This is a genomic window from Anaerococcus sp. AGMB09787, assembly GCF_022808955.1.
Taxonomy (GTDB): Bacteria; Bacillota; Clostridia; order Tissierellales; family Peptoniphilaceae; genus Anaerococcus.
The window spans coordinates 1-57671 of sequence record NZ_JAKZEY010000002.1 but is presented as its reverse complement, the minus strand read 5'-3'; the positions used below and the strand labels follow the sequence as shown (position 1 = coordinate 57671).

The window sequence follows — 57671 nt, the reverse complement described above, 5'->3', positions numbered from 1 at the left end:
ATAATCTATGACAAAGGTTGGTTGGATTAGCTTATCTTCTACAAAGGCATCGAAGAATTCTGCTATTATTTCTCCCCTGGTTGACTTAACTTCAACATTGTTTTCCTTGGCTACCCTTACAGCTTCTTCGTAGTCTGTAATTTCGTTAAAGTCTACACCTGACTCTTCTTTGACTGCATCAATCATAGATATTCTCTTCCATGGAGCCTTTAGTTCGATAGTATTCCCATCAAATTCTACTGATGTAGTACCTTTTACATTATTAGCTACAGTTTCTACTAGATTTTCTGTAATTTCCATCATATCTTCGAAGTCGCCGTAGGCTTGGTAGAGTTCCATTGAGGTAAATTCTGGGTTGTGGGTTGCATCCATTCCTTCATTTCTAAACATCCTACCTATTTCATATACTTTATCGAAGCCACCTACTATAAGTCTTTTTAGGTATAGCTCGCTTGCGATCCTTAGGTACATATCTATATCAAGGCTGTTGTGGTGGGTTGTAAATGGTCTAGCTGTAGCTCCACCTGCTATGGTATTTAAGATTGGCGTTTCTACTTCCAAGAAGCCCTTAGTATCTAAGAATCTTCTGATTTCTGAGATTATTTTTGACCTTTTGACAAAGACTTCCTTTACATCAGGATTTACTATTAGGTCTAGGTATCTTTGCCTATATCTTAGGTCAGGATCCTTTAGACCATGCCATTTTTCTGGGAGCATTTGTAGGGACTTGGTTAGGAGGGTTGGAGTAGATGTTTCTACAGATATTTCTCCTTGGTTGGTCTTAAATACATTACCCTCGATACCTACTATATCTCCTATATCGTATTTTTTAACTTGGTTGAATTCATCGCCGATAACATTTTTACGGTTAACAATTTGGATTTGGCCAGTCTCATCTTGGATATCCATGAAGGACATATTTCCATGACCTCTCTTAGCCATAATTCTTCCAGCAATCCTTACACTTTTACCGTTATAGTCTTCAAAGTCATCTTTGATATCTTTTGAAGGTATTCTTCCCCTAAAGTTTACTTCCTTGTGGGGATCTCTGCCTTCAGCCTTGAGTTCTTCTAACTTATCCCTCTTGATTTTTAGCATCTCGTTTATATCTTTGTTATCAGCCATCATTTCTCCTTTATTTAATATTTTTAATTACGTAGAACATCTTTCCATTAGGTGTTGATACTTCTACCCTATCGTTTATTTTCTTTCCTAAGAGGGCGGCACCTACTGGACTTTCATTTGATATAAAGCCTTCTAGTGGGTTTGATTCCGCTGTTCCTACTATCTTGTAGTCATTTTCTTCGTCAAATTCTTCATCGTATACTGTAACTATATTACCAACGCCTACTTCATCAGAATTTTCCTTAACTTCGATGGTCTTAGCATTTCTAATCATATCTTCGATTTTGGCAATTCTTGATTCAACTTCACCTTGTTCATTTTTTGCTTCATCGTAATCGGCGTTTTCTGAAAGGTCTCCAAAACTTCTTGCTACTTTGATTTTTTCAGCGATTTGGGGACGCTTTTTAGTTTTTAAATATTCTAGTTCATCTTCAAGTTTTTCTAAATACTCTTTACTTAATATTACTTCTTTCTTCTCTGTCATAATTTTCCTCTAAATATCTCTCATACTCATCTAACAAGTCAAAGATTTCTTGGCTTGTCTTAGTTTCATTTACTCTTTTCCTAAATGTAGTTGCCTGAGCTAGGCCCTTGATATACCAGCCCACATGCTTTCTCATTTGGTTTACAACGAGCCTTTCGTCCTTGTAGGCAAGGGATAGGTCATATTGTCTTTTTATGGTGGCTAGGATTTCTCTAAAACTAACCCTACTTACCTCCCTACCTGCTAGGTAGTCCTTAATTTGCCTAAAGATAAAGGGGTTACCCATAGCTCCTCTTGCTATCATAACTCCATCAGCCTTGGTCTGTTCCAGGATATTTATATAGTCTTCAACTGTATATACATCACCATTAGCTATAACTGGGATGCTTAGATCTTCCTTAAGTTTTCTAATCTCATCCCATCTAGCCTTGCCTTGGTAAAACTGTTCTCTGGTCCTAGCGTGGAGGATTACATAGTCGACACCTGCATCTTCTAGGGCATGGCCGACTTCTATATAATTTATTGAATCCTCATTTATTCCCAGCCTATATTTTACACTGACTATCTTATCTGTAGAGTCAACTAGGGTTTTTGCTATGGAATAGACCTTGTGGGGATCACTTAATAAGGCCGAGCCTTGACCGTTCTTAAATATCTTTGGGGCAGGACACCCCATATTAAAGCATATCTCATCATAGTAGGGAAGGATATTTATCTTATCCTTGACAACTTCTTCTATTATGTCTTCATCCCTACCAAAGATTTGGATGTTTGACTTATGCTCAAGGTCGCTATGATACATTATATCGTAAGTTGCCCTATTATCATACCTTAGGGCATTTACTGAAACCATCTCAGTAAAGGTCTTATCGGCTCCATTTTCTTCAGCTATAACTCTAAAAGCACTATCAGTAACTCCAGCCAAGGGAGCTAGCATGACACTTTTATTTTCCCTTGATTGACTCATATATTATCCTCAATCCATCAAGCATAAGGTCGTGTTCTATTACGTCTATATACTTGCTTTCATTGGATATAAGCTCTGAAAAGCCTCCAGTTGATACAACCCTTATATCTTCCCTCTTGATATTGTATTTTTCTACCAATTCATCTTCTATTACTTCGATTATCTTATCAATCATACCAATGTATCCAAATATTATACCAGCATTGATACTTGATGAAGTATCCCTACCAATGGCAGAGTCTGGTACAGACAATCTAATCTTAGGAAGCTTGGCAGTAGATCCAAAGAGTCCATCTTGGGCAATCCTGATACCAGGAGCAATAGATCCCCCCAAGTATTTTTTATCTTCTGTAACTACATCGAAGGTAATGGCTGTACCCATATCTATTACTACAATTGGACCCCCATACTTGCTATAGGCTGCCACACAGTCCACTATCCTATCAGCTCCTACTTCCTTTGGATTGTCATAGGCTATATCCAAGAAGGTTGGTGTGCTGGCATTGACTATGATAGCCTCCCTTTGAAAGAGCTTCCTATTAGCACTTTGCCAATTGTATAAGACGTCTGGTACTACACAAGATATGATAGAATCTTCGATAGAATCAATATCTATATTTTTAATTACCAACATATTAAATAAAGTAGCAACCAATTCATCGCTAGTTTTCTTTAAATTAGTCGCCACTCTAAATCTAGATTTTAAATTTTCTCCATCGAAAACGCCAATCATAGTATTGGTATTTCCAATATCTATTACTAATAACATTTACAAAACATCTCCAAAAAATTTATAATTAACCCTTATATAATACATCTATATGAGTAAATTTCAAGCTTATTTTCCTAATTTATACCTTCTTATTAGGGTATTTATTTCTTCGATGTCTTCTTTTCTGACCTTAGTTGACTCTCTACTTTCTCCCATCTTATCCTTGACTAAGATAACTATGTCCCCACTATCTGTATCAAAACCCCATTTCTTAATTTGCTTGTAGGATGAAAACTTTGAATTGGCAAGGATGCCATTTTCTGCGACATAGATATTTAATCTTGATGAGATATAGAATACTAGGGCCAATAAGAGCATAACCAAGGCTGTAAGTATGCTTTGATTGTTGCCTTGCTTGTAGCCATAATATACATTTACTCCACCCGTAATTACCAAAATCACTATCAAAATAATTTCAAAACTGGATGTCGGTTTCTTGAAGGCTCTTACTTCGCCTTCTATATTTTTCTTAGCTAAAATATGCTTTACAATCCTATAAAGGAAAAAAGCTACTATAAGTCCATATAATACAATAATCACTGAATCTAATGAGTTCATCCTACCTCCTAATTTTCTTCTTCATTATCTTCATAAACTGATCTTTTCAAAACTCCTATGTAAGGGAGATTTCTATAAAGTTGATCATAGTCAAGACCAAAGCCTACTACAAATTCATTAGGTATCTTAAAACAATACCAGTCAGGCTTGATATCGACTACCCTTCTTTCAGGTTTATCCAAGAGAGTAACGATCTTTACATCCTTGGCATCTCTATTTAATAAGGTTTCCCTGGTTTTACTTAGGGTGTAGCCAGTATCAATTATATCTTCTACTATCAATACCTCCCTACCCTTTACATCAGTATCCAAGTCCTTTAATATTTTTACATTACCACTTGAATAGGTATTTTGATCATACGAAGATACTACCATAAAGTCCATATCTAGATCAACATCTAAATTCTTGGCAAGCTCTGCCATAAACATAACACTTCCCTTAAGGATACCCACCAAGAGAAGCTCATCCTTATCCCTATAGTATTCATTTATTGTCTTAGCCAATTGCTTAATCTTAAGCCTTAGGCTCTCTTCATCTATTAATACCCTATCAATTAACTCGTCATAATTTCTTAACATATCCTACCTCTATCCTAACAATATTTTTGCTCTTAGAACTAACCTTATAATCTTCGCTAATCCTCAAAGGAACTATCCAAATTATATCAGAAGCTGAAGTTATTATAGGTAACTTGTCCCTATCCTTTCTGTCAATCTTGGCATCTATGAGAAAGTCCTTGACCTTCTTGGTGTTTTTCATACCAAAGGGCTTAAACCTATCCCCGTTTCGCCTATATCTAACCTTCAAGGGAAAGTTTAGCTTATCATAATCAAAAAAACCTACACACCTATTGGAAGTCGGCTCATAGGAAGAAACTTTACTAGCCTTGATAGTATAAGGACCAAAGCTTACCTCACCATCAAGCTTTAGCTCTAGCTCGTCTTCGATATAATCTTGACCTCTTTTTCCTATTAAGAGTTCATAATAATTATATGACTTATAAAATGTAATATCATCTTTTATGATAGATTTTCCTGGGTCAAGACCTAAAAGCTTATCAAAAGAGTCTATATTGTCCTTGGATATATCCTTAAGGTCTCCCTTGAGATTTTCGATACCAATCCTTAGGATGGCTGACCTTATAGCCTTATCACAGCCCTCCAAGCCTTCCTTATCAAATTTTAAGGAAGTCTCATCACTACTTATAAGAAGGTCATCATAAATCTTACCCACATAAGCCTTACTTATCTCATGCTCATCCCTTGCTATGGCAGATAAATTGACCAGGGCCCTTTTAAAGTTGGGATTAATCTTCTCGATAGCAGGGATTATATCAAGCCTTAGCTTATTTCTAGTGTAGTCATCCATTAGGTTGGTCTGGTCTATGGCGTAGGGGATTTGCTCTTGGTCAAGGTAAGTAAGGAGGTCGGACTTTTTAATATCGAGGATGGGCCTTATGATGTGGCCGTTCTTATAGGACATGGCTGTAAGCCCCTTGATACCAGTCCCCCTAATTATCCTCATAAAAACGGTTTCTGCTTGATCATCAAAGGTGTGGGCTACTGCAATCTTCCCCTTGGGATACTTGGCTAGAATCTCCTCAAAGAAGTCATACCTTAGCCTTCTCCCAGCATCTTCTGGGGACAACTTATTCTCCCTGGCATAATCATCCATAGACCTCGCTCTGATTTCTACTTTAAGATTTAGGGCCTTGGCCCTTTCTTCTACTATCTTTTGGTCTACTATAGCCTCTTTTCTATGGAGGTGGTTTAGATGAGCGAGAACTATATCAAAGTCAAGCTCCTCCTTTATGGAATTTAGGGCTGTGATTAGAAACTCACTATCAGGGCCACCACTTGCTCCTACTACTACAGTATCTCCCTTTTCTATAAGCTTATTATCTACAATAGTACTTTTAACCCTATCAATTATTTTCATCTTCGTAAACCACTTCAGATTTCTTGACCATATTTAGTCTTTCCCTGGCAATCTTTTCCTTGAACTCGTCTGTATTCCTATTCTTATAATCCTCCTTGAGACCTTTAATTTCCTTATCAAGCTCATCCTTCTTAGCCTGGGTAGATGCTATATCCTTATCAAGCCTCGCCATTTGCTTTTGATAATTTTGATTATAAATCCATAGGAAGCCAAAGGCTAGAACTATAACAGATACAATTGTCAAAAGAAATCTCTTGTTTTGCCTTCTTCTTCTCCTAAAATAAGAATTTTTCCTAGTCATCAATTACCTCATACATATCGTCTGCATTAGCCTTCTTGGCCCCATCTATCAAGGATAAAACCCTAACCTTTAGCCTTGACTTACCGAAGATGACCTCTATCTCATCTCCCTCATTTACTATAGAGCCTGGCTTAGCATACTTGCCATTAATAAGAACCCTATCATTCTCGCAGGCTTCCTTAGCAACTTGTCTTCTCTTAATAATTCTTGCATTTTTTAAAAATTTATCAATTCTCATACCTATATCTTACTTTACTAATGATTAATGGCAAAATTAGACCGATTTCTTTAACTATCCATGCTTCTATAAGTAAGGCTAGTCAAGTATAATAGTCTCATGATGATATTCCATGTTGATTGCGATGCCTTTTATGCATCCTGTGAAGAAATAAGAAATCCAAAACTAAAAATCAAGCCCCTGGCAGTGGGAGGACTAACCAATAAGTCTATTATAACAACTGCCAACTACAAGGCCAGGGAATACGGCCTCCATAGTGCTATGCCCATCTTTATGGCAAAAAAACTCTGCCCAGACCTCGTGGTCCTTCCAGTTGACCACCCTTACTACGAAGAAAAATCAGCCCAAGTCTTCTCCCTTATAGAAAAATACGGAGTTACAATGGAAAAAGTCTCCATCGACGAGGCCTACCTCTTAGTCGATGTGGACTCATTCGATATGTCTCCCCTAGACCTTGCCAAAAGGATTCAAGAAGAAGTCCTTACTAAAACCGAGATTTCTATCTCCGTTGGCATATCCTACAACAAGTTTCTAGCAAAAATTGCAAGCGACCGGAAAAAACCCAGGGGCATTACTCAAATAAGGGAAGACCAACTCGATACTTTCCTCCCAGACCTCCCCATAGAAAAGGTCCATGGCATAGGGTCAAAGACCTGCAAAAAACTAAACGATATAGGAATTTATAAGGTAAGAGATTTATTAAAGCTAGACAAAGACTTCCTTAGAGAAAACTTCGGCAAGCAAGGCACCTACATCTACAATGTGATAAGGGGGATTGACAAAAGAACAGTTAACCCCAACAGGAAAAGAAAGAGCATAGGTAAGGAGCAGACTTTAAGGACTAACACCAAGGATATCCATACCCTAGAAAAAATCCTAGAAGACCTAGCCAAAAAAATCGAAACCTACATGGTCAACAAAAACTTAAAAGCCAAAACCCTAACCTTAAAAATCAAAGAAGACAACTTCACAAGCCATACCAAATCCATCACCCTCCAAGAATACATCTACAAAAAAGAAGACATCTACACCGAAGCAGCTACCCTACTAAAGGCAATCCTTAAGGATAAAACCCTAAGACTAATAGGCATCTCCCTATCAAACCTTGCAAATAGAAACCTTGACCAACTTACTTTTTTGTAAAAGAAAAGCCGGCATAAGCCGGCAATTTTATTCTTCACTTTCTATATTTTCTTTAGACTCGCCCTCATCGCCTTCTTTGATTTCGAACTTGGCACGAACTTCTTCTTCAACTTGGGCCATTATTTCTGGATTATCTTCTAGGTATTGTTTTACATTTTCCCTACCTTGGCCGAGTTTTTCGCCCTTATAGGAGAACCATGACCCAGCCTTTTCTACTATGTCTTCATCAACTGCTGTATCTAGGAGAGTACCTGATTTAGAAATTCCCTTACCATACATTATGTCAAATTCAACAACCTTGAAGGGTGGTGCTACCTTGTTCTTTACAATCTTGACCCTAGTCCTTGATCCTATTGAATCTTCTCCTTGGGTGATTGTCTTTATCCTTCTGATATCAAGTCTTACTGATGAATAGAACTTGAGGGCACGTCCACCTGGTGTTGTCTCAGGAGAACCAAACATTACCCCTACCTTCTCCCTAAGTTGGTTAATAAAGACAACTGTAGTGTTTGACTTAGATATAACTCCTGTGAGTCGTCTTAGGGCCTGACTCATTAGTCTTGCTTGGAGACCCACGTGGCTATCTCCCATCTCTCCTTCGATTTCGGCACGAGGCACTAGGGCTGCTACTGAGTCTATTATAATTAGATCAACTGCCCCACTCCTTACTAGGGATTCTGATATGTCAAGTCCTTGTTCCCCTGTATCTGGTTGGGATAGGATGAGGTTATCTATATCAACTCCTAGGTTACGGGCATATTCTGCATCTAAGGCATGCTCAGCATCTATAAAGGCTGCTGTATGGCCTAATTTTTGATCTTCTGCAACTATATGAAGGGCAAGGGTGGTCTTACCAGATGATTCAGGTCCAAAGATTTCTACAACCCTACCCCTTGGTAGACCTCCTATACCAAGAGCCACATCCAGGTTAATAGCTCCAGTAGGTATAGCTTCGATTGAAACTTTAGGAGCTTCGCCCATCTTCATTATAGCTCCCTTACCATATTTTTTCTCGATGTTTTTAAAAGCCTGATCGAGAGCTTTTTGTTTATCACTGTCCATTTTATCTCCTTAGAATATTAGATATTTTCCTAATATTACTATATAGTTTTTCGGGATTTATTAAAGGGACATTGGCAATGATAAATCACAAAGTGACCCTTCTCTGGCACATATCAGCAGTATAGGCATCATGGGTTACGACTATGATAGTATTCCCTATCTTATTTAAATCCTTGAGGATCTCCCTTACATAAAACTTTACTTTAAATAAATTATCTGCCGAGGTCTTTTATGGAATGCGATCTTTATAATAACAATTAGAGATTTATTGTAACTTAATTAAATTTTTTACATTTAAAAAACCTCACTCAAATCGAGTAAGGCTGTCGATAATTTAATTAATCATTTCCCTATCTATTTTTATTTCTAATTCCTTATCAAGACTTATAATCTGATCTGCCATATTTGCCAAGGTCATATCGTGGGTAACCATAATTACAGTTTTCCCATATTTATCTCTAAGATTTTGAATTAATCGAAATACTTTTTGGGCCATAAGAGGGTCTAGAGATCCTGTTGGTTCATCTGCTAGAACCAGATCACCGGGTTTTAGTATACACCTAGCTATAGCAACCCTTTGTTGTTCTCCACCGGATAAGGTATTTACCTTTCTGTTTTTTAATTTTAATATATCCAGTTCCTCAAGGGTCCTATCTATAATTTTCATCTTTTCATCTTTGGATAGGTCCATAAATTCCATAGCAATTAATAGATTGTCACTTACATTTATATCACTTATTAAAGCAAATGATTGAAATAAATAATTGATTACATTTCTTCTCAACTTTGTGGCTAACCTACTATTTATTTTTGGCAGGTTTTGACCCTTTATTTTTATTACTCCACTATCAATTTCTTCAAGTAGGCCTATCATATTTAGTAGAGTACTTTTTCCCGAACCAGACTTTCCTGTGATCGCAACAATAGATTTTCCTGGGAAAGATAGGCTAAGATTGTCTATAACTTTTATTCCATCATAGCTCTTACTAACATTTTCTAATTCCAATATATTCATATATCCTCCTAAGCTTTCAAAAATAAATTTAATTTTTTCATTTGATTACTTACCATAGCCATATAAAAAATGATTACTTGGGCAAGAGCAATTATCGTCATTAAAAGTATGCCTACCTTAGATCTAAGTATTATAACACTAGCAATATCAATAGTTATGACAAAAATCACTAGTAGGATAGGTATTTTATATATATGGAAGTTACTATAACCTAAGAATTTCTTAACGGATATCCTCTCCTTATAAGCGTCTTGAAAAATAGTTACTATAGTTATCAAGAGTATGATAACTATAAAAGTAAGGGAAAGTAAAAATCCTAAAAAAATTTTTATAGTTACCCATAAATTTCTCACAATACCATCAACAAATAAACTAATTGTAGCAAATTCTATATTATTATCACCCAAATTAAACTTGGTAAGGTAAGATGGGTCTAAGTATTTATCAGCCTTATCACCAAGTTTGATGAAGGAATTTTCTAACCCTATAGCAGACAAACTTTCCGACTCTCTATATATCATGTTCTCAGGTGTAAGTACTAGTATAATAGGATTTTTAATCATCAGATCCTTTGATGAATCTGTACTGTAAGAGAATATGTCATCATCGTAAGCATATTTTACAAAATTAAATTCCTTATTATCATTGAAGGTAGTGTCGATATCATCTGGTCTAATACTTTTGGTATCTTGCTCAATTAACATTTCTTTTAATAAAGCAATTTCTTCGTCAGACTTATTATCAGGAATTAAGTAAGTTCTAAGGCCCTCTTTAGCATCTTCAACTAGTGAATCGTCCATACTTATACCTATTTTATTTAAATAATTAGGAGAAGCTGTAAGTAGCCAAAACTCTTCATTAGGCACAATTTCATACACATGGTTAGCCTTATAGTTTTCTAAATCATCCTTGGAGGTAAAAGCAGTATTAGCTATGTAGACTCCATCCTTATCAGCAATTGACCTATACCAATTATAAAAATCTCTAAAAAATTCTTTAGACTGCCTATTAAAGCTTGCTTGATCATTGCCTACAGAAATATCTTTAAGAATTTTATAGTCAGAAACCCTGTCCCAACTTTGTTTAATTTCTATATTTTTCTCAACTTCTCTGGAAGGGCCATCAATATAGGAGCATATAGCAATTAAACAAACATTAAAAAGGCAATATACAAAAACAGCTATTCCCATATATTTTTTCCTTGGCATTCTTTCTCTTATGGCATTTATAGGAGAAATTAAAAAGATAAAAAAAGATGATATTAACAACAATATCCCAATAATCAAGAAATTAATTAATCCTAATCCTACCATCAAGGAAAAGAAAATAAGTGATTTAAAAGTAAACCCTGTAAAAATTATCCCGTAGCCTATAAATAAAGGAACTGAAAATAATGCAGTATATAGGAAAGGTTGATATAATTTCAAAGCAAAATGTTTCCTAGACCATCCTTGTAAAATTAGCTTGCCTAGATTCGGTAAGTTTTTGATAGTTATTACTATAAGTAAAGCTAATAAAACTAAAGAACTAAAAACAAAAGTACCAACTATAACCATTTCTCCAAATCCATGATCTATGATATATCCAGATTTGCCATCAAAAAATACCGAACTATCTACCCCACTTACTTGGCTTAATCCTTCCAAAAACTCAGCTTCTTTATCTTTATTTAAGCCTACAATCTTGTATTGTCCATTAATAGTTTTAGTTTCCTTTACAGTAGTTTCTAATTTTTTAACAAGAACTCTATTTCCCATTATAAAGCTAGGAATATCACCTATACTATTTAATGAGCTTTTTCCTAGACCTAGAGTTGCATCGTCATTATCAGATGTTAAAAGCTTATCTAATTTACTCGTACTAATGATATTTTCACCTAGAAAGTCTAGATTTAATTCATCCCTATTACTTTCTATATCCCCATCAACACTTAATGTAATACCGATGGTTGCACCCATATCATCTATGAGTAAATCTTTCCTTATGTAAAACAAACCGTTTTGTCGGGCATAGTCATCTAAAAACCTATAGGTCATTTCTGTATTTTCTTCAGGTATAGTCTTTAATTCTATGTATAAAGCAGAGTTTGGATATATTCTTAGCTTGTTAAAATAAGATTCCCCCATATAAAAAGTTGCAAGTAACGAAAATAAAATACCCTGTACAATTATCATAAGACAAGTTACATATTTTAATATCTTACCATTAAAAATATTTTTCATGGTACCTCCAAATATAGTGGAAGGCTAAAGATTCCATAGATTTCTTTAGCCTCCCAAAGTTATTTATTATCTACAATCCCAGTAAGCTGTTGCTCTAGATGTGCCCACAAATTGTGAAGCATAAGCTGTTACTCCTGGATTTTTCCAACCCGAAAATGTACTATTTGCAGTTGCTGAGTGTTCATAAATATGTGTTTGGACCTGTGAATAACTAGTCACTCCCCACTTTCTTCCATGATCCCAGTTAACAGGATCCCCGTTAAAATAAACAGTTTCGGATGTCGCATGTACAATTCCAGGAGCAGAAGCTAACATCATAATCATTGCAGTAATTGTTAAAAGTTTTCTTTTTATTTTATTTTTCATTATATATCTCCTTAATTTACTATTTACATAAAATCTGGTCTTAGTTTAGAATAAATTTAAATTCCATAAATTTTAATTGTCGCCATTTTTATATCTGCTTGGATTAATACTTTTCATCTCCAAAAACCTCTTTTATCTTTACTAAAGCTTCTAACAACACGCATAGCTGTATCATTACAAACAGCTATAATACTTCTACTTTCTACATAATTTTGGAATTTCTTCCTTTCAGATTATAAGCTTTTTAATATATATATTATTATACTAATATTATAACACAAATATTTTTTATTTGCAAATGTTATTATAAATTAACTAAAATAGCCTTGCCATAATGGCAAGGCTAAGTGTTAGATATTTTCTAAGTCTAGGACTTCTTTGTTTTTGTAGAGGTAGTCAAGGCCAGATATTAGGGTTAGGATTACTGCTATATAGAAGACCCAGATTCCTATTTTGTTTAGGATTGGTATATTGACTAGGAGCATGACTAGGGATACCATTTGGCTTATGGTTTTTGCCTTGCCCCAAGGGGATGCAGCTATTGTTTTTCCTGCATCAGCTGCGAGTGTCCTAAAGCCTGTTATGATAAGCTCTCTTGCTATTATTATGACTACTGCCCAAGCAGGTAGGATCTTTCCTTCTACGAGTACTATGAAGGCTGCCATGGTGAGTACCTTGTCTACCAAGGGGTCTACGAATTTGCCAAAGGTGGTGACAAGCTTTCTAGACCTTGCTATATAGCCGTCTAGGGCATCTGTCAAGGATGCTATTATAAATATTATGGCTGCTATATTCATATCCCTACCAAGTAGGTAGTAGGCAAGAACGAAAACAGGTATTAGTAATAGTCTTAATGTTGTTATTTTGTTAGCTAAGTTCATTTTCTTCTCCTTGTAAGTAAGATTTATCTACTAGAACCTTCCTAGGTTTACTTCCCTCGTATCCTCCAACAAGTCCCCTGGTTTCTAGTTGGTCAATGAGCCTACCAGCTCTGGCATAGCCAATTTTTAGTTTTCTTTGGAGGAGGGATACTGAAGCTGTTTTTTCATTTATTATTATTTTGATAGCCTCATCTATCAATTCATCTTCATCTTCGCTGGCCTCTATTTTTTGGCTTTCTTCTTCTATTTTATCAATAGCTTCTTGGTTATAGTCTATCTCGTTATCTTCTTTGAGGCTTTCGACTACTCTGATTACTTCATTATCTGATACGAAGGCTCCTTGGATTCTAACTGGTCTCATTGAATCTGATGATGCGTAGAGCATATCGCCCTTGCCGAGGAGTTTCTCAGCTCCTTGGGTATCTAGTATAGTCCTTGAGTCTATTTGACTAGTTACTGCAAAGGAAATCCTAGAAGGTATGTTTGCCTTAATGGTTCCTGTTATAACATCTACTGTTGGTCTTTGGGTCGCTATAATTAGGTGGATACCACAGGCCCTGGATTTTTGGGCAAGCCTTGTTATATAGTCTTCTACTTCAGATCCTACTGTCATCATGAGGTCAGCTAGCTCGTCTATAATTATGACTATATATGGTAGTTTTTCCATGGAATCATCAGATTCTAGGTTTTTTTTGTAGCCAACTATATCTCTTACATGGTTGCTCTCAAAGAGCTTATACCTTCTCTCCATCTCACTTATCCCCCAAAATAATGAAGATGATGCCTTCTTGGGATCAGTTATTACTGGCATTATAAGGTGAGGAATTCCGTTGTAGATAGAAAGTTCTACTACCTTTGGATCTATGAGTAGGAGTTTGACATCTTCTGGTGAATGTTTGTAAAGAATTGACATTATAATCGTGTTGATACAGACAGACTTACCAGATCCAGTAGCTCCCGATACCAGGAGGTGAGGCATTTTTTCTATGGCTGATACGACAATATCACCCGATATAGACTTACCCATGGCAAAGGGAATCTTGTATTTGCTTTTCACAAATGCTTCTGAAGATATAATTTCCTTTAGGCCTACTACTTCCTTCTTGTCATTTGGTACTTCTATCCCTATGTGGCTCTTACCAGGAATTGGGGCAAGAATCCTTATCCCACTTGTCGCAAGGGCAAGGGAGAGGTCATCAGCAAGGTTAACTATCTTACTTACCTTGACTCCCCTTTGGGGTTTTAGTTCATAGCAGGTTACTGTAGGACCTACATCAATTTGGACAACTCTCGCCTCTATAGCGAAGGAATCTAGGGTCTCCTCTATGGCTCTTGCCTTTTCTTTTATTTCGTTATTGTCAATATCTGACACATCATTTCTAGCATCAAGGAGGTCAATGGCAGGATAAGTATAAGAGCCAAATTCCCTCTTAAAGCTTTCATTTAGGTCTGCCAATTCTACCTGTCTAGACCTATAATTGTTGACTTTGGCCTCTCCTAGGTCATCTAAGTTAATTGTTTGGAGGGGTTTCTTGTGGGCTTTGGATGGTCTTTCTAGATCTTTTCTTGGCTTTTCTTCTAGACTTATTCTTTTATTTGTTTTTACTTCTTCTTCCGATTTTTCTTCTGGCGCCTTTCTTTCTTGCCTTTCTTTATTTTTAGCTTTGATTTTATTCCTTGAATCTCCAATAAAGGCCTTGGACGAATTGTAGGCAATTAGGGAGATATCACGACCCTTCCCAAAAAATTCCCTGTAGGTAAGGGGACTTAGGTCGATTATTAGGGCAAGGCTAGAGACTATAAGCATTAGATATAGACCTAGCTCTCCTATAAGTCCTATTACAAGGTGGGCAACTAGTCCACCCAATCCTCCGCCACCCTTGACACTTTGCAAGGCTGAATATTCCATAGTCCACTTTAAGGTATTTCTCAAATAGTCTTTAGATAAGAGTCCTAGGACCAATAGGTAGATTATATAGGCTAGGACAAATTCACTTAGGTGGTTTTTGAAGGTCCCCCTGAAGGAAGTTAAGAAGGTCAAAAACATCAAAATTGGAAAAACTAGGGAAAGTTTTCCGAAGATCTTTCCAAAAAACTGCTCCAAGAAATCTCCCATAAAGCCAGTGTTTGAACTTAATATAAAGACAAATAAAAAGACCTGTAGTACCATAATTATTAACGAGAATTTTTTTATGTCAAAAGATTTTTCCCTTGGTTTTACTCTTTTAGTCCTATTCGGATTCTTGTTCTTCGATTTTTTTCTAATTCTATTATCATTCTTACCTGTCATAGCTACCTCTACATTGATTATATAATAATGAGAGCAAAAAATAAACTGCCCTTTGGCAGCTTACTTAGTTACTAAACAAATTAATGGTTGTTTCTATTATTTCTAGCATTATTATCTCTCTTGTATGGAGACTTGTCTAGTGGCCATGCCTCAGCTTCTTCTTTTTTGAGAAGGGCCTTTCTTGAAAGATTGATCCTACCTTGTCTATCAATTTCAGTAACCTTAACTGTAACTTCGTCTCCGATACTTAGGACATCTTCAACCTTGTCAATTCTCTTAGTATCGATTTGGCTAATGTGAAGGAGTCCTTCCTTGCCTATGGCAATTTCTACAAAGGCACCGAAATTCATAATTTTTGTAACTGTACCAGTAAAGATATCTCCAGCCTTAGGGTCAGTTACTATGTTTCTTATCATCTCGATGGCTTTCTTTCCACTTTCGCCATTTTCTGATGCTACGGTTATATGGCCATCATCTTCTGTTTCGATTTTGACACCCGTTGCATCTATGATTCTATTTATATTTTTTCCACCAGAACCAATTACATCACGAACTTTCTCTGGATCTATGTCCATGGTGAAAAGTCTTGGTGCGTAGTCTGATATGTCAGCTCTTGGCGCATCTATGGCAGATTCGATTACATCAAGGATTCTCATACGAGCACTGTGGGCATCTTGGAGGGACGTTTCTAGAACTTCCCTAGTAATACCAGCTATCTTAATATCCATTTGAAGGGCAGTTATACCATCACGAGTACCTGCTACCTTGAAGTCCATATCGCCAAGGTGGTCTTCTAGACCTTGGATATCTGTAAGAATTGATATAGAATCATCTTCTTTGATAAGTCCCATAGCTATACCTGCAACTGGCTTCTTGATTGGAACTCCTGCATCCATCAAACTTAGGGTTGATCCACAAATAGAGGCTTGGGAACTTGATCCATTGGATGATAGGACTTCTGATACTACTCTAATTGTATATGGAAAATCACTCTCATCTGGCAATACTGGGATCAAGGCTCTTTCTGCGAGTCTTCCATGACCTATCTCCCTTCTACCAGGTCCCCTTAGAGGTTTGATATCTCCTACAGAAAATGGTGGGAAATTGTATTGGTGGATATATCTTTTCTTGATTTCTTCCTTGTTTAATCCATCAATTATTTGAACATCGGCAGGAGACCCTAAGGTTACTACTGATAGGACTTGAGTTTGGCCCCTCTTAAATAAACCTGAACCATGTACCCTTGGCAAAAGTCCTGCTTCTGCTGATAGTGGTCTTATCTCTGTAAGTTCTCTACCGTCAGGTCTTATCTTATCAATAGAAATCATACGGCGGACTTCTTTTTTCATGATAGAGTCGACTCTTCTATGAATTTCATCTTCACATTCAGGATATTCTTCTAGGTATTTTTCCTTGGCAGCTTCTTCTATCCTAAAGATATTGTCTTCTCTCTCAGTCTTATCTGTTGTTCTGATTGAGCTTTTGATATCTTCTTCAAAGTCTGCACTGATTAACCTATCAAGCTCAGTTTCTTCTACTTCAGGAACTTCCATTTTTTCCTTGCCTATATCATCGATTATACTTTGGATAAAGTCTGAGATATCACCTATCTCTTCTAGGGCAAGGAGCATGGCTTCTAGCATTTCTTCTTCTGATAGCTCGTTAGCCCCTGCTTCTACCATGTTGATAGCGCCTTTTTTGCCTGCTACTGTAAGGGTTAGGTCTGATTTTTCTCTTTGGTTCTTATCTGGATTAATGATTAGCTCACCATCAACCTTACCTACAGTTACAGCCCCTACTGGACCATCAAAAGGAATATCTGATATACCTAAGGCAATAGATGCTCCTATTGTAGTTAATGGATCAGGAAGGACATCTTCTTCCATAGATAAAACTGTTGCAACGACTTGGACATCATTGTAATAATTTTCTGGGAAAAGTGGTCTTAGTGGCCTATCCATTTGCCTTGATATAAGGGTTGCTTCGTCACTAGCCTTACCCTCTCTTCTCAAAAATCCACCTGGAATCTTACCAATTGCGTATAATTTTTCTTGGAAATCACAGATTAGTGGGAAAAAGTCTACCCCTTCCCTTGGCTTCTCACTTGCTACAGCAGTTACAAGTAGTGAAGTGTCCCCACTCCTTATGTAACATTCGCCATTAGTTTGCTCAGCAAACTTGCCTATGGTTACTTCTATGTCCCTGCCTCTTTTTGATGAATATTTATAAGTATTTACCATCTTTACTCCTATACAAAATAAGGCGGGTAAGCCCCGCCAATAATTAACCTCTTATTCCAAGTCTCTCAATTATAGATCTGTATCTATCAATATCCTTGTTTTTAAGGTAGTTTAACATTCCTTTTCTACGTCTGATCATCTTGTAAAGACCTCTTCTAGATGAGTGGTCTTTTTTATTTTCTTTTAAATGTTCTGTTAAATCAGCAATTCTTTTTGTTAAAATTGCAATTTGTACTTCTGGAGAACCTGTATCTCCTTCGTCTTTTTGGTATTCTTTGATTATTGCTTGTTTGTCTTCTGGTTTTAACATATTTTCCTCCATAAATTCTATTTGCCATTTACAAAGTAAAAGTCGAGGTTTCAATTACTTAGTAAAGGTACTGTTTTATTATACTCTTAATTAGATGTTTGTAAAATCTTTTCCAATTTTTTCAATATGGTCATAGGCCATGGCCTTGTCTTTATTCATTTGCTCTACCAGGTCTTCCTTGGAATCAAATTTAAAGTCATCCCTAAAAAATTCTAGAAATTCTATAGAAATCTCCTTGCCATAGATATCTTGGTCAAAATCTAGAATATGGGTTTCGCTCTTCCTATTTTCATTCTCGAAGGTAGGATTTGAGCCAACATTGGTTAGACCAAAGTATGACTTATCATCTATATTTACCTTGGATAGGTAGACACCATCTCTTGGAAGGAGGTAGTTAAAGGATGTTTTGAGGTTAGCTGTAGGGAAGTTCATAGTCCTCCCTCTCTTGTAACCTGATACTACAACTCCCTTGATTCTATAATTTCTTCCTAGAAGCCTATTGGCATCATTTATCTCGCCATTTCTTACCAAGTCTCTGATAGTATTAGAAGAAATCTTCTCATCTTCATTTTCTTTCTCAAATTCTACTACTGATGTCTTGTAATTGTAATTACATTCGTATTTTTTGAGAGTTTCTACACTTCCCTTGGCATTTTTCCCAAACCTATAGTCCTCGCCACAAATGACATAGCTCGCATTTAATTTTTCACTTATAATGTCAGCTATAAATCTCTTAGGACTTAGGTTCATAAATTTCTCATCAAAGTCGATTAGGCAAAAGGTCTTTATACCAAGGCTTGCAAGGATTTCTATCTTGTCATCTAGACTTGTTAGATAGGCCTTCTCATCTTGTAATTTTAACTTAGTATTTTCCTTAAATAAGAGTACAGCTGGATCTAGGTTGTATTTTTCACTAATTTCCAAGTTGTTTTTCATAAGTTTCTGATGACCCAAGTGGACTCCATCAAAATTTCCTAGGCTAACTGCCTTCCTGCCTAGGTCTGGTAGATCTATGTTTAGGTCATAAATTATTATCTCATCTATCATAAAATACTTTCTCCATTTTTAGAAAATACTCGCCCTTGCTTAGAAAAGCCCTTGCAAGTCCTATAAATTCATTATCTATATAAAGTCTAACTAGTCCTTGGTTTTTATCGGGAATTCTTACTGTCATCCCATTAATTATTTTTTTGAAGTAGGTCTGGTCAAGGTCGTATCTCTCATATCGCTCAAGGGCAAGGTCAGGGCCCTTTAGCATAGCCTTAAGATCTTCTATGTCAGTCTCCATTATATCCTGAGACTTTATGGCATCTTCCACTAGAAAATTACCGACCCTAATCCTTCTAAGGCCCTTTACATAGGCAAGGGTCCCTAGGTCTTCCCCTATATCATCTATCAAGGTCCTTATATAGGTCCCCTTGGAACAAGTTACTTCGATAGTAGCTAGGGGAAAGGCAAAGTCTATTATCTTGATGTCATATATCCTTACCTTGCGCCTCTTGCGGTCTATGGTTTGTCCTTCTCGGGCTAGGTCATAAAGCTTTTTGCCATTTACCTTGAGGGCTGAATACATGGGAGGGATTTGCTCAATCTCCCCCTTGTAATTTTCTAATACAGCTTCCAATTCTTCCTTGCTAATAACTTTGTCAGACCTTCCTATAACCTCGCCTGCCCTATCTAGGGTATCGGTCTTTATTCCAAAGTGAGCCTTGGCTATATAGGTCTTTTGCTTCTCCATCATATAGTCAGATACCTTGGTAGCCTTACCCAAGACTATGGGCAAGAGACCAGAGGCTTCTAGGTCAAGAGTTCCAGTGTGGCCGACCTTTTTTTGGTTGAAGGCAGCCCTTACTAGGGATACGACCCTAGCTGATGAAATTCCTTCTTCCTTATCAACTATAAGAATTCCGCTATACATTAATTCCCTTTAAGACTTCTCTTGCTACTTGGTCAGCTTTTTCTAGACTATCTTCAAAGATTGAAAATCCGCTAGCTTGGATGTGTCCTCCACCACCATTGGCTCTGGCAACATCTGATACATCTACTCCCTTTGACCTTAGGGATACCTTGTATTCGTTGTTGTCATATTCCTTAAGAATCATAGAAACTTCGACTTCGTCTAGGTCCCTTAGCATATTTACAATGACTTCAGCATCTCCCATTTGGACACCAAATTTCTCAACTTCTTCCTTGCTTATCATAGCATAGGCTTTTTTGTCAGCAAATTCTGCCTTTGATATAACGTCTGTTTCGAACTTCATTACCTTGATTGGCTTTGACTGGTAGAGATTTCTGAAAATATATTCTACATCTGCCCCTTCAGTTATGAGCTTTCCTGCTACTAGGTGGGTATATTCGCTAACATTTGAATACAAGAACCTTCCTGTATCTGTACAAATTCCTGCAAATAGTAAGCTTGCTATGGTCTCATCCATTGGTAAATCAAGTCTATCTATTATTTCATAGACTAGCTCACAAGTAGCAGGTGCTGTATCATAGATTATGTTGAGATCTGTATATATCTTGCCCTTGACATGGTGGTCTACTACAGCTGTCTTCTTAGAATTTCTTGCTATGGTGGTAAGTTTTCCAATCCTATCAAATTCTGAACAGTCTAGGATTATAAATAGGTCATAAGAATCCCTCTTTGCCTCACCATAATGGTCTACGTCAGGCAAAAATTGCAAATAATCGTCAACTGTATCATTAGCTAAAACTTCTACTTCCTTGCCATAAAGTTCCAAAGACCTTCTTAGGGCAAGGGTTGATCCGAGGTTATCGCCATCAGGATTTATGTGAGATCCTATGGCTATTGTTTGGCTCTCATCTATTAATTCCTTAAATTGATCTAACTTTTCTTTATCTATTCTCTCTTTGTTCATTGGCTTTCTTATCCTTTGCAATAGTTTCTTCGATTAGCTTATCCATGTAGGCTCCTCTTTCAATTGACTCATCGAATTTGAACCTAAATTCAGGCATACTTCTTAGTCTCATCCTATCTCCTATGAGGACTTTTATATAACCCTTGGCTTGATTTAGGGCGTCTAGGGCATCTTGCTTGCTCTTTTCATCCCCTAGTACGCTTATATAGCAATCAGCATAGGATAAGTCATTGGTTACTTCAACATCGGTGACTGAGACCATAGACTCACTTGATAGTCTAGGGTCATTTATATCATCTCTTATAATTTTTGAGAGTTCTTTCATTACTTCTGAACTAACTCTCTCAGTTCTTCTTTTATTCATTAATTTCTTTCCTTTTCAACGATTTCGTAGGCTTCCATTATATCTCCTACCTTTACATCGTTAAATCTATTTAGTCCTATACCACCCTCGTAGCCTTGTGCTAGTTCCTTGGCATCATCCTTAAACCTCTTCATTGAGCTAATATCTCCATCAAAGACTACGATATTGTCACGAAGGAGTCTAACCTTTGCCCTTCTAGGCACTGATCCATTGGTTACCATAACACCTGCTACAGTTCCAGCTCCAGGTATCTTGAAGGTATCACGTACTTCTGCCCTTCCTAGGACTTCTTCCTTAAATTCTGGATCTAGCATACCATTTATAGCTGCTTCTACATCTTCTATGGCTTCATAGATTACGCTGTAGGTTCTTATCTCAATATTATTATCCTTGGCTCTTTCTAGGGCACCTTGGGTAGGTCTTACATTGAAGCCTATGATAATAGCATTGGATGCTTGGGCTAGTAGGACATCTGATTCAGTAATACCACCTACAGCTCCAGCTATAACTGATACCTTTACTTCTTCGTTAGATAGCTTGGTTAGAGATTGGCTAACTGCATCTACTGTTCCCTTAACGTCAGTCTTAACTATTATATTAAGTTCCTTTAGTTCGCCCTCTTTTATGTCTGAATACATATCTTCAAGGTTGGTATTTGCCTTGGCCTTTAGGTGTTCTTCACGCTTAAATTCTGCTGCCCTATTAGCAAAGTCCCTAGCGACTTTTTCATCTTCTACTGCATAGATCTTATCTCCAGCTTCTGCTACGTCGGATAGACCTAGGATTTGCGCTGGCATGGATGGTGTCGCTTCGTCTATAGCATCTCCTAAGGAGTTAAACATAGCCCTAATCCTACCTGATGCAGAACCTGTTACTACATAGTCTCCTGTATGGAGAGTACCCTTTTGAACAAGGACTGTTGCAACTGCTCCCCTTGACTTATCAAGTTGGGCCTCGATTATTATTCCTACTGCTGGTCTATTTGGATTTGCCTTAAGCTCTCTCATTTCAGCAACTAGGAGGACCATCTCAAGGAGGTCATCGATTCCTTGGCCGGTGTGGGCAGATACTTCTACCATGATTGTATCTCCACCCCATTCTTCTGAAACAAGGCCATATTCCATAAGCTCTTGCTTAACCCTGTTTGGATCAGCCGTTTGCTTATCCATCTTGTTGATAGCAACTATTATTGGAATATCTGCAGCCTTGGCGTGGTTTATCGCTTCTATTGTTTGTGGCATAACTCCATCATCTGCTGCTACTACAAGGATAGCTATATCAGTTGATTGTGCTCCCCTCATCCTCATCTCAGTGAAAGCTTCGTGGCCTGGTGTATCCAAGAAGGAAATTTTTCTTCCATCTAGGTCTACAACTGACGCACCTATATGTTGAGTAATACCACCTGCTTCACCACTTGTAACATGGGTTGATCTAATCTTATCTAGGATTGAAGTTTTACCATGGTCAACGTGGCCCATAACAGATACTACTGGTGGACGAACTTGCTTATCTTCTTCCTTATCTTCATAGTCTAATTCTACTGATTGTTCTTCAATGGCATCATATTCAACTTCAGGTGTTATCTCTTTTCCAAAGTCTAAGGCTACAAGTTCAGCTTGGTCATACTCGATTTGATCATTTAGACCTGCCATTACTCCAAGCCCTATGAGTTTTCCTATAACTGCATTTGGTGATTCACCTAGCCTATCAGCAAAAGTCTTTACATTAACTGTTTCAGGAATTTCGATCTTGCCTGACTCTTCTTTTTCTACTTGTTGGTTTTTATTTACCTTAGAGGACTTTTTGTTTTTATTCTTCTTTTTTCTCTTCTTCTTTGGCTTATCTTCTATCTCAAACTCTTCTTCATAGTCCTCAGCGCTTTTCTTAGGATGTTTGGTTTCCTTCTTTGTCTTAGCTGGCTTTTTAGATTTTTTAGTTTCTTCTTCCTTGAGTTCTTCAAAGTATTCGTTAATTATTTCAAGCTCTGATCCTGAAACCATAGACATATGTGACTTTATATCCATATTAAATTCTTCATTTAATAACTTAACCATTTCCTTGGCACTCATATTATTTTCTTTTGCTAATTGATATACTCTAATTTTTTCTGCCATATAACTCTCCTCAATTTACTTCATAAGCTTTTAACTCCTCGTAAAACTCTTCTGAAATTTTTTCTTTAAATACTCGGTTTAGCTTATTGGTCTTAATCGCACTTTCTATACAAGCTTGATCCTTACATAGGTAAGCACCTCTACCGTTTTTCTTGCCGGTTTCATCTATCAAAATCCCTTCTTCCTTGTTTTTTACAATCCTTAGAAGGTCATTTTTATCTTTAAGCTCACCACAAACTACACACTTTCTTTGTGGTATTTTTTTAGCTTTTTTCATTCTACATCCTCGATATCATCATCATAAATATCTTGTCTTATCTTCTGATCAAGATCTAGATCACTTATAGTATTGTCAGTTTCCATCTCTAAAATGTCGCTTACTTCTTCATCTATTTCGTCAATATCTTCTAGGTCTAGTTCAACATCGGCTTCTTCGCTTAATTCTTTGTCGTTTAAGCCAAGGATTTCGTCAATTTCATCTTGATCTAGACTCTCATATACTTCTTCAGATTTTATATCTATCTTCCATCCTGTAAGTCTAGCTGCAAGTCTAGCATTTTGTCCTTCCTTGCCTATTGCAAGGGATAGTTGGTCTTCGCTTACTACTACCAAGGACTTCTTTGCCTTTTCATTTATCAATACTTCTATAATATCAGCTGGTGATAGGGCGTTGGATATGAATTTCTTGATATCCTTATCATAATCAACAATATCAATTTTTTCATCTTGTAGTTCTTCTACTATTGAATTAACCCTAGCTCCCTTGAATCCTATGCAGGCACCTACAGCATCTATAGATTCATCATTGGAAAATACAGCCATCTTGGTCCTAGAGCCAGCTTCCCTTGCTAGATTATAGATTTCTATAATGCCATCAGTTATTTCTGGTACTTCTAACTCAAAGAGTCTAGTAACTAAGTCTTGACTTGATCTAGATAGGATAATTTGTGGGTCCTTGCCGGAATTTCTAACTTCCTTAATAAGGAACTTCATCCTCTCATTTGGAATGTATGACTCAGTTGGAACTTGCTCCTTTAATGGGACAACTCCCTCAATCTTATCTAAATTTACATATACATTATACTTATCTTGCCTTTGGATAGAGCCAGTAATCATTTCGTTGGATCTTTCTATATAATCTCCATAGAGCCTATCCCTTTGAGCATCCCTAATCTTTTGGATGACAATATTTCTTGCAGTTTGGGCTGCAACTCTGCCAAAGTTTTTAGGTGCAAGTTCTATCCTTACGGTATCACCAAGCTTGTAGGATGAGTCAATTTCTAGAGCATCCTTTAGGGATATTTGGCTAATATCATCATCAACTAGGTCTACCACTTCCTTTAAGGCAAATATTTCAATTTGACCACTTTCTTCGTCAATTACAACATCAACATTTTCTTCATTTTCATAATTTTTTTGATAGCTTTTTATTAAAGCCTTTTGTAAGGCGTCGAGGACTACTTCCTTATCTAGGCCCTTATCATTACAAAGCTGGTCCAAAGCTAGCATAAAATCATTGTTCATACTCTCTCCTTAGAATACAATTTCTATATTTATTTGCTTTATATTGTCCTTATGAACTTCCTTAACTTGATCATCTTCTAGATCAAAACTTAGAGTATCTTCTCCGATATCCCTTATATATCCTATAAAGCTTTCTCCATCATTCATCTTTACCTTAAGTAATTCACCCTTGTTTCTTAGCAAGTCTCTGTCTGTTTTTAGGGGTCTTGATAAGTCTTGGCTTGACACTTCAAGATAATATGAATCCTTTATAAGATCAAGTTCATCTAGCTTAGTATCTAGATACTTACTTACCTTCTCGCAGTCGTCAATAGTAATTCCTTCATCATTGTAAATAAAAAATGTAAGGATTTTATTGCCCTTAGATCCTTGAAAATCGATATCGACAAGTTCATATCCTAAATTTCCTATATCCTCTTCGAAAATCTCCTTAAGTCTTTCTACTAAATCCATACTACCTTCTTTCTTATTAACAGTTAAAAAGAGTGGAAATACCGCCACTCTTAGTTAAGATTATTATACTGCTAAATATTAACTTTTCAATTAATCTGAACCAGCTAATTTCACTTTATAAAATCTAGACTTTATGATAACATAATATTACAAAGAAATACTTATCTTTAAATAGATGATAAAGAATAGGAGCGATTATGAATTTTCTAATAGATGATAAGGCAAAAATTTTCTTGGATAAGAAAAATATAAGGGAAATTTATGTAAACCCTGACCTTGATACAAAGGGAGCCTGCTGTGGACCAGGAGTCTGTGATTTTGTAGTAACTACCAAGGAAGATAATAAGGATAATTACAAGAAAGAAAGATCCAAAGACATAGACATCTTCTACCACCCAAACTTAAAAATGTTTTTTGAAGATAGTGATGAAATCCTCATCTCAGCCTTTGGCCTTGGCACTTTCAAAAAATTATATGTAGTTAATGAAAAAAACCTACTATATTAAAAAACTTATTTTTACCAAATCAAAACTACCAGCTTAGCTAGTAGTTTGCACAACGTCTATAAGGCGCAAATACCGGCACGCCCCTGTAGGGGCTGTCGAATATTTTTTTCACATGCACCACTATCCCAACTACTGCTTTAGAGTTTCCTTTATTTTTGTTTGACTTCCTTATCCGTAAAGGGAGCATAGTATTCTTTTATACTTATTTGATCTGTTTAATAATCTTCTTTTAATTGATTTTGTATATATTCTTTTATTTTCTTTTCATTCCTATAAACTGTGTCCATATAGTATCCTCTACACCAAAAGTGTCTATTTCCGTATTTATATTTTAAGTTGGCATGTCTATCGAATATTATCAGCGAACTTTTTCCTTTTAAATATCCCATTATTTGTGATATTGAGTATTTTGGTGGTATTTCTACCAACATATGGACATGATCTGGACATAATTCTGCTTCTATTATGTTTATTACTTTTCTTGAACATAATTCTCTGAGTATACTTCCTATATCTTTTTTTAGTTTTGAATATATCACTTATCTTCTGTATTTTGGTGCAATTACTATATGATATTTACACCTCCAACTTGTATGTGATAAACTATTCTTATCCAATTTATCCTCCTTGATTTTATTGTGCATATGATTATCACAATTATACTTTAAGGAGGCTTTCTTGGTGCTTGAAGCTAAAGCTAATTTCCTCCACCTGCATAGCAGGTGGTTTTTTGTTTCGCTCTCTTTCGTTCGTTCAACACACTTAAGTGGACAATAAAAAACCAGAGACACCTATATCTCTGGTAAACTTCTTTATTATTGTCGTATTTTTAAAACAAACCGTCAAATAAGGACATTTGGTTTTTTTCTTGGATACCATCTGTTATGCCTAGGTTTTTTAGAGAGGACAAGGCGTTTTTGTTTACTGAGGTCCTTTGGCTAAGGTCTTCTACCGATATGAATTCGCTCTTTTGTCTCTCTCTTACTATGTCTTCTGCCATAGCCTCTGATACATCATCCACTGCTGCTAATGGTGGGAGGATGTAGCCAGGTCTATCTGATAGCAAGAATTTTTTTGCATCCGACTTATAGATGTCTGCCCTATCGAGTTTGATATCTCTTGCTGCCATCTCTTCTGCTACTTCTAGGACTGTTCTTACTTGTTTATCCCTTTGGGATAGGACGTAGGAATCTCTAAGTTTGCCTAGTTCTTCTTGGATTTCTTTAAGTCCCCCTATGACGGTTGAATATTTAAAGTCGTTTATCTTGGTATTAAAGTAGGTGGCATAGAAGGCTTCTGGATAGTAGACCTTGTAGTAGGCAATCCTGTAGGACATCAAGCAGTAGGCAACTGCGTGGGCCTTAGGAAAGAGGTATTGGATTTTCTTACAAGATTCTATATACCAGTCAGGCACTCCATTTTCTTCCATATAAGCTAGGGTTTCTTCGTCTAAGATCCTTCCCTTTCTTACTGTTTCCATTATGGTAAAGGACTTTTTCTTATCAAGTCCTAGTTTTATTAGGTAGTTCATGATATCATCACGAGTTGATATTATTTCATCAAAGCTTGCTGTATTTGACCTCACTAGGTCTTGGGCATTATTAAGCCATACATCTGTACCATGGGATAGGCCAGATATCCTTACCATTTCGGAGAACTTGGTTGGGTAGGTATCCTTGAGCATTCCCCTTACAAAGCCCGTTCCAAATTCTGGAATCCCCAAGGTTCCTATTTCATTGTTGGAAAAGTCGTGTTTTATATCCAGACTCTCTGTTGATGAGAAGATCTTCATTACCTTAGGATCTCCCATGGTTATCTCAAGGGGGTTGGTTCCAGTTAGGTCTTGGAGAGCCCTGATTATGGAAGGCACATCGTGGCCTAGGAGGTCAAGCTTGAGGAGAGTCTCATGCATCATATTGTAGGTAAAGTGGGTCGTTTGTATATCTCCCTTACCATCATCTGCCGGATATTGGATAGGAGTTATGTCAAATATTTCTATGTCATTTGGGACTACTATAAGGCCACCCGGGTGCTGGCCTGTTGTTCTTTTGACATCCTTTAGTCCCCTTTGGATTTTTCTGACCTGGGCATCGCTAAAGGTCTCCTTGTAGTCTTCGCTATATTTTTTGATATAGCCAAAGGCAGTATTATCCTGGATAGCTCCTATGGTTCCTGCCCTAAATACCTTGCCCTTACCGAAGAGTTCTTCTGTGTACCTGTGGATAGTAGGTTGGTATTCTCCAGCAAAGTTAAGGTCTATATCAGGTTCCTTGTCTCCTTCAAAGCCTAGGAAGACTTCAAATGGTATGTTGTGGCCATCTTTTTTCATCTTGGTACCACATACTGGGCAAGCCTTGTCGGGATAGTCTATTCCTGAGCCTAGGAGGTCTTCTTCATAGAACTCGCTATGCTTGCATGATGGACACACGTAGTGAGGACAAAGGGGATTTACCTCTGTAATATCTGCCATGGTCGCAGCAAAGGAAGAACCAACCGATCCCCTAGATCCTACCAGGTAGCCATCATCATTTGACTTACCTACAAGTTTTTTGGCTATTATATAAAGAACAGCGTAACCATTTGATATAATAGAATCAAGTTCCTTATTGAGCCTATCTTCTACGAGCTTAGGAAGGGGATCACCATAGATGGAATGGGCCTTGGCAAAGCAAGTTTCCCTAAGTTCTTTATCAGATCCTTCGATCACAGGAGGGAAGGTTCCCTTGGGAATTGGCCTTAGGGATTCGATTTGACTTGCCAAAATCTTAGGATTTCTAATAACTACATCCTCCCTATCTAATGAATCTAGGTAGGTAAAGCCCTCCATCATCTCTGAAGTAGTCCTTAGGTAATATAGAGGGCGATTTTCGTGGTAGGAAAAATATTGGCCCTTGTGGAGGATATTTCTCAAAATATAATCGCTCTTTTCAAGATATCTTACAGCACCTGTCGCAACGGCGAGCTTATTATCTTCCTTGGCCATGGCAAGGATTTTCTTATTAATCTCTTCTACCTGAGCAAGGTCTCTTATCTTGCCCTTATCTATCCTATCAGCAAAGATTTGACTTGGAGCTAATTGATAAAAGTCAAAGAGATCTCGAAGCCTATTTATATCTGTCTCTGACCTAGCATTTTGGAGGTAAGCAAATAGCATCCCTTCATCAGCCCCTGACCCAACTAAGAGTCCTTCCCTGTATTTTTTGAGTAGAGATATAGGGGTCTTAGCCTCAGAGTTAAAATACTTCATCCTTGATTCTGATATTAACTTGTAAAGATTTTTAAGACCTGTTTTGTCTTTGGCAAAGACTAGGGCAGAGAAACTTTCGTGCTTGGACTTTGGCCAGTAGCTCTTTAGGTCGTTTATATTGCTAAGATTTATCCCATCTTGGGCCATTATCATCTTAAACATCTTGATAAAGATCTGACCGGTCGCCCTGGCATCATCTGATGCCCTGTGGTGGTTAAAGGCAGGGATCTCTAGTTTTCTAGCTATCTTATCCAGAGAAAATTTCTTCATATCATCAAAGAGCGCCCTTGCCATAGGGAGGGTATCCATATAAATTGGACTAAAATCTATCCCCATCTTGTAGGCATTTTCCCTAACAAAGCCAATATCAAAGTCTGTATTTTGACCCACTAGGATAGCATCCCCACAAAATTCAAGAAAGCCTGGCAAGACTTCTTCTATCTTTGGCTTATCCTTAACTAAATCATTGGTAATACCTGTTAGCTCTACTACCTTTTCTGGAATGACCATTTGAGGATTCACTAATTCATTATAGATTTCTGTAATCTTGCCATCCTTAACCCTAACTGCACCAATTTCTGTAATCCTGTCCTTGTAGCGAGAAAGTCCTGTTGTCTCAAGGTCGAAGACTACAAATTCTTGGTCCTTTATGTCCCTTATCTCTGGGACTTGTCTATCTGATAGGTTAGTTAAAATTCTAAGCTCATCTTCTACTAGTAAAAGCTCTGCTCCCTGGAGCATTTTGATATCTGCCTTAGTTAGGGCCTCGTAGAGGTCAGGGAGGCCTTGGAGGGTTTCGGTATCGGTTATACCTACTGTATCAACCTTCCAAGCCTTGAGGGTATCGACTAGGTCCTTATTATCTACAAAGCCATCTAGGTTGGTCATTTTGGTATGGACCTCTAGCTCAATCCTCCTATCGAGGGCAGTATCTATTCTTCTACCGATTACTTCATCAACCATAGAATTAACTGTAAAGACTTCTTCATGGGCAAAGTCATCGTAGTTTAGGACCCCCTCTACCCTTACAGTCGAGCCATTTTTTAGGGGAGCGAGCTTGCTATTATTATTCCTATTGGCAAAGAGCTTACAAGAAAGAGCATCGGTCTTATCTTCTAGGTCAAAGGTATAGATAAAGTAGCCACCCTTGGTCTCAAAGGTAGTTAGACCGTAGACCTTTCCTATAAGGGAAGTAGTAACTCCCTTCTTCTCATAGATATCTTTTATGTCTATAACATCGGTCTTTATCTTTCTTCCAAAGTTAATTTCATCAACTGGATCAATTTCTTCCTTGGCATTATTTTTATTTTCTAGGGTCCTATCGATTTGCTCTTGGATGGCCCTCTCCCTTTGCTCTAGGAGGAGGTCTGCCCTACTTGATTTATTTTCTGTACTTGGCTCTGTAATATCTTGATCAGACTCTTTATTTTCTGCACTAGCTTCCTTGACTTCTTGTTCAGACTCTTTATTATCATCCTTTTCTATAGGTTGGTCATCAGAGTCGTCTTCAATCTCATCAAAAACTATCTCCACATCCACAAAGTCAAAGTATTGGATGAGGTCTCTTTCTATATCCTCTGTAAAACTTTCCCTATATCCTTCTAAGTAGAGGATTAATTTATTTTTGCTCTTCCAATAAATCGCCTTAATTATAGCGATTTTGTCCTTTCCTATATCTATTAGGTCAGCTAGGTCAATTTTCATTTTTATTTGCTTCCACTAGACTCTCTATCAAGGTATCTACAATCTCTTCTTCCTTGACTTTTTTGATGGTTTTACCATTTTTAAACAAGAAACCCATCCCGTTTGCTGCACTTATGCCAAAGTCTGCTTCTTTTGATTCTCCTGGGCCATTTACAGGGCAGCCCATTATGGCAACCTTGGCAGAGAGGTCAAGGTTAGCTGTCTTATCTTCAACTTCCTTTACAATTTTAGCTAGGTCGACTGTTGTCCTTGAGCAAGTTGGGCAAGATACTATATCTATCCCATCCCTTCTAAGGTTAAGGGCCTTTAGGATGGCCTTACCAGCCTTGACTTCTTCGACTACATCCCCAGTTATAGAAACTCTTATGGTATCGCCTATGCCTTCTTTTAGAAGAGTCCCTATACCTATGGATGATTTTACTAGGGCTTGGTATAGAGGACCAGCTTCTGTTACACCCAAGTGAAGAGGGTATTCAACCTTATCTGAAAGCATCCTGTAGGCATCTATCATGGTATTTACATCTGATGATTTAACAGAGATTTTTATATCGGTAAAGTCCATATCTTCTAGGATTTTTACCTCTTCTAGGGCAGAAGCTACAAGGGAGTCGGCATTTACCCCACCAAACTTATCTATAATTTCTTTTGCTATGGAACCAGAATTAACCCCAATCCTTATAGGGATATTTTTCTCCTTGCACTTATCCACTAAAAGCCTTACCTTATCTTCTCCCCCTATATTTCCTGGGTTATACCTTAGGCAATCACAGCCATTTTCTACTGCAGCTAGGGCTAGCTTGTAGTCAAATTGGATGTCAGCCACCAAGGGAATGGAGGTTCTTGACTTAATCTCAGGAATTGCCTCAGCATCTTCTATTGAGTTAATGGCTGACCTTGCTATATCACAGCCAGCTTTTTCTAGGGTATGGATTTGTGCGACTACTGCCTCCACATCTGAGGTCTTGGCTGTTGTCATTGATTGAACAGAAATAGGAGAGTCACCTCCTACTGCAACATCTCCTACATAAATCTTCTTAGTTTTCTTTCTCATTTATTTCTCCTTATAATAATGTAAATATATCCTTTACTGAAATGATAATTATCAAGCCTATTAATAGGACAAAGCCTACGACAGTAACAATTCCTTCAATCTTTTTATTGACCTTCTTATTGGTAACCATCTCATAGAACGAAGTTACAAGTTTTGAACCATCTAGGGCTGGTATAGGTAAGAGGTTAAAGATTGCTAGGTTTACAGATATATAGGAAAGAAAATATAAGAGGCTCATAAGACCATTTGATGCTTGGTTACCTAGCTCCTTAACAACTCCAATTGGTCCTGATAGGGCAGAGAAGGCAATCTTTCCTGTAAATAATCCACCCAAGACTGTAAAGATCATTTTAATATTTCTTCCAGTTTCTAGGATTCCATCCTTGATAGATTCAAAAAATCCATTATCGCCTAGCTGTGATTCTATACCTATTGCCTTGGCACCATTAACTTCAAAAGGTTTAAGAGAAAAGTCCTTCTCTCCCTCATTCTCCCTATAAATCCTAACAGGAATAGTTTCATCTTCTTCGTTTTTTTCATAAAATTCGCTTATATTCTTAGAAATATCAGCAAATTCCACTACTTCCTTATCTCCTACCATCCTTACTTCATCACCTACTTCTATCCCTGCATCTCTTGCTGGCGACTCCTCAGGAAATCCTCCTACAAACCTTGTAGGTGATCCAGTATTGAAGGCAACTACAGAAAAAATTAAAAATGCTAGAAGTAAGTTCATAACAGGCCCTGCAAGAATTGTCAAGAACCTCTTGTAGGCAGGAGCATTTTCAAAACTACGCTCGTCATCACTTTCTTCATCTTCGCCTTCCATAGCACAGTAACCCCCTATTGGGATTAGCCTTAGGCTGTATTGGGTCTCGCCCTTAACTGTTGAAAATATTTCAGGACCCATGCCCACAGAAAACTCATTTACCTTTATTCCAGATAATTTTGCTACAATGAAATGCCCAAATTCATGAAATAAAATCAAGAACAAGAACATGGCTATAGCTATTATTATTTTAGTCATATAATCTCCTTATAGTATTGAAAATAGATAAAGAACAGGAGCTATAAACAAAAGTGAATCAAACCTATCCAAAATTCCCCCATGGCCTATAATAATATGGCCAAAGTCCTTGATGCCTGTTTGCCTCTTGATGTAGGATGCCACTAGGTCCCCTACTTGAGATAGGCTGGCTGCTATTATGGTAAAGATAAGGACATCAAGGATTCTTATGTCAAGATTTACACTCCTTACATATATGATATTTAAGATTATAGCTCCGATAACTCCACCAAGGCATCCCTCTAGAGTCTTATTTGGTGAAATATGGGCTATAAGGTCTATCTTGTGCTTGCCTATGGTAGATCCTACCAGATAAGCAAAGGTATCAGATCCCCAAGCAGTCAAATACAAGAGCCAAATATAATTTATATTTTGAATCCTAATTATATGGCTCATCAAAAATGACACATATAGCATAGTAAAACTAGCCCCAAAACCATCTATTAGGTTATATTTGCTATCAAAAATTATGCATATTAGTAGCATAAGTAGGCAAATAGCAAAGGTCGTCATATAAAGGTCTGTCTTATCAGCAAAGGCAGCTATCATTATGAGGGTGTTGGTAACAAACAAAAGTTTTAGAGGGATATTTATATTTATCTTTTTTAGGACTTCCTTCATCTCATAGAGCCCTATAAAGGAAAAAGCCCCTATTCCTATAATGAAGGGTACCCTCCCCAAAAAGGTTATTAGGAGCAAAATCGCTAGGATTATTGCCCCACCAAAGACTCTCTCAACAAAATTTTTCATTCTAAGCCCCCAAACCTTCTATTTCTATTATTATAAGCTTCTAGGGCCTTATCAAAGTCCTCCCTAGTAAAGTCAGGCCACAAGGTATCAGTAAAGTAAAATTCTGTATAGGCCATTTGGTAGATCAAGAAATTAGATATCCTAAGTTCTCCACCCGGCCTAATAAGTAGGTCAGGATCGCTTTGACCCTTGCTATAAAGGTAGGAAGAAATAAGCTCTTCATCCACCTCATCTTCCTTGATTCCATCCCTTAGCATATTCTTAAAGGCATGGACTAGCTCTGCCCTGCCCCCATAATTAAGAGCGACATTTAATAAAAGGCTCTTGTTATCCTTGCTATCTTCGCAAGCCTTGAGGCAAACTTCCCTTACCTTATCTGGGAGGGCATCAGTATCCCCCAAGATATTAAGCTTGCAATCTTCTTTCATTAGTATATCGAATTTAGTCTTTATAAAGGAAATTAAAAGATTCATAAGGTAGGAAACTTCTTCTTTAGGTCTCTTCCAATTCTCAGTTGAAAAGGCATAAAGAGTAAGGCACTCTACCCCCTTCTCCTTGGCATATAAGCAGATGTCTATCACATTTTCTGCACCTACCTTATGGCCGTAAGTCCTAGGCTTAAGTCTTTTCTTCGCCCATCTTCCATTTCCATCTAAAATTATAGCCACATGTTTTGCTACATTTAACTTATCCATGCTTACCTCTTTATCTAAAATCTTAATTCATTATACCGAAAAAACTGATAGATTTCGACCAAGAATTATAGACAAAAAAATACCAGCAAAGTCCTAAGACCTTACTGGCTTTATGCGCTTAATCAATTGCGATTTTTCTCTTTGGGTCGTTCTTAGATTTTGGTAGGGTTATTTCCAAGATACCATTTTCAAGCTTAGCGCCAACCTTTTCTTCATCTATATCTACAAAGTTCATTGTCCTTGACATAGATTGGGATTTTCTTTCCCTGTGGATGTAGTTTTTCTCCTTGTCACTCTCATCCTTGCTAGAAACTTTCTTAGCTGTTAGTGTAAGTTTGCCCTTATCAAGGTCGATATCAATATCTTCCTTGTCAAAGCCTGCAAGCTCTGCCTCAACCAAATAATTATCTTCATCTTCTGATATGTCTACCTTGAAGGTATCTGAGAAGGAATTTAAGTTGCCTACATCATTAAAGAAAGTGTCTACCATATTATAAAAATCATTAAATCTATCTATTTCGTTATTTCTTCTTAGTAAGTTTGTCATAAATAATCTCCTTTTGTACTATTAATTGATACGTTCTTATAAGAATTAGCACTCTCATTATTTATCTGCTAACTTCTTACATTTATAGTATACTAGGAAGGTCAGAGAAAGTCAAATTTCTTTTCAAAAAATATCGCCCCTAGAATTTCAAGTCTTCTAAGGACGATTTAAAAATTATTTAGGCATTGACCTTAATCTTTTCACGAGCCTGGCTCATCATTAGCTTGACCCTATTTAGTTGGTTAACTTCACTAGCTCCTGGGTCATAGTCTATGGCTACTACGTTGGCCTCTGGGTAGATTTCTCTAATTTTTTTCATAACTCCCTTACCTGTTATGTGGTTTGGCAAGCAGCCAAAGGGTTGGATACAAACTATGTTTGGACAGCCTGAATGGATTAGCTCTACCATTTCTCCTGCTAGAAGCCAGCCTTCACCAGCCTGGTTACCAAGACTAGTTATTTCGCTAGCGTAGTCCTTTATATCATTTATATAGCAAGGCTCATCAAATCTTTTTGACCTTCTAAGGGCCTCTCTTATAGGCTTCCTATAGTTCTCCACTGTCTTTATGGCAGCCTTACCAAAGAAGGCTAGGAGAGGAGACTTGCCATAGAGGTCCTTTTTAAGCTCGGTATTGGCTAGGACATACATAAAGAAGTCTGTTAGGTCAGGAACCATTACCTCTGCTCCCTCCTTCTCTAGGTTATCAAGAAGGTGGTTGTTGGCTTCTTCTAGGTATTTGACCAATATTTCGCCGACTATACCGGCCTTTGGCTTCTTGATATCTAGGACTTCTACCCTATCAAAATCTTCTACTATAGAATTTATTATCTTCCTATAGGTTTTGGATGACATATCTACTATTTCATCTTGGCAGATCTTGGTCCATTTTTCCTTTAGCCTATTGGCTTCGCCTGGGATTTTCTCATAAGGCCTTGTGGCATTGGATACCCTATTAATTAGATCTCCAAGAAGCAAGGACCTAAGGAGGTTAATTATCAAAGGAATGTTTGAAATTTTCTTTACATCAAAGCCAGAGTGGTTTTCTATTCCTTGGATAGAAAGGGCGATTACCGGAATATTTGGGTAGCCTGCATCCTTGAGGGCCTTTCTAATGTAGCCTACGTAGTTTGATGCACGACAGGCCCCTCCAGTTTGGGTCATAAGGAGGGCAAGCTTGTCGGTATCATACCTTCCTGACTTTACTGCCTCCATAAATTGACCGACTACCGTAATTGATGGGTAGCAGGAATCATTATTTACGTATTTGAGTCCATTATCTATTACCTTATCGTCAACCCTATCCAAGAATTCTATATTGTAACCATGGGCATTAAGTAGGACTTCTATGATTTGGAAGTGTTCCCTTGCCATTTGTGGAGCGAGGATGGTGTAGCCTGCATCCTTCATTTCCTTAGTAAATTCTGGATTGTCGTAGTCATTGTTTTCATTATAGGTAGGAATAAAATCTTCATTTCTTTGATCAAGAGCTTCCATCAAGGACCTAATTCTAATCTTCACTGCACCAAGATTTGATACTTCATCTATCTTGAGTAGAGTGTAAATCTTGCCCTTGGCCTCCAAGATATCTTCAACTTGGTCAGTTGTTACTGCATCTAGTCCACAACCAAAGGAGTTTAATTGGACAAGTTCTAGGTAGGGATCCCTTGCTACAAACTCTGCTGCTCTATAAAGTCTTGCATGGTATGACCATTGGTCAAGAACCCTAGTTTCGTAAGGTAAGTCTTCTATATTGTAGGCTATTGCATCTTCTGATAAAACAGGAATCCTCATTGACTCGATTAGCTCAGGTATGCCGTGGTTTATTTCAGAGTCTATTTGATAAGGGCGACCTGCAAGGACTATGGCCCTTTGCTTATGGTCGTGAACATATTTTAGAATTTCCATTCCCTTTTTCTTGATAGCGTCATGGTAGGCTCCTTGGACCTTCCAAGCCCTGGCTACTGCATTTAGGATTTGTTTTTTGCCTAGCTTATGACCATTTTGGCTAAAGCCTTCAAATATTTCAACAAGCCTAGAGCCTATGATCTTTTCTGATTCAAAAGATAGGTAAGGTGCCATAAAGTTAGTCTTATTTAGCCCTTCGACATTATTTTCTATGACACTTGGATAGCCTGATACTACCGGGCAATTTAGCTGGTTTTCTGCCTTGGCAAATTGCTTGTATTCATAAAATATAGCCGGATAGAAGATAATATCGACATTTTTTTCTAAGAGATTTTCTATATGGCCGTGGGTAATCTTTGCTGGATAGCAGGCAGTTTCTGATGAAATGGTGGCTATTCCCTTCTCATAAATTTCTCTACTTGATTCATCTGACAAAACTATATCAAAGCCTAGTGATGTAAAGAACTCATGCCAGAAGGGATAATTTTCATACATATTTAGTACTCTAGGTATACCGACCCTACCAAATATATTCTTATCTCCTAGAGTTTTTCTATTAAAGAGGAGGTCTTTTTTGAACTTATACATATTAAGATCGGCTAGAGTATCTTCTTGCTTGACACCTGCCCCTCTTTCACACCTGTTGCCTGTAATATACCTTGATCCATCAGGGAAGATATTAATTTGTAGGGCACAATTATTAGAGCACTTGCCACACCTTGCCTGTCTTTGCTCATAGGTAAAGTTGTCAATCTCATCAATACCTAGGATTTGACTATGGCCAGTTGACCTTTCCTTACTAAGTAGGGCCATCCCCATAGCCCCCATAAGGCCTGATATTTCAGGTCTTGTTACATGGCGAGTTGATAATTTCTCGAAGGCCCTTAGGATGGCATCTCCATAAAAAGTTCCCCCTTGGACAACTATATTTTCTCCCAGGGTCCTAGGATCTCTGACCTTGATTACCTTTTGGATGGCATTTTTGATAACTGAATAGCAAAGGCCTGCAGCTATATCTTCGACATCTGATCCTTCTTTTTGGGCTTGCTTTACCTTGGAATTCATAAAGACAGTACACCTTGATCCAAGGTCGGCTGGTTTTTTAGCAAAGAGAGCCTTTTGTTGGAATTCCTCTACACTAAGACCTACACTTGCTGCAAAGGTAGATAAGAAGGACCCACATCCTGATGAGCAAGACTCATTTAATTGGATAGAATCTATTACTCCATTTCTAATATGCATCGCCTTCATATCTTGGCCACCTATATCAAGGATAAAGTCAACATCGTCATTAAAGAACTTGGCAGCCTTGTAATGGGCAATGGTCTCTACTTCTCCTGTGTCTATATGAAGGGCCTTCTTGATAAAGTCTTCCCCATAGCCACATATACCAGATGAAACAATCCTTGCCTTATCGTTAATCTTCTTGTAGGTATCCTTTAACATAGAGATTACAACTTCTAGGGGTTTACCTAGGTTCATGCGGTAATCATTATACAAAATCTCATTATCTTCACTAATCATAACCATCTTTGATGTAGTAGAGCCAGCATCTATACCAAGATAAATATCTCCCTCATAAGTCTCCAAGTTCCTATACCTTACGAGCTTGGTTTCGTGGTCTTTCTTAAAGATCTCATAGTCCTCTTGACTTTCAAATAGACGGTCCATGGACTTAGTCATATCCATCTTTACCCTTCTATCTTCAGCCATTGACTTCATCAAGTCCCTAAAAGAAATTGCCTCTTCATTTTCAGCAGAGAGGATTGCTGCTCCCTTGGCTACATAAAGCTCTGCATCTTCTGGAGTAAAGAAGGTATTTTCTTCTTCTCCAAGGGTTTCTATAAACCTTCCCCTTAGGGACTCCAAGAAGTGAAGGGGTCCTCCCAAGAAGGTAACATTGCCTCTTATTGGCCTACCACAGGCGAGGTTTGATATAGTTTGGTTGACTACTGACTGAAATACTGATATTGCTATATCTTCCCTACTTGCCCCTTGGTTCATTAGAGCTTGGATATCAGTCTTAGCAAATACTCCACAACGACTTGCTATGGGATAAATTTTCTTGTAGTTCTTACTTAGCTCATTAAGGCCTGAGGCATCGGTATCCAATAAAGCTGCCATTTGGTCAATGAAGGCACCCGTACCCCCTGCACAAATTGAATTCATTCTTTGTTCAACAGATCCGGATAAATATGTAATCTTTGAATCCTCTCCACCTAGCTCTATTACAACATCGGTTTGGGGGATAAACTCCTTAATGGCACGAGTTTCCGCTATAACCTCTTGAACAAAATTAATTCCTAAGTATTTTTCTACAAACATTCCACCAGAGCCAGTAACATTTACCGTTAGCTCTTCATCCTTATAAGATTGATAAACTTCCTCTAAGACCTCCCTTACAGTTTTCTTAACATCGCTTTTATGCCTTCTATATACACCATATAAAGTATTATAATCCTTGTCAGTAATCACTACCTTAACCGTAGTAGAACCGACATCCAGACCCATATGTAAAGCCATGGTACTTCCTTCCTATATATAAACTTAAAATAAATTTTGAATATCAAATTAAATTACAAATATTTAACTATATATAATTTTATGCTTCTTTGAAATTAATACAAGTATTTTACTACGAATTATTTATACATATTATTAACAATCTTTTTATCTAACTTGTAATTGCCCTGCAAGCCATTAATTATTATATAAGATTTTTTTAAATTTACTAATAAAGCTAGGCAAAAGAAAACTGCCGGCTAGGGCAGCTTTTACTTGTAATATTCATTGAGCCTAAAGAAGGCATAGGCGTATATTTTGACCAAGAAAAACAAGTTATCAAGGTCTATCCATTCATTAGGGAGGTGGGCTATGCCATTTTGTCCAGGAAAGGATGGGCCAAGTGGTTTTTCTTTGCTTAGATAATAACCTAAGTCGCTTATACCAGATTCTTCATCAGTACCAAAGATAATTCTAAATTCTCGGTTAAATTTTACTCCCCAAGTTTTTTAATAAGTAGTCCATAAAAGGCTGCCATTATGGGTCCTTTGTTGTCTAAGGCTCTCCTGGTATAGATCCTATTGTTGTGGATTTTCCCCTAGAAGGGAGGATAGTCCCAGCCTTCCATCTCATCAACAACATCAAGGTGGATCTTGGCCCTATCTGTTAGCATGTTTACCATCTCAAGTCCATGTTTACTAGCAAAGGCCTCGACACCCTTCCTACTAGAAAATTATTGACTTCAAGCTTAGAAAGCTCTCTAGCAAGGCTTATAGGATTTTTGACGTTTTTACAGCTCCACAAGCTCTAAAGTCAAAGGTAGATCCGTCCATATAGGCACTATCAAGCTCAACTTCTATATCCTAATTGGGTAAGACCCTGTAGCCAACTGATGTAAATGAGGGAAATCCTCTATATACTTAATACAAGTTTCAACTCCATCTCCTGCATGGCCTTCTTTTTTTAGAATATCCGATGCTAGCTCTACCCCTCCAAGACCATCCTCCAATTTCCAATAATATCCCACATATTTTCCTCCCTATCTCTTTATTTAAGGATAAATTTTTTCTTGGTATATTACAAATATTTTCTTTGATAAATTCCCCATATATTTAAAATATAGGATACATCTTAAATATATTAGGAGATTTGCTTGGAATATGAGATTTAAATTATATGCGTTCAAGTCTTTTATCCCGCACCAATTTTTAAATAATCTTAGTTCTATTCAAAGTCCAAGGACTTGTTTATCTCTTCGAAGCTCGTTACCCCATCGATTATCTTATCAATTGCATTGGCTGCCATTGATTTGAAGTTTTCTTTGGCTAGTTTTTCCTTAAGTATCTCCGAAGAATTTTCTTTTAGGATTTCTCTAAATTCCTTATCTATTACTAGGACTTCTTCTACTGCTTCTCTTCCTAGGTAGCCATCCTTACACTTATTGCAACCCCTTGGTCTATATATTTCATGGTCTCTATCTATGTCTCTAAAGTGCCTTACGAATTCATATTCCCTATCGGTCATTTGGGATTTTTCTTTGCAGTCGCAGAGTTTTCTTACTAGTCTTTGACTTGCTAGTAAGGATAAGGCAGATCTTATTAGGTAGTCTTCTATTCCCAGGTCCTTGAGCCTTACTATGGATGAGATGGCATCCTTGGTGTGGAGGGTGGTTAGGACTAGGTGGCCAGTTATGGCTGCCCTTATAGCTATTTGGGCTGTTTCGTAGTCCCTAATCTCCCCTATCATTATGATGTCAGGATCTTGACGCAAGATTGACCTAAGGGCTGTTGAGAAATCGAGGCCAATTTTTTCGTTAACACTTACTTGGTTAATTCCTGGGATTTTGAATTCAACAGGGTCTTCTACGGTAACTATGTTTTCTGCTCCAGTATTTAGTTTGTTTAGTATTGCATAGAGTGAAGTTGACTTACCTGATCCTGTAGGCCCTGAGAAGATTATCATCCCCTCCCTCTCCCTTATGACTTGGTCAATTTTAATAATAGAATCCTTAGAAAATCCTAGTAGGGATGAGGTCTTCTTAAATTCATCCATTGATAGGATTCTTAGGACTAGTTTTTCTCCATTTACGGTATTTAGGGACGAAACTCTAAAGTCTATCTTATCGAAGTCCTTGACTTTGAGGTTGCTATCTTGGGGTCTCCTTTTTTCTGAAATATCCATACCACTCATTAGCTTGATTTTGGTTACTAGCTTTTCGTAGTCTGATCTTTCTATCCTGATTAGCTCATTTAGGAGTCCATCAACCCTTAGCCTTATCTTACAAGATGTTTCGAATGGTTCTATATGTATATCGCTTGCCCTTCTTTCTATAGCTGTAGCAAAAAGCTCTCTTACGAATTTGTCTATATTTTCTTCAATATCAGCCCTATCTAGCATATAACCCCCTTTTTTACTTAATTATAACACATATTGACTAAATTTATGCAAAATAAAAGTGATACCGCAAAATAGGCAACCTATCTTACAATATCACTATTATATATTATTCAGCTAATAGTTTTTCTATGTCTTTTGCTATATTTTCAGGTTTTTTAGTTGAACCATATCTTCCAACTACTTGGCCATTTTTATCTACTAGGAATTTTGTGAAGTTCCATTTGATAGCCTTACCAGTTTTACCTGGTTTTTCTTCCTTTAAATATACATATAGGGGATCTGCATTATCTCCATTAACATCAATCTTGTCAAACCTATCAAAGCTTGTTCCGAATTTCATCTCACAAATACCATTAATTTCGCTTATATCTTCAGGTGCTTGGTTGGCAAATTGGTTGCAAGGGAAGTCTAGGATTTCAAAGCCTTGGTCCTTGTATTTTTTGTAGAGGTCTTCTAGTCCATCGTATTGAGGAGTAAAGCCACATTTTGTTGCTGTGTTTACTATAAGAAGTACCTTACCCTTATATTTTTCTAAGGAAACATCTTCTCCCTTTGTATCTTTTACTGTAAAATCGTATACGGTTGTCATATAATCTCCTTTATATTTTCTCAACTAATGAATTATTAATATTCAAAAGCTGGTATCTCTGAGCCTTTTGATGATTCTTCGATTATCTTAGCTGTTTCTTCTACTTGGTAATAGTTTTCTACCAAGTCCTTCAAAACTTCGGAGTTTTCATTCTCCTTAGCTGTAGCTATTATATTGATATAGATATTCTTCGCTGGATCTGTGTGGTCTTCTAGGTAAATGGAATCTTCTGTAGGAATAAAGCCTGCATCAACTGCCATTCCTGAGTTTATAACTGCTGCATCAGTATCATCCAAACTTCTAGCAGTTTGATCTGCTGATAACTCGATTATTTCTAGATTTTTTGGATTATCTGTTATATCATCTAGGGTTATGAGGTCTCCTTCGCTTCCATTAACCTTGATAAGGCCTGCAGATTGGAGCAAGAATAAAGCTCTAGCGCCATTTGAAGCATCGTTAGGGATAGCAACCCTCGCTCCATCATCAAGCTCTTCTACGCTTTTGAGCCTTGTAGAATATATACCCAAAGGTGCCATAACTGTATCACCAATATCAACCACATCACTTCCAGACTCTTCATTAAAGCCTTCTAGGTATTTTTTGTGTTGGAAGGAATTTATATCTATATCTCCAGATAGGAGGGCTTCGTTAGGTTCAATATAGTCTGAGAACTTAACAAATTCTATTTTTTTGCCTGTGCCTTCTTCATATCTTTTGGCTACATCTTCCCATGGTTCGTTTTTCTCACCAACTACACCAACTTTTATGACTTCTGCATCCTTAAACTTATCAACGCTTGCAGATTCTTCTACAGATGCTTGGTCAGATTGACCTTCTGTAGTCGCCTCCTTATTCTTAGCACCACAAGCTGTTAATGTAGCTAGGGTAAATATTCCAAAAATTACTTTACTTATATTTTTCATTATTATCTCCTTTTTTCTAACTTATTACTCTTTATTCTATACCCAATTTCTTCTAATCTAATAATAAGATGGTTTGCATTTTGATATTATTTATTATTCTTTAGAAAATCTATAGCGAATTTTGTGACAAGACCTATAGGATAATCAATTACTTTTTCATCTAGGTCAAATTTATCAGTATGGGAATCTGACCCACTACCAAACTCTTCGTCTCTTATACCAAATTGTGTGTAGACACTTGGCGCAAGCTTGGCATAGCCATAGAAGGACTCTGACCCCCAGCTTGGTTCACATTCTATTAGCCTATTAGGATAAATAGACTCAAGCGAATTTCTAGTAAAATCAGCTAGGTCTAGGTCATTGACAACTTCTTCTGCCACCACCCTATTGTAGTCACTAAATTCTACCCTACACCCATGGGCTTCTCCTACAAGAGTGGCTATATTTCTCACTAGGGTCATGGCCTTTTTGGCTTCGTCTAGGTCAAAAAATCTCAAAGTTCCCCTTATTGTGGCCCTATCAGGGATTACATTTGGAGCACTACCTCCGACTATGGCACCTATGCCCAGGGTAACTGGCTTTTCTATGTCTAGTTGGTTGTTCCAGGCTGAATTAAGGTTTGTTACTATATGGCTTGCAGCTATCAGGGGATTAGTAACCTTATCAGGTCTTGACCCATGGCCTCCTTCGCCGATAACTTCTATCTCAAGACCAGCACAGCCTGCATATAGGGGACCCCTTACTATATTAAAATATCCACTATCAATCTTTGGGGTTTGGTGGTTGCCATAAACAGCATCTAGGCCCTTATCCCTAAGGTGCTCCACCATCTTTTCAATCCCTGCCCCAGTTTCTTCAGCTTCTTCAAAGATAAAATAGACCTTACCGGATATTTCTTCCTTTAGTTCACTTAAGATTTTTGCAGTAACTAGGGATATAGTCATGTGGCTATCATGGCCACAGGCATGGCTAACTCCCTCATTTTTTGAAATAACTTTCTTTTTTCTCTTGAGGTTGTAGGGATTTTCTTTGATAGCTAAGGCATCTATGTCAGACCTAATTCCTAAAGTTTTACCAGGTTTACCCGTATCAAGGAGGGCAGTAAAGCCAGTAGATCCCTCTACATCCTCTACCACAAGTCCCAAGTCCCTACACCTTTCTTTGAGGTACTTGCTAGTTTCATATTCCTTGCTACTTACCTCTGGCCTTTCATGGAGGTAAGCCCTAGTAGCTACTATATTGTTATGGTTCTCTTCTATTTTTTCTTTAATTACATCACTTATACTCATAATATCATCTCTCTTTTCAAAAAAATAACGCCCCTATGTCATTACAACATAAGGACGTTTAATCGCGTTACCACCTTAATTTATGCGTGATCACCCACACATACACTCATCAAGTACGTACATACTCTAATTCTATAACGGGAATTCCCGTATGGACCTCATATCGACCCATCCCATCAAAGACCATGTTCATCTAAATCAACTTCATCTCTTTTCACCAACCAGAGACTCTCTGTAGAAAATCATTAGACTACTCTTCTTTTCTTATGGTTTATTTAAATCTATTAGACTTTTTCATAATACCGCTCTAGTTATTATTGTCAAATAGTTTTAATCACTTACTTGATAATTAGGGGTATAAGTTAAAAAGCTTTTATTCTGCTTCTTCTTCAGATTCTTCTGTTTCATCTACAGTTGGAACGTCAGCTGCTTCTGCTACTTCCTCTTCACCTTCTTCAGAAACTTCTTCGTTAACTTCTTGTAGTGAGCATACTACTTCATCTTCTTCTGCAAGGATAGTAATGTTTTCATCTTTTGCTATATCAAAGTCAGCTACAGTTTTGTTTTCACCAAGTTGAAGGTCACTTACTTCGATTTCAGCTGTTTGAGGAATGTATTTTGGTAGACATTCAACTTCGATTTCGTCAATATTTTGTACTAGAACTGAAGGTTCAACTCTAATATCATCCCTACCAACAAGTACAACAGGTACAGTAACTCTGATTGTTTCGTTTTGGTTGATTGCTTGGAAATCTACGTGTAGATATTGGTTTTTGAAAGAGTGAGTTTGGAAATCTTTGATAAGTACGTCTTTCTTTTCTCCATCTATATCTAGGCTAATGATTGTTGATGTTCCTGCTTGTCTAAGAATTATTTCAAAGTCTCTTGAAGAAAATTGTACGTTGATATTTTCTTCGTCTTTTCCGTAAACTACTCCTGGGATTAATTCTTCATTTCTTAATTTATTTACTTTATTTTTGCCATTGGCTTCTCTATTTTGTGCTTGTAATACTAATTCTGCCATGTTGCCTCCTTATTTTTCATACTAGTTGATTATACCTCACCTATTGAGTTTTTACAATGATTTAGGCTTAATTATAATATTTCTACCTGGTAATTTATTTTCTCTATGACAGATTTATAGGTCAAATTAATTCTACTTCTAAAAGATTTTTATTAATATAATACTTTTTACAAAAATATTACCTTTAATTTTTTTAAACATATATGATATAATTATAATAGTTAAATTAAGAAAGGACGTGCCATGACTAGAAGAGCAAAATTTGGAGAAGTAAATATCACTCTTGACGGTGAAGAACTAAAGGTAGGCGATAAAGCACCAGAATTTAAGGCTATCAACAAGGACCTTAGCGACTATATTTCTAGTGAAGATGATGGCAAAATTAAACTAATTTCTGTAGTCCCATCTATAGATACTTCAGTTTGTGAAATCCAAACATCAATATTCACCAAGGCTGCTAAGGAATTTTCTGATAATGTGGTCCTTATCACCATATCAAACGACCTACCTTTTGCTCAAATTAGATTTTGTAATGTAAAGGATATCGAGAAGAACAAATTCGTTTCAGACTATATATATAATGATTTTGGTAAGAAATATAATACAATAATGAACGAACTTCAATTACTTAATAGGTCTGTCTTTGTAATAGATAAGGACAATACTATCCACTATGTCCAATACCTATCACAAAACAGTGAGCTTCCTGATACTCAAAAAGCAATAGAAGCCGTCAAAGAACTTGATAAATAAGATTTATAATAAAGATTCTAGTAGGGATAGGGTTGTTATAGCTCCTATTCCTTTTTTGTTAGTCAAAACATCTATATCCATATCTTCAAGGCTATCATAGTCGATATCCCCATAAATTTTCCCATCTAGGACAGATGTACCCACATCAATAAGGGTCATATTCTCCCTAAAGTAGGACCTATCAAAATACTTGGCCTTGCCTATGGCTGATATAAAAATATCAGCCTTTTTGATAATTTCTTTTCTATTTTGGGTAGATGAATTAATTACAGTAAGGGTTGCTCTTTTGGTAATTAGATATAAGGCGAGGGGCTTACCTATAATTTCGGTGTTGTTGGCAAGAACTATATTTTTGCCAGTCAAGTCCTCAAACCTATCCTCCAAAAATAAGGTTACTGCCTTAGCTGTGGCTGGCAGATATTTTTTATCCCCCTTCATGGCTAGGCCCTTGGACTTGTAGGTAAAGGCATCAAGGTCCTTAAGTTTAATATTATTCTTTAAGTAGGACAAGTCTTCATCTCCGAAGGGTGATAGGATTATAAAACCATAGTCTTCTGGGAAAGAATTTATAAAGGATAAGATCTCCTCTTGGCCTTCCTTGTCAAATTCCTTGTCTATATAAGCAATCTCAAACTTCTCACACCTTTTTATTATGGCATTTTTATAAGATAAAACCTCTTCACTTGGATTTTTTGATAGGATTAGGATCTTGTTTTCTGTTTTTTCACTTTGTAATTTTTCGATTAGTCTTTTCTTTATATTATCACTTGTTAAAATATTCATTATCTTCTCCTCACATAAGAAAAGACCTCAATTAGGATGTCCCAATAAAGGTCTAAATAATTATCGATTAAAATATTCTTCTTGCTCCAACTAGTGTGCTTTGATAATAGCTGTCATAAACATTACTATAAATAACTCCAGTTGATGGTGTTGAAGCGTGGATGAAGGTTCCATCTGAACTTGTTACAATACCAACGTGGTCAATTGCTCCACCACTTGTGAAGAATACCAAGTCTCCTGCTTGTAGGTTGTTTACGTCTACTTCATAACCATAAGAATATTGAGCTGCTGATTGGTGAGGTAGGCTTACTCCTACTTGGGCATAGGCATAACGAGTTAGGCCTGAGCAGTCAAAACCTGTTGATGGATCTGATGCACCCCATACATAAGGATAGCCAATAAATTGACTTGCTGCATTTACTGCACCTAGAGCTGATCCATTGTTAACTACAGGGATTTCTTCTTCGTATGTTTCTTCAACTACATCTTCTGGACTTTCTACGACTTCTTCTACTACTACTGGGTCTGCTTTAACTTCTGTATCTGATAGGTAGTCCATTGAGATATATCCCTTAGAACCATTGTAATCTATCTCTAGGAATGATCCTTCTGTATTTCCTTCAAAATAATCTCCCTTGTTGACAGATCCTATGATGTTGCCACCTGCACTATCACGTACGTTAAGAATTTCAGTATTAACCCATCCTTGATAGTAGTAAGTTTTATTTTCAGCTTCTTTTTGAGCCTTTTCTTGGGCTAATCTTTCTTCTTCAGCCTTTTTAGCTTCGGATTCTTTTTGAGCCTTTTCTTGGGCTAATCTTTCTTCTTCGGCTTTTTTAGCTTCTTCTTGGGCTAATCTTTCTTCTTCAGCCTTTTTAGCTTCGGCTTCTTTTTGAGCCTTTTCTTGGGCTAGTCTTTCTTCTTCAGCCTTTTTAGCTTCGGCTTCTTTTTGAGCCTTTTCTTGGGCTAATCTTTCTTCTTCAGCCTTTTTAGCTTCAGCTTCTTTTTGAGCCTTTTCTTGGGCTAATCTTTCTTCTTCAGCCTTTTTAGCTTCAGCTTCTTTTTGAGCCTTTTCTTGGGCTAGTCTTTCTTCTTCAGACTTTACTAATTCTTCAGGATAAGTATCGCTCAAAAATTCTTCTTTTAGATAACCATCTTCAGTTTCTAAGAATCCATCCTTTGAGTATCCAACAATTTTTGATCCTGCAGTTAGATAGCCTATGACATTATTTTCTTCTAGGTCTTTTGAAGATCTAATGTTTAATAATGGAGTATTTACGTATTTTACAACTTCCTTATTATCTTCTTCAGTATCCTCTTGGTAAGCTTCTTCTTCGTAAGCCTCTTCTTCCAGAGTTTCTTCTTCAACTGGGAGTTCTTCTACTACTTCTTCTTCGATTTCTGCTTGGCTTGTTTCGATAGCTTCTACAGGCTCTTCTTCTAGGCTTACTTCTTCTTCATCAGCTCTTACTTCTACTAAAGTTTCTCTTGCAGCTTCTTCTACAAGTTTAGCGAAATTTTCTTCTTTTTCTTCCTTAGTTTCTACTTTAGTATTTTCTCCAACCTTTGTATTAGCGACTTCTTTGCTATATTCTGCCTTAACTAGGTCATAGTCGTTATAAGTTGCTACATTGCTTACGTCATTTAAAACTGAATTTGTTTGTTGATCTTGGTCTAAATTATCAAGGGTTGTGGCATAGGCACTAGCCCCTGCTGTAAGTGCTGCTACAATTGTAAATGCTGCACCTATATTTTTCTTTTTCATGAGTCCTCCATCATAACATTTTAATCAAAATAATATATATCAATTCTAGGTCAAGATAGACCTTCTAATTTATAATCTGCTAATATTTTATATCATTTTAACAAAAGTGTCAAGAAAAAGTTACAAAAAAATTACACTTTTTCTTTTATAATCTCCAATCCTTGTTTGTTAGACAAACAAAAAAAGACTTTTCCAAAAAAGTGTAACATTTATTAAATATATTTAACAATATGTAGGAGCAAATCTATAAGCCGTGTTCTGTCTTAGATAATCATCTGTCTAGGCCTACTGTCACCAATAGGCTCAAGCGAACTACCATACCGGACCGTGTCGAGCCAACATCCTACTGTCCTATTCGTTCTTACACCGGATGGGGTTTACATAGCCTATGTATCACTACATAGCTGGTGAGCTCTTACCTCGCCATTCCAACCTTACCGCAAAAGCGGCGGTATACTTTCTGTTGCACTTGCCTGAAGATCACTCTTACTTGACGTTATCAAGCATCCTCGCTCTGTGGTGCACGGACTTTCCTCGTGATATAATCCCGCGATTATCCGATTTACTCCATATTAGAATATACTATTTATTTAACATTTATCAATTAATAAAACTCCCTAAAATTATCTCCCTTAGCATAGGTAAAGGCCTCACCAGGGATGATCTCATTTACTTCTTCTGCAAGCTTATAAATAACGTGGTTTTCACTAGCATAGTGGCCAGGGTCTACTATTATTATTCCTTCATTAGCAAGGTCCATTCCGTCATGGTATTTGACATCTCCAGTTATAATCATATCGCAAGACTTAGCTATAGCATCTTCTATTACATCTCTCCCTGCTCCTCCACATAGGGCGATTTTTGAGACCTCTTTCTTGGTATCTCCATAGACTACAAGGCCTGATGCCTGGAGTTTTTCTTTAACAAAGTTTAGGTAGTCTCTTGCAGGTATTTTGTCAATGAAACCATACCTACCAAGGCCTGGAAACTCACTTGCCTCTAGGGGCTTTACTTCTCTAAGACCCAAAATTGCAGCGAAGTTATCATTGAGGCCATCATCAGCCATATCCAAGTTGGTATGGAAGGCATAGACACTTATATCATTTTTGATTAACTTTTCTAATTTTTTATAGAAATTTTGGCTTAGATCTATTGATTTTACTCCATTAAACAAATATGGGTGGTGGTTAATAATTAGGTTGCAACCCTTGTCAATAGCCTTATCTATCCCCTCTTCCTCAAGGTCTAGGGAAATTAAAACATTTTTTACATCATTGATGGGATTTCCTACTTGAAGACCTGAATTATCCCAACTTTCTTGTAAGTCAAAGGGATATCTTTCTGCAAGTTTTTCTATCACTTCTCTAATTTCCATATTTCATATACCTCCTCTATGGCTTGGATTTTTAAATTTATCTTGTCTAAGGCATTTTTGTCTGAAGAATTTTTTATAATCTGGTCTCTAAAAAAGAGGTTTTTCTCATAGTCTTCCCTTAGTTTCTCCTCCAAAATAGGAGACCTATTGGCTATATCATCCTTTGGGTAGTAGGTCTCAGACAGTTTTGCCTTGGGAGCCTTACCGGTCCTTACCTTAAGGATGTCATAATACTTTTCCTTCTCTAGGGACATAAAGTCTCTTTCTATATAGAAGTTATTTGCAAGCAAAAATTCCCTGAGCTTTTCTGTATTTACATTGCTTTCAAGGATCATGTAGTCTAGGTTGTGGGCAAAGTCTAGGTCATTGTTTATAATATCTATGATAGTATTAGCCCCCATGCCGGCAATTATAGCTACTTGGTTGGGCTTTTTTTCTAATCCCTTAAAACCATCAGTTACATAAGTTTGGATAACCTTTTTTAATTCATCATCCAAGGCCTCTCTTAGCTTGTTAAGGGATTTTTCTGAAATATCTGTCGCAACTATATCGCTACTTATCTTATTTTTCGCTAAATATAAAGGAACCAATCCATGATCAGTTCCTATATCAATAACACTTTTATTTTTATCTACGAGTTTTATTATATCTTCTAATCTTCTTTTATCTTCCATTATAAAAAGTCTTTCAAAATATCGCTCTTGTTAGGGCTTTTTAGCTTCCTAAGGGCCTTGGCTTCTATCTGCCTAATCCTCTCTCTTGTTACATCAAATTCCTTGCCTACTTCTTCTAGTGTCCTTGGTGTTCCATCAATTAAACCAAATCTTAATTGTAATACACGTTTTTCCCTAGAGCCTAGGCAGGATAATACATCGTTGAGCTGTTCACGAAGCATGGTGTAGTTGGCTGCCTCTCCTGGGTCTATGGCAGTGTCATCCTCTATAAAATCTCCTAGGTGGCTATCATCTTCTTCCCCTATTGGAGTTTCTAAGGAAACAGGATCTTGGGAAATCTTTCTAATCTCTTGGACCTTTTCTACCTCGATTCCCATTTGCTCTGCTATCTCTTCGTTTGATGGGTCACGACCCAGGTCTTGGACTAATTGCCTTTGGACTCTGACCAATTTATTGATAGTTTCTACCATATGGACTGGGATTCTTATAGTCCTTGCTTGGTCTGCTATGGCACGGGTTATGGCTTGCCTAATCCACCAAGTGGCATAGGTTGAAAACTTAAAACCCCTACTATAGTCATACTTCTCTACTGCCTTCATAAGACCCATGTTTCCTTCTTGGATTAGGTCCAAGAAGCTCATACCACGGCCCACATATTTTTTGGCAATAGATACTACAAGTCTAAGGTTAGTTTCAGCCAATTTTTGCTTGGCAGCCTTAGAAATAATTACAGCCTTCTTAAGTTCCTTAAGGCCATCTTCGTCAAGCTTTTCTCCCAGGGTAATCTTGTAGGCCAAGTCCCTTATACTGATAAATTCATCGAGTTCCTTTAAGTATTCGTCATCAATAAGATTGCCATCCCTAATCTCTTGACTAGTTTTGGCTATACTTAGTAGGTCTTCTAGGATCATCCTATCGTTAGTCTTTAATTGGTCCTTGTTAATGGCCTTGGACAAGATATCATTAAAGAAATTGTAAACCAAAGAAACAAATTCTTCGTTGTCAGTTATATTTAGCATGTGGTCAAAGGAATCGAACAAATCACACAAGGAGTTTGCTTCAGTAACTTCAAGGTCATCATTTTCGATACTATTTTGAGCAATAGAGCAAATCATAACCTTGGCCTTCAATTCTTCGACCTTCTTACTATCGAGATTCCCCTTCATAAGGGTATCAAAGAGCTGACCCATACTAATAATACTGTCTACTTCCTTGGTGAGCCTATCATCAAGTCTTTTATCCCTTACCAGTTCATCATTGGCAGATTTAAGAATCCTAGCTAGGTCGCCAAAGAAAATATCATTAGCAAGCTTTAATTTATTTTGCTTGTTAAACTTTACATTATTTAATTTTTTCTTGGCAATATCACCGATTTCTATCCTACGGGCTAGGAGGATTTCTTCCCTAGCTGTAAGGAGGTTGACCTTGCCTATCTCCTTGAGATACATCTTGACAGGGTCATCCACCTTGATGCCTGTCATCATATCGTCACTGTTTTTCTTGAGATCTTCTTCTACCTTATTCTCATCTATATCATCATCGTCATCGATATTCTCATCATCGATTACTTCATCCATTTCTTCTTCAAGAAGGCTTTCAGATTTTTCTACAATCTCAATTCCTAAGGATAGGATTTCATTTATGACAAGCTTCTTACTCTCATCATCCATATCCTTGAAATTTTCAAATGTTTCTATTTGTGAATAAGTTATTACACCGTCTTGGGACTCGCTTATCGATTTAAATTCATCGATAATTTCCCTAAGAACGTCATCAAGCAACTTATTTTGATCACTAGTCATCATTAATCCCCTTACTAAGACTTGTTACTTTCAAATTTTTAAGCCTCTTTTTCCTATTATACAAATTAATCTTATCAATTAATTCATCTGGCAAAATAGGATTGGTATTATCTCTTATATAATCTAGAATATACTTATAGTCCTTATCCCCTAGATCAAACTTACTTGCATCTTTATCTCTTAAAAAAGCTCTGACATTTTTAATCTTTTCATCTTGGATGACTTCCTCAAAGACATCCTTGTGGGCCTCATAGTCGGACCTTTGATTAAAAAATAGCCTCAAAACTTCTAATTCATTTATGTTAAATCCCTTGTTAGTATTCTTAACAATAACCTTATCTTTTCTCCTAAAAGTCTCTTTTTTGCCTTTAGAATCAGTATTTTTATTATACCTTTCTATAGAAGCTTTTAAAGTTTGCTTATCTATATCAAAGAGCTTAGAAACCTTGTTAATAAAGATCTCTTGGGTCAGATCGCTCCTTATAGAAGCGAGAAATTCTATAAACAAGTCAAGCTTATCAAACTTCTCATTTTCGGCTGCCTTGGCATAGGAATCAAGGATATTTTCATATTCATAATTATAGGAGTCGCTAGCATCTACCATCTTCTTCTCAAAGGCATCCTTGCCAAACTCTTTTACAAAATCATCCGGATCATAACCATCATCTAGGCTAATTATCTTAGGGTTTACCCCTATATCTCTCAAGATGCTTATAGCCCTTTTGGTAGCCTTGATACCAGCCTTATCCCTATCATAGCTTATATATACCTCATCGCTGTATCTCTTAAGGAGCTTGGCCTGATCTTCTGTTAGAGAAGTCCCAAGGGATGCTACTGCTATATCAAGCCCCCTATTATTTAGGGCTATAACATCCATATACCCCTCAACCAAGATTATATCTCGTCTTTTTTGCTTCTTAAAGACATTTAGTCCATAGAGATTAAAACGCTTCTTAAAAACATCATTTTCAGGTGAGTTAAGATACTTTGGCAGAGCATCAGTCAAGGCCCTTCCACCAAAGCCAATAACCCTACCCATATTATCTATGATAGGAAAGATGAGCCTATCCCTGTACTTATCATAATAGGTCCCCTTGTTAGACTTCTTTATAAGACCAAGGTCAACTAGGTCTTCCTTCTTGTAATTCTTACTCTCTATAAAATTTAGCAAATCATCCCAACTGTCCTTGGCATAGCCCAGCATAAAGCTATTGACAACCTTAGAAGATAGGGACCTTTGCTTCAAATAACCTATGGCTCTCTTGCTAGTCAAGAGGTTTTTGTAGAAAAACATCATCACATCCCTATTAATTTGGTAGAGCCTCTTATTCTTAGAATTTTGCCTAGGGTCTTCGCTAAAGTCTATAGAAATACCTGCCTTATCTGCTAGAAACTTCATACTTTCTGGATAAGACAAGCCTTCTTTTTGCATTATAAAAGAAACAACATCTCCACCTGCCCCACAACCAAAGCAGTGAAATAATTGTTTCTTATCATCTACTGTGAAGGATGGAGTTTTTTCGTTATGAAATGGACAAAGACCCTTATAGGAAGACCCAGACCTCTTCAAGTCAACATATTCCCCTATAATATCTACAATATTAGAGCTTTGCAGTATTTCATTTATCTTAGCATCCGAAATTAAACTCATTTTATCACCTAGTAAAATTATACTAATAGTAAGGACCTTTTCAATTTATAAAATTTAGCCTAGATTACTTGCCTCAATTAAAGCTAATACAAAGAAAGTTAATGAATTTTTAATTATTAAAACGTTTTTATTTGAATTAATTACCACTAATGTGCTAAAATATAGATATACTAAACGTTTATAGGGGAAGCAAATGCAATACAACGAGGAAATCATTTCTAATGATGATAAGGCAATAAACGATGAAGATTTAAATATTAGGGTTCTAGATATCATGGATTGTAGGTATAAATATGACATGCCTTCCAAAATATGGTTTCGTCCCTTTGTCTACTTCTATTTTATAAAAGAAGGAGAAGGAATATTTTTTATAGAAAATGATGCTATAAATGTAAGAAAAGGCGACCTCCTAATATTAAATTCCAATATAGGTCATAATATTTCTGTTAGTGATGAAGTTAGCACGATAAGGGTCCAAGGTTTTGGAGTTGAAAATATTGGTATAGGTAAGTCTGACGAAGACGAAAAGGAACTATCCTACTACTATATTAAAGATTACGAATTCCAAGATATGAGATCTAAACTTTTTGAAAAGATAACTACAGAATATGAGAGAGCTTGTCCTTACAACACATCTATGGCCAACGCCCTCGCTACAATCTTTATAGTAGGGCTAATTAGAAATAACGAACAAAAACTTGAAGTAATATCTGATGTCAACTTGAACAGCCAAATAAGCTTCATCAAATCCTACATCGACAAAAATTTTAAGCAAAATATAAAACTAGACGACCTATCAAACATCGCCTACATGAACAAGTACAACATCATAGCTGAATTTAAAGATACCTATAGTCTAACACCTATAGACTACCTAATCCTAAGAAGAATAGACGTTGCCAAAAACTTAATAATAACAACCAACCACCCTATGGATCAAATAGCTGAAGAAGTAGGCTTCAACTCCCAGTCCTACTTCAACCAAGTCTTCAAGAAAAAAGTAGGAGTAACCCCCTACCAATACAGAAAAAAACATAGACTATAAAAATCGACCTGGAATTTTATTGGAGGCAAGCCCGTCCGGCTCTGGGAGGCAAGCCCGCCAGTTCATGGAGGACAACCAGTCTAGCTCGGAGAGTACAGCCCCTCCGGCTCTTTGAGGACTAGCCCGTCCGGCTCGGAGAGGACTAGCCACTAAAGGATATTCCCCCTCAAAGACCACTTCAAAATTCTAGGACGATTTTTCTTTAATTTTCTTCTATCCTAACTCTTTTTATAGTTTCATTTTCAATAGTTACTATCCTGTAGACATATTCACCATATACTATAGTAGAATTTTCGTGGATTACTCTCACATCCTCACGACTTGCAAGGTCATATATCAGCTCTCCTAGGGTATATGATGTTGTAGGTAGATTCATATTAAAGTCCCTATTTATCCTCTCTATAGGCATAGATGCATCAAAGGTGTTATCTATCTTAGCCAAAAGTTTTTTATCTGAAAGAACAAATTTCATTACCAAAAATATTATAGCAACTGATATAGTTCCTATCAAAATATCTGTTAGTCCTTGGGAATATACTAGCATCTTGCGGGCTATAACAAAGAGGATGAGGGTTAGGATTGACTCATGGCTCCTTGTTAAGATCATAGCTATTAGCTCAATTCCTACTATAAGGAGGAGGGCGTGTTTCAAGAATTCATTCATCAAGAAGTATGAATCTGATAGCTCTCCAGCCCTAAAAAAGTCTATTATATAGCTAACTAGCTTGGGGATCCCTGCTACAACTCCTGCTATTACTATAAGGCATACGGCAAATTCTATGATGCTTGCTACCTTTTCTATAAAAATATTAGCATCTCTATGTTTTTTCATTAGTATTCCACATCCATTGTGTAATCAGATGATGCATTCCAAAGCAAAAATTCCTTTTGGCCTGAATCATAAATAGCTTGAATTTGAGCTTCAACTGCTTCTTTATCATATTCCATCCAATTACCCTCTCCTATCCAAGTAGCTGTGAAGTCCTGGATCCATGGACGGGATAATGGCTTATGTTCTATGTTAGATAGGTATTTTTGCTCAGCATCTAAGTATCTTTTGACAAGTTCATATGGCTCTAGATCTGGTTTTTCGATATCAAAGGACCAAGCTCCCCAGTGGGATGGATAAATCATTGAACTCATTATATCGGTTTGGTTACTCATTTCTCCAAAGTCTTGGCCTATACCGTCAGCCCTACCTACTTGTAAGGCATAACCAAAGACGTCTATAGATATCGGTACATTTAGCTCTTGAAGTTCTTCCCTAGCACGTTTTACAAAACCAGTAATAGCGGAAACTCTCTTGTCCCCTTCTTCCATATCGGCATTTTCATATTCTCCCCTTGAGTATTCTAGGGTATCACCAAAGGTTTCAAAGCCCTCAGCAAATCTTACATAGTCGAATTGGATTTCATCGAAACCAGCCTTGGCTGCAAGCTTGGCAATTTTGATATCATAGTCTTGGACTTCATTCAGGAATGGATTCATAAAGGCTTCTTCAGCACCATTTTTCCATAGGCTACCATCTTCTAGAGTAAAGCCCCAATCTGGATGCTTTTCTGTTATGATAGAGTCCTTAAAAGTTGTAATCCTACCTATAACATAGATTCCCCTATCATGCATATCCTCTAAGAAGCTTTCTGGGTCTATGATATCAATTTTAGAATAAGTGATGTCTTCATCGTCTGTTTCAAAGTTCATAGTAACATTGCCCCAGTCGTCCTTGATATCAATGACTACCGCATTTAGCCTAGTATCTTCGATTAAGCCTATAATCTTATCAAAGGTTGCAGGATCGTTTACTGAATATGAGTTAAAGTAAAGTCCCTTGACTCCATCTTCTGGATAATACTCACTCTTCTTATCTTCTAATGATAGGAGTCTTGAAGTATCGTAGTCCATATTATAATCATCTGGGGTCACTCCAACCTCATAAGGTACTCCCTCTTCGTGTTCTAGTGCTTGATTAACTAGGCCCTTTTTATCTTGCTTTGCTTTATCCTCAGATGGATTTTCCTCTTCCCCGCTGGACACTTCTGCCTCTCCTACTGCCTTATTCTCGCTTACTTCGATATTTTCCTCTACTGGCCCTTTATTTTCAGAAAAATTACATCCAGCCAAAGCAAATGTTAAAGCAAGCATTAAGGGAATTATTTTTTTCATATTATCTCCTTAATCAAGAAAGGCGAACCCGAAGGTCCGCCAATATTGATATTAATTCTTTATGAGAGTTACTTAACTACTTTAGTAACAACTCCTGATGCTACTGTTCTTCCACCTTCACGTACTGCGAATCTTAGTCCTTCTTCTAGAGCTATTGGCTTTTGTAGAGTTATCTTGAAGGTTGCGTTGTCTCCTGGCATTACCATTTCTACGCC

General features: G+C 37.1%; 50 protein-coding genes, 1 other RNA gene, 2 pseudogenes and 1 other annotated feature (1 of these 54 running past the window's edge). Of the genes and pseudogenes, 4 read left to right on the top strand and 49 right to left on the bottom strand.

The features are described 5' to 3' along the window. The 9 genes from lysS to MUN42_RS01450 all read right to left on the bottom strand — a co-directional run. Positions 1–1125 carry the 5' portion of a lysine--tRNA ligase gene (gene lysS / locus MUN42_RS01490; protein WP_243342509.1) on the bottom strand. 768 nt of this gene lie to the left of the window's left edge, so the window shows 1125 of its 1893 coding nt (coding positions 1–1125); its start codon is at positions 1123–1125; the stop codon falls past the left edge of the window. Between the two features lie 10 nt (positions 1126–1135). Next, positions 1136–1609 carry a transcription elongation factor GreA gene (gene greA / locus MUN42_RS01485; protein ID WP_243342508.1) on the bottom strand — a complete coding sequence of 158 codons (474 nt, stop codon included), beginning with the start codon at positions 1607–1609 and terminating at the stop codon, positions 1136–1138. Then, on the bottom strand, positions 1578–2576 hold the full coding sequence (dusB, locus tag MUN42_RS01480) for a tRNA dihydrouridine synthase DusB (protein WP_243342507.1): 999 nt from the start codon (positions 2574–2576) through the stop codon (positions 1578–1580). Before dusB ends, greA begins: the two co-directional genes overlap by 32 nt. Continuing rightward, entirely contained in the window at positions 2554–3345 is a 792-nt protein-coding gene (locus MUN42_RS01475) for a type III pantothenate kinase (RefSeq protein WP_243342506.1), read from the bottom strand. The genes dusB and MUN42_RS01475 overlap by 23 nt, the downstream gene beginning before the upstream one ends. Before the next feature lie 69 nt (positions 3346–3414). Continuing rightward, the gene (locus MUN42_RS01470) at positions 3415–3906 is read right to left on the bottom strand and encodes a DUF5673 domain-containing protein (RefSeq protein ID WP_243342505.1); all 492 of its coding nucleotides are present in this window, start codon (positions 3904–3906) and stop codon (positions 3415–3417) included. A gap of 8 nt (positions 3907–3914) precedes the next feature. After that, the gene (gene hpt, locus MUN42_RS01465) at positions 3915–4484 is read right to left on the bottom strand and encodes a hypoxanthine phosphoribosyltransferase (RefSeq protein ID WP_243342504.1); all 570 of its coding nucleotides are present in this window, start codon (positions 4482–4484) and stop codon (positions 3915–3917) included. Beyond that, positions 4468–5844 carry a tRNA lysidine(34) synthetase TilS gene (gene tilS, locus MUN42_RS01460; RefSeq protein WP_243342503.1) on the bottom strand — a complete coding sequence of 459 codons (1377 nt, stop codon included), beginning with the start codon at positions 5842–5844 and terminating at the stop codon, positions 4468–4470. Before tilS ends, hpt begins: the two co-directional genes overlap by 17 nt. Then, the gene (locus MUN42_RS01455; RefSeq protein ID WP_243342502.1) at positions 5831–6145 is read right to left on the bottom strand and encodes a septum formation initiator family protein; all 315 of its coding nucleotides are present in this window, start codon (positions 6143–6145) and stop codon (positions 5831–5833) included. Before MUN42_RS01455 ends, tilS begins: the two co-directional genes overlap by 14 nt. Then, positions 6138–6383: an RNA-binding S4 domain-containing protein gene (locus MUN42_RS01450; RefSeq protein WP_243342501.1), complete on the bottom strand. Its 246-nt coding sequence runs from the start codon at positions 6381–6383 to the stop codon at positions 6138–6140. Before MUN42_RS01450 ends, MUN42_RS01455 begins: the two co-directional genes overlap by 8 nt. Before the next feature lie 99 nt (positions 6384–6482). Here MUN42_RS01450 and MUN42_RS01445 point away from each other — a divergent pair, with 99 nt between their 5' ends. Beyond that, positions 6483–7526, top strand: coding sequence for a DNA polymerase IV (locus MUN42_RS01445; protein ID WP_243342500.1), 1044 nt, complete (start codon positions 6483–6485; stop codon positions 7524–7526). A gap of 27 nt (positions 7527–7553) precedes the next feature. Here the strand turns inward: MUN42_RS01445 and recA are convergent, their stop codons facing one another. From recA to rimP, 16 genes are all read right to left on the bottom strand, one after another. Next, positions 7554–8588 carry a recombinase RecA gene (recA, locus tag MUN42_RS01440; RefSeq protein ID WP_243342499.1) on the bottom strand — a complete coding sequence of 345 codons (1035 nt, stop codon included), beginning with the start codon at positions 8586–8588 and terminating at the stop codon, positions 7554–7556. Between the two features lie 334 nt (positions 8589–8922). Further along, positions 8923–9603: an ABC transporter ATP-binding protein gene (locus tag MUN42_RS01435; protein WP_243342498.1), complete on the bottom strand. Its 681-nt coding sequence runs from the start codon at positions 9601–9603 to the stop codon at positions 8923–8925. 8 nt (positions 9604–9611) lie between these two features. Then, entirely contained in the window at positions 9612–11825 is a 2214-nt protein-coding gene (locus MUN42_RS01430; RefSeq protein ID WP_243342497.1) for a hypothetical protein, read from the bottom strand. Between the two features lie 66 nt (positions 11826–11891). Then, the gene (locus tag MUN42_RS01425; RefSeq protein WP_243342496.1) at positions 11892–12191 is read right to left on the bottom strand and encodes a hypothetical protein; all 300 of its coding nucleotides are present in this window, start codon (positions 12189–12191) and stop codon (positions 11892–11894) included. Positions 12192–12541: 350 nt separating this feature from the next. Continuing rightward, complete coding sequence (pgsA, locus tag MUN42_RS01420) at positions 12542–13072, bottom strand: CDP-diacylglycerol--glycerol-3-phosphate 3-phosphatidyltransferase (protein ID WP_243342495.1); 531 nt, start codon at positions 13070–13072, stop codon at positions 12542–12544. Further along, entirely contained in the window at positions 13059–15362 is a 2304-nt protein-coding gene (locus tag MUN42_RS01415) for a DNA translocase FtsK (protein WP_243342494.1), read from the bottom strand. The genes pgsA and MUN42_RS01415 overlap by 14 nt, the downstream gene beginning before the upstream one ends. Positions 15363–15442: 80 nt before the next feature. Beyond that, the gene (locus MUN42_RS01410; RefSeq protein WP_243342493.1) at positions 15443–17602 is read right to left on the bottom strand and encodes a polyribonucleotide nucleotidyltransferase; all 2160 of its coding nucleotides are present in this window, start codon (positions 17600–17602) and stop codon (positions 15443–15445) included. Between the two features lie 43 nt (positions 17603–17645). After that, entirely contained in the window at positions 17646–17912 is a 267-nt protein-coding gene (rpsO, locus tag MUN42_RS01405; protein WP_243342492.1) for a 30S ribosomal protein S15, read from the bottom strand. A gap of 90 nt (positions 17913–18002) precedes the next feature. Beyond that, positions 18003–18959 (bottom strand): bifunctional riboflavin kinase/FAD synthetase, encoded by a 957-nt coding sequence (locus tag MUN42_RS01400; RefSeq protein ID WP_243342491.1) that lies wholly within the window; start codon positions 18957–18959, stop codon positions 18003–18005. Continuing rightward, positions 18949–19830 (bottom strand): tRNA pseudouridine(55) synthase TruB, encoded by an 882-nt coding sequence (truB, locus tag MUN42_RS01395; protein WP_243342490.1) that lies wholly within the window; start codon positions 19828–19830, stop codon positions 18949–18951. The genes MUN42_RS01400 and truB overlap by 11 nt, the downstream gene beginning before the upstream one ends. Then, positions 19823–20794: a bifunctional oligoribonuclease/PAP phosphatase NrnA gene (locus MUN42_RS01390; protein ID WP_243342489.1), complete on the bottom strand. Its 972-nt coding sequence runs from the start codon at positions 20792–20794 to the stop codon at positions 19823–19825. The genes truB and MUN42_RS01390 overlap by 8 nt, the downstream gene beginning before the upstream one ends. Continuing rightward, positions 20772–21158 (bottom strand): 30S ribosome-binding factor RbfA, encoded by a 387-nt coding sequence (gene rbfA / locus MUN42_RS01385; protein ID WP_243342488.1) that lies wholly within the window; start codon positions 21156–21158, stop codon positions 20772–20774. The genes MUN42_RS01390 and rbfA overlap by 23 nt, the downstream gene beginning before the upstream one ends. Beyond that, a complete protein-coding gene (gene infB, locus MUN42_RS01380) occupies positions 21158–23272 on the bottom strand; it encodes a translation initiation factor IF-2 (RefSeq protein WP_243342487.1) in 2115 nt (704 codons plus the stop codon). Before infB ends, rbfA begins: the two co-directional genes overlap by 1 nt. A 10-nt stretch (positions 23273–23282) precedes the next feature. Further along, entirely contained in the window at positions 23283–23549 is a 267-nt protein-coding gene (locus tag MUN42_RS01375) for a YlxR family protein (RefSeq protein ID WP_243342486.1), read from the bottom strand. Continuing rightward, entirely contained in the window at positions 23546–24796 is a 1251-nt protein-coding gene (gene nusA, locus MUN42_RS01370) for a transcription termination factor NusA (RefSeq protein WP_243342485.1), read from the bottom strand. The genes MUN42_RS01375 and nusA overlap by 4 nt, the downstream gene beginning before the upstream one ends. A gap of 9 nt (positions 24797–24805) precedes the next feature. Next, positions 24806–25249: a ribosome maturation factor RimP gene (rimP, locus tag MUN42_RS01365; protein ID WP_243342484.1), complete on the bottom strand. Its 444-nt coding sequence runs from the start codon at positions 25247–25249 to the stop codon at positions 24806–24808. A gap of 197 nt (positions 25250–25446) precedes the next feature. On the opposite strand from rimP, the gene MUN42_RS01360 reads away from it, so the two are divergent. Next, positions 25447–25755 (top strand): hypothetical protein, encoded by a 309-nt coding sequence (locus MUN42_RS01360; protein WP_243342483.1) that lies wholly within the window; start codon positions 25447–25449, stop codon positions 25753–25755. A 149-nt stretch (positions 25756–25904) separates the two neighbouring features. On the opposite strand, the pseudogene tnpA reads toward MUN42_RS01360, so the two are convergent. From tnpA to MUN42_RS01290, 14 genes and pseudogenes are all read right to left on the bottom strand, one after another. Continuing rightward, positions 25905–26399, bottom strand: a pseudogene (gene tnpA / locus MUN42_RS01355) (IS200/IS605 family transposase). Positions 26400–26584: 185 nt separating this feature from the next. Further along, positions 26585–30706 carry a PolC-type DNA polymerase III gene (locus MUN42_RS01350; RefSeq protein ID WP_243342482.1) on the bottom strand — a complete coding sequence of 1374 codons (4122 nt, stop codon included), beginning with the start codon at positions 30704–30706 and terminating at the stop codon, positions 26585–26587. Further along, positions 30696–31757 carry a flavodoxin-dependent (E)-4-hydroxy-3-methylbut-2-enyl-diphosphate synthase gene (gene ispG, locus MUN42_RS01345; RefSeq protein ID WP_243342481.1) on the bottom strand — a complete coding sequence of 354 codons (1062 nt, stop codon included), beginning with the start codon at positions 31755–31757 and terminating at the stop codon, positions 30696–30698. Before ispG ends, MUN42_RS01350 begins: the two co-directional genes overlap by 11 nt. A 10-nt stretch (positions 31758–31767) precedes the next feature. Then, complete coding sequence (locus MUN42_RS01340) at positions 31768–32784, bottom strand: M50 family metallopeptidase (RefSeq protein ID WP_243342480.1); 1017 nt, start codon at positions 32782–32784, stop codon at positions 31768–31770. 9 nt (positions 32785–32793) lie between these two features. After that, positions 32794–33573 (bottom strand): phosphatidate cytidylyltransferase, encoded by a 780-nt coding sequence (locus MUN42_RS01335; protein WP_243342479.1) that lies wholly within the window; start codon positions 33571–33573, stop codon positions 32794–32796. Next, entirely contained in the window at positions 33570–34268 is a 699-nt protein-coding gene (locus MUN42_RS01330; RefSeq protein WP_243342478.1) for an isoprenyl transferase, read from the bottom strand. The genes MUN42_RS01335 and MUN42_RS01330 overlap by 4 nt, the downstream gene beginning before the upstream one ends. 118 nt (positions 34269–34386) lie before the next feature. Then, on the bottom strand, positions 34387–34815 hold the full coding sequence (locus MUN42_RS01325) for an Hsp20/alpha crystallin family protein (protein WP_243342477.1): 429 nt from the start codon (positions 34813–34815) through the stop codon (positions 34387–34389). Positions 34816–34993: 178 nt separating this feature from the next. Continuing rightward, positions 34994–39244, bottom strand: a complete 4251-nt coding sequence (locus MUN42_RS01320; protein ID WP_243342476.1) for a 2-hydroxyacyl-CoA dehydratase — start codon at positions 39242–39244, stop codon at positions 34994–34996. Positions 39245–40079: 835 nt separating this feature from the next. Continuing rightward, entirely contained in the window at positions 40080–40250 is a 171-nt protein-coding gene (locus MUN42_RS01315) for a hypothetical protein (protein WP_243342475.1), read from the bottom strand. Between the two features lie 197 nt (positions 40251–40447). After that, positions 40448–41620: a GspE/PulE family protein gene (locus tag MUN42_RS01310; RefSeq protein ID WP_243342474.1), complete on the bottom strand. Its 1173-nt coding sequence runs from the start codon at positions 41618–41620 to the stop codon at positions 40448–40450. 106 nt (positions 41621–41726) lie between these two features. After that, positions 41727–42209 (bottom strand): glutathione peroxidase, encoded by a 483-nt coding sequence (locus tag MUN42_RS01305; RefSeq protein WP_243342473.1) that lies wholly within the window; start codon positions 42207–42209, stop codon positions 41727–41729. Positions 42210–42244: 35 nt separating this feature from the next. Beyond that, positions 42245–43132, bottom strand: coding sequence for a MetQ/NlpA family ABC transporter substrate-binding protein (locus MUN42_RS01300; RefSeq protein WP_243342472.1), 888 nt, complete (start codon positions 43130–43132; stop codon positions 42245–42247). A gap of 86 nt (positions 43133–43218) precedes the next feature. Then, the gene (locus MUN42_RS01295) at positions 43219–44421 is read right to left on the bottom strand and encodes an amidohydrolase (protein ID WP_243342471.1); all 1203 of its coding nucleotides are present in this window, start codon (positions 44419–44421) and stop codon (positions 43219–43221) included. 47 nt (positions 44422–44468) lie between these two features. Continuing rightward, positions 44469–44696 (bottom strand) — a binding site (T-box leader). Between the two features lie 98 nt (positions 44697–44794). Continuing rightward, positions 44795–45445, bottom strand: a complete 651-nt coding sequence (locus MUN42_RS01290; protein ID WP_243342470.1) for a 50S ribosomal protein L25 — start codon at positions 45443–45445, stop codon at positions 44795–44797. Positions 45446–45688: 243 nt separating this feature from the next. Here MUN42_RS01290 and tpx point away from each other — a divergent pair, with 243 nt between their 5' ends. Further along, complete coding sequence (tpx, locus tag MUN42_RS01285; protein ID WP_243342469.1) at positions 45689–46198, top strand: thiol peroxidase; 510 nt, start codon at positions 45689–45691, stop codon at positions 46196–46198. A 3-nt stretch (positions 46199–46201) separates the two neighbouring features. Here tpx and MUN42_RS01280 read toward each other — a convergent pair whose 3' ends face one another. The 7 genes from MUN42_RS01280 to dnaG form a co-directional block, all read right to left on the bottom strand. Continuing rightward, positions 46202–46981 carry a bifunctional 5,10-methylenetetrahydrofolate dehydrogenase/5,10-methenyltetrahydrofolate cyclohydrolase gene (locus MUN42_RS01280; RefSeq protein ID WP_243342468.1) on the bottom strand — a complete coding sequence of 260 codons (780 nt, stop codon included), beginning with the start codon at positions 46979–46981 and terminating at the stop codon, positions 46202–46204. A 67-nt stretch (positions 46982–47048) separates the two neighbouring features. Next, positions 47049–48746, bottom strand: a complete 1698-nt coding sequence (locus tag MUN42_RS01275; protein WP_243342467.1) for an SH3 domain-containing C40 family peptidase — start codon at positions 48744–48746, stop codon at positions 47049–47051. A 231-nt stretch (positions 48747–48977) separates the two neighbouring features. Continuing rightward, positions 48978–49315, bottom strand: an RNA gene (rnpB, locus tag MUN42_RS01270) — RNase P RNA component class A. Positions 49316–49350: 35 nt separating this feature from the next. Beyond that, positions 49351–50121 (bottom strand): Nif3-like dinuclear metal center hexameric protein, encoded by a 771-nt coding sequence (locus tag MUN42_RS01265; protein WP_243342466.1) that lies wholly within the window; start codon positions 50119–50121, stop codon positions 49351–49353. After that, a complete protein-coding gene (locus MUN42_RS01260) occupies positions 50103–50795 on the bottom strand; it encodes a class I SAM-dependent methyltransferase (RefSeq protein ID WP_243342465.1) in 693 nt (230 codons plus the stop codon). The genes MUN42_RS01265 and MUN42_RS01260 overlap by 19 nt, the downstream gene beginning before the upstream one ends. Then, the gene (gene rpoD, locus MUN42_RS01255) at positions 50795–52597 is read right to left on the bottom strand and encodes an RNA polymerase sigma factor RpoD (protein WP_243342510.1); all 1803 of its coding nucleotides are present in this window, start codon (positions 52595–52597) and stop codon (positions 50795–50797) included. Before rpoD ends, MUN42_RS01260 begins: the two co-directional genes overlap by 1 nt. Next, positions 52590–54248 carry a DNA primase gene (gene dnaG / locus MUN42_RS01250; protein ID WP_243342464.1) on the bottom strand — a complete coding sequence of 553 codons (1659 nt, stop codon included), beginning with the start codon at positions 54246–54248 and terminating at the stop codon, positions 52590–52592. The genes rpoD and dnaG overlap by 8 nt, the downstream gene beginning before the upstream one ends. A gap of 193 nt (positions 54249–54441) precedes the next feature. Between dnaG and MUN42_RS01245 the strand changes: the two genes are divergently transcribed. Further along, positions 54442–55293, top strand: a complete 852-nt coding sequence (locus MUN42_RS01245) for an AraC family transcriptional regulator (RefSeq protein ID WP_243342463.1) — start codon at positions 54442–54444, stop codon at positions 55291–55293. A gap of 202 nt (positions 55294–55495) precedes the next feature. Here the strand turns inward: MUN42_RS01245 and MUN42_RS01240 are convergent, their stop codons facing one another. The 3 genes and pseudogenes from MUN42_RS01240 to tuf all read right to left on the bottom strand — a co-directional run. Further along, positions 55496–56125 carry a transporter associated domain-containing protein gene (locus MUN42_RS01240; RefSeq protein WP_243342462.1) on the bottom strand — a complete coding sequence of 210 codons (630 nt, stop codon included), beginning with the start codon at positions 56123–56125 and terminating at the stop codon, positions 55496–55498. Continuing rightward, positions 56125–57456, bottom strand: a complete 1332-nt coding sequence (locus MUN42_RS01235) for a putative glycoside hydrolase (RefSeq protein WP_243342461.1) — start codon at positions 57454–57456, stop codon at positions 56125–56127. Before MUN42_RS01235 ends, MUN42_RS01240 begins: the two co-directional genes overlap by 1 nt. 68 nt (positions 57457–57524) lie before the next feature. Beyond that, positions 57525–57671 (bottom strand): annotated as a pseudogene (tuf, locus tag MUN42_RS01230) (elongation factor Tu); the annotation flags it as partial.

Excerpts from the sequence above, each read along its gene's own strand:
- MUN42_RS01280 (WP_243342468.1), bottom strand. The coding sequence starts at position 46,981 with ATGAATATTTTAACAAGTGATAATATAAAGAAAAGACTAATCGAAAAA.
- MUN42_RS01240 (WP_243342462.1), bottom strand. The coding sequence starts at position 56,125 with ATGAAAAAACATAGAGATGCTAATATTTTTATAGAAAAGGTAGCAAGC.
- rbfA (WP_243342488.1), bottom strand. The coding sequence starts at position 21,158 with ATGAATAAAAGAAGAACTGAGAGAGTTAGTTCAGAAGTAATGAAAGAA.
- MUN42_RS01340 (WP_243342480.1), bottom strand. The coding sequence starts at position 32,784 with ATGACTAAAATAATAATAGCTATAGCCATGTTCTTGTTCTTGATTTTA.
- nusA (WP_243342485.1), bottom strand. The coding sequence starts at position 24,796 with ATGAACAATGATTTTATGCTAGCTTTGGACCAGCTTTGTAATGATAAG.
- greA (WP_243342508.1), bottom strand. The coding sequence starts at position 1,609 with ATGACAGAGAAGAAAGAAGTAATATTAAGTAAAGAGTATTTAGAAAAA.
- dnaG (WP_243342464.1), bottom strand. The coding sequence starts at position 54,248 with ATGAGTTTAATTTCGGATGCTAAGATAAATGAAATACTGCAAAGCTCT.
- MUN42_RS01410 (WP_243342493.1), bottom strand. The coding sequence starts at position 17,602 with ATGGTAAATACTTATAAATATTCATCAAAAAGAGGCAGGGACATAGAA.
- dusB (WP_243342507.1), bottom strand. The coding sequence starts at position 2,576 with ATGAGTCAATCAAGGGAAAATAAAAGTGTCATGCTAGCTCCCTTGGCT.
- infB (WP_243342487.1), bottom strand. The coding sequence starts at position 23,272 with ATGGCAGAAAAAATTAGAGTATATCAATTAGCAAAAGAAAATAATATG.
- MUN42_RS01325 (WP_243342477.1), bottom strand. The coding sequence starts at position 34,815 with ATGACAAACTTACTAAGAAGAAATAACGAAATAGATAGATTTAATGAT.
- MUN42_RS01295 (WP_243342471.1), bottom strand. The coding sequence starts at position 44,421 with ATGAGTATAAGTGATGTAATTAAAGAAAAAATAGAAGAGAACCATAAC.
- MUN42_RS01400 (WP_243342491.1), bottom strand. The coding sequence starts at position 18,959 with ATGATAGATGAGATAATAATTTATGACCTAAACATAGATCTACCAGAC.
- MUN42_RS01260 (WP_243342465.1), bottom strand. The coding sequence starts at position 50,795 with ATGGAAGATAAAAGAAGATTAGAAGATATAATAAAACTCGTAGATAAA.
- MUN42_RS01245 (WP_243342463.1), top strand. The coding sequence starts at position 54,442 with ATGCAATACAACGAGGAAATCATTTCTAATGATGATAAGGCAATAAAC.
- MUN42_RS01430 (WP_243342497.1), bottom strand. The coding sequence starts at position 11,825 with ATGAAAAATATTTTTAATGGTAAGATATTAAAATATGTAACTTGTCTT.
- MUN42_RS01425 (WP_243342496.1), bottom strand. The coding sequence starts at position 12,191 with ATGAAAAATAAAATAAAAAGAAAACTTTTAACAATTACTGCAATGATT.
- tpx (WP_243342469.1), top strand. The coding sequence starts at position 45,689 with ATGACTAGAAGAGCAAAATTTGGAGAAGTAAATATCACTCTTGACGGT.
- MUN42_RS01475 (WP_243342506.1), bottom strand. The coding sequence starts at position 3,345 with ATGTTATTAGTAATAGATATTGGAAATACCAATACTATGATTGGCGTT.
- tilS (WP_243342503.1), bottom strand. The coding sequence starts at position 5,844 with ATGAAAATAATTGATAGGGTTAAAAGTACTATTGTAGATAATAAGCTT.
- rimP (WP_243342484.1), bottom strand. The coding sequence starts at position 25,249 with ATGGATTTAGTAGAAAGACTTAAGGAGATTTTCGAAGAGGATATAGGA.
- MUN42_RS01360 (WP_243342483.1), top strand. The coding sequence starts at position 25,447 with ATGAATTTTCTAATAGATGATAAGGCAAAAATTTTCTTGGATAAGAAA.
- MUN42_RS01320 (WP_243342476.1), bottom strand. The coding sequence starts at position 39,244 with ATGGCTTTACATATGGGTCTGGATGTCGGTTCTACTACGGTTAAGGTA.
- MUN42_RS01275 (WP_243342467.1), bottom strand. The coding sequence starts at position 48,746 with ATGAAAAAGAAAAATATAGGTGCAGCATTTACAATTGTAGCAGCACTT.
- MUN42_RS01450 (WP_243342501.1), bottom strand. The coding sequence starts at position 6,383 with ATGAGAATTGATAAATTTTTAAAAAATGCAAGAATTATTAAGAGAAGA.
- MUN42_RS01310 (WP_243342474.1), bottom strand. The coding sequence starts at position 41,620 with ATGCTAGATAGGGCTGATATTGAAGAAAATATAGACAAATTCGTAAGA.
- MUN42_RS01390 (WP_243342489.1), bottom strand. The coding sequence starts at position 20,794 with ATGAACAAAGAGAGAATAGATAAAGAAAAGTTAGATCAATTTAAGGAA.
- hpt (WP_243342504.1), bottom strand. The coding sequence starts at position 4,484 with ATGTTAAGAAATTATGACGAGTTAATTGATAGGGTATTAATAGATGAA.
- MUN42_RS01300 (WP_243342472.1), bottom strand. The coding sequence starts at position 43,132 with ATGAAAAATATAAGTAAAGTAATTTTTGGAATATTTACCCTAGCTACA.
- MUN42_RS01350 (WP_243342482.1), bottom strand. The coding sequence starts at position 30,706 with ATGAAAATTGACCTAGCTGACCTAATAGATATAGGAAAGGACAAAATC.
- recA (WP_243342499.1), bottom strand. The coding sequence starts at position 8,588 with ATGGACAGTGATAAACAAAAAGCTCTCGATCAGGCTTTTAAAAACATC.
- MUN42_RS01470 (WP_243342505.1), bottom strand. The coding sequence starts at position 3,906 with ATGAACTCATTAGATTCAGTGATTATTGTATTATATGGACTTATAGTA.
- MUN42_RS01415 (WP_243342494.1), bottom strand. The coding sequence starts at position 15,362 with ATGACAGGTAAGAATGATAATAGAATTAGAAAAAAATCGAAGAACAAG.
- rpsO (WP_243342492.1), bottom strand. The coding sequence starts at position 17,912 with ATGTTAAAACCAGAAGACAAACAAGCAATAATCAAAGAATACCAAAAA.
- MUN42_RS01265 (WP_243342466.1), bottom strand. The coding sequence starts at position 50,121 with ATGGAAATTAGAGAAGTGATAGAAAAACTTGCAGAAAGATATCCCTTT.
- rpoD (WP_243342510.1), bottom strand. The coding sequence starts at position 52,597 with ATGACTAGTGATCAAAATAAGTTGCTTGATGACGTTCTTAGGGAAATT.
- truB (WP_243342490.1), bottom strand. The coding sequence starts at position 19,830 with ATGTATAGCGGAATTCTTATAGTTGATAAGGAAGAAGGAATTTCATCA.
- MUN42_RS01290 (WP_243342470.1), bottom strand. The coding sequence starts at position 45,445 with ATGGCAGAATTAGTATTACAAGCACAAAATAGAGAAGCCAATGGCAAA.
- MUN42_RS01335 (WP_243342479.1), bottom strand. The coding sequence starts at position 33,573 with ATGAAAAATTTTGTTGAGAGAGTCTTTGGTGGGGCAATAATCCTAGCG.
- MUN42_RS01330 (WP_243342478.1), bottom strand. The coding sequence starts at position 34,268 with ATGGATAAGTTAAATGTAGCAAAACATGTGGCTATAATTTTAGATGGA.
- MUN42_RS01455 (WP_243342502.1), bottom strand. The coding sequence starts at position 6,145 with ATGACTAGGAAAAATTCTTATTTTAGGAGAAGAAGAAGGCAAAACAAG.
- pgsA (WP_243342495.1), bottom strand. The coding sequence starts at position 13,072 with ATGAACTTAGCTAACAAAATAACAACATTAAGACTATTACTAATACCT.
- MUN42_RS01235 (WP_243342461.1), bottom strand. The coding sequence starts at position 57,456 with ATGAAAAAAATAATTCCCTTAATGCTTGCTTTAACATTTGCTTTGGCT.
- MUN42_RS01305 (WP_243342473.1), bottom strand. The coding sequence starts at position 42,209 with ATGACAACCGTATACGATTTTACAGTAAAAGATACAAAGGGAGAAGAT.
- MUN42_RS01375 (WP_243342486.1), bottom strand. The coding sequence starts at position 23,549 with ATGAAAAAAGCTAAAAAAATACCACAAAGAAAGTGTGTAGTTTGTGGT.
- ispG (WP_243342481.1), bottom strand. The coding sequence starts at position 31,757 with ATGAGAAAGAAAACTAAGAAGATTTATGTAGGAGATGTTGCAGTAGGA.
- MUN42_RS01445 (WP_243342500.1), top strand. The coding sequence starts at position 6,483 with ATGATGATATTCCATGTTGATTGCGATGCCTTTTATGCATCCTGTGAA.
- MUN42_RS01435 (WP_243342498.1), bottom strand. The coding sequence starts at position 9,603 with ATGAATATATTGGAATTAGAAAATGTTAGTAAGAGCTATGATGGAATA.